Annotated in this window: 56 protein-coding genes (2 of these 56 only partly in view); 33 read left to right on the top strand and 23 right to left on the bottom strand. The window is 53.8% G+C overall.

Features of this window, described 5'->3' with window-relative positions:
* The 11 genes from uppS to lpxB form a co-directional block, all read left to right on the top strand.
* On the top strand, positions 1-354 hold the end of the coding sequence (uppS, locus tag V7775_RS16030; protein ID WP_335752913.1) for a polyprenyl diphosphate synthase. Its footprint begins 399 nt before the window's first position; 354 of the gene's 753 nt are visible here — the last part of the coding sequence; the start codon falls outside the window, past its left edge; the stop codon is at positions 352-354.
* A gap of 8 nt (positions 355-362) precedes the next feature.
* Positions 363-1154 (top strand): phosphatidate cytidylyltransferase, encoded by a 792-nt coding sequence (locus V7775_RS16025; RefSeq protein ID WP_335752912.1) that lies wholly within the window; start codon positions 363-365, stop codon positions 1152-1154.
* A gap of 4 nt (positions 1155-1158) precedes the next feature.
* A complete protein-coding gene (dxr, locus tag V7775_RS16020; protein WP_335752911.1) occupies positions 1159-2331 on the top strand; it encodes a 1-deoxy-D-xylulose-5-phosphate reductoisomerase in 1173 nt (390 codons plus the stop codon).
* Between the two features lie 4 nt (positions 2332-2335).
* Complete coding sequence (gene rseP, locus V7775_RS16015) at positions 2336-3688, top strand: RIP metalloprotease RseP (protein WP_335752910.1); 1353 nt, start codon at positions 2336-2338, stop codon at positions 3686-3688.
* Between the two features lie 152 nt (positions 3689-3840).
* Positions 3841-3969: a hypothetical protein gene (locus V7775_RS16010; protein ID WP_335752909.1), complete on the top strand. Its 129-nt coding sequence runs from the start codon at positions 3841-3843 to the stop codon at positions 3967-3969.
* Positions 3970-4130: 161 nt separating this feature from the next.
* Entirely contained in the window at positions 4131-6488 is a 2358-nt protein-coding gene (gene bamA / locus V7775_RS16005; protein WP_335752908.1) for an outer membrane protein assembly factor BamA, read from the top strand.
* A gap of 3 nt (positions 6489-6491) precedes the next feature.
* Positions 6492-7064 carry an OmpH family outer membrane protein gene (locus V7775_RS16000; protein ID WP_335752907.1) on the top strand — a complete coding sequence of 191 codons (573 nt, stop codon included), beginning with the start codon at positions 6492-6494 and terminating at the stop codon, positions 7062-7064.
* Between the two features lie 70 nt (positions 7065-7134).
* The gene (gene fabZ / locus V7775_RS15995; protein ID WP_335752906.1) at positions 7135-7605 is read left to right on the top strand and encodes a 3-hydroxyacyl-ACP dehydratase FabZ; all 471 of its coding nucleotides are present in this window, start codon (positions 7135-7137) and stop codon (positions 7603-7605) included.
* Positions 7605-8384 (top strand): acyl-ACP--UDP-N-acetylglucosamine O-acyltransferase, encoded by a 780-nt coding sequence (lpxA, locus tag V7775_RS15990; RefSeq protein WP_335752905.1) that lies wholly within the window; start codon positions 7605-7607, stop codon positions 8382-8384. Before fabZ ends, lpxA begins: the two co-directional genes overlap by 1 nt.
* Complete coding sequence (locus V7775_RS15985) at positions 8381-9166, top strand: LpxI family protein (protein WP_335752904.1); 786 nt, start codon at positions 8381-8383, stop codon at positions 9164-9166. Before lpxA ends, V7775_RS15985 begins: the two co-directional genes overlap by 4 nt.
* Positions 9163-10329, top strand: coding sequence for a lipid-A-disaccharide synthase (gene lpxB / locus V7775_RS15980; RefSeq protein ID WP_335752903.1), 1167 nt, complete (start codon positions 9163-9165; stop codon positions 10327-10329). Before V7775_RS15985 ends, lpxB begins: the two co-directional genes overlap by 4 nt.
* Here the strand turns inward: lpxB and mnmA are convergent.
* Entirely contained in the window at positions 10326-11468 is a 1143-nt protein-coding gene (gene mnmA, locus V7775_RS15975) for a tRNA 2-thiouridine(34) synthase MnmA (RefSeq protein WP_335752902.1), read from the bottom strand. The genes lpxB and mnmA overlap by 4 nt on opposite strands.
* A gap of 132 nt (positions 11469-11600) precedes the next feature.
* On the opposite strand from mnmA, the gene sciP reads away from it, so the two are divergent.
* The 5 genes from sciP (at position 11601) to V7775_RS15950 (ending at position 17228) form a co-directional block, all read left to right on the top strand.
* On the top strand, positions 11601-11879 hold the full coding sequence (gene sciP, locus V7775_RS15970; RefSeq protein ID WP_335752901.1) for a CtrA inhibitor SciP: 279 nt from the start codon (positions 11601-11603) through the stop codon (positions 11877-11879).
* 101 nt (positions 11880-11980) lie between these two features.
* Positions 11981-12688: a response regulator transcription factor CtrA gene (gene ctrA / locus V7775_RS15965; RefSeq protein WP_335752900.1), complete on the top strand. Its 708-nt coding sequence runs from the start codon at positions 11981-11983 to the stop codon at positions 12686-12688.
* Positions 12689-12779: 91 nt separating this feature from the next.
* Positions 12780-14915 (top strand): NAD-dependent DNA ligase LigA, encoded by a 2136-nt coding sequence (gene ligA, locus V7775_RS15960; protein ID WP_335752899.1) that lies wholly within the window; start codon positions 12780-12782, stop codon positions 14913-14915.
* Positions 14912-17002, top strand: coding sequence for an ATP-dependent DNA helicase RecG (gene recG / locus V7775_RS15955; RefSeq protein ID WP_335752898.1), 2091 nt, complete (start codon positions 14912-14914; stop codon positions 17000-17002). Before ligA ends, recG begins: the two co-directional genes overlap by 4 nt.
* Positions 17003-17099: 97 nt before the next feature.
* Positions 17100-17228 carry a hypothetical protein gene (locus V7775_RS15950; RefSeq protein ID WP_335752897.1) on the top strand — a complete coding sequence of 43 codons (129 nt, stop codon included), beginning with the start codon at positions 17100-17102 and terminating at the stop codon, positions 17226-17228.
* 191 nt (positions 17229-17419) lie between these two features.
* On the opposite strand, the gene V7775_RS15945 is transcribed toward V7775_RS15950, so the two are convergent.
* Positions 17420-17866 carry an iron-sulfur cluster assembly scaffold protein gene (locus V7775_RS15945; RefSeq protein ID WP_335752896.1) on the bottom strand — a complete coding sequence of 149 codons (447 nt, stop codon included), beginning with the start codon at positions 17864-17866 and terminating at the stop codon, positions 17420-17422.
* A 75-nt stretch (positions 17867-17941) separates the two neighbouring features.
* On the opposite strand from V7775_RS15945, the gene hisI reads away from it, so the two are divergent.
* Positions 17942-18298: a phosphoribosyl-AMP cyclohydrolase gene (gene hisI, locus V7775_RS15940; RefSeq protein WP_335752895.1), complete on the top strand. Its 357-nt coding sequence runs from the start codon at positions 17942-17944 to the stop codon at positions 18296-18298.
* Here hisI and gluQRS read toward each other — a convergent pair.
* The 5 genes from gluQRS to V7775_RS15915 form a co-directional block, all read right to left on the bottom strand.
* Complete coding sequence (gene gluQRS, locus V7775_RS15935; RefSeq protein WP_335752894.1) at positions 18295-19143, bottom strand: tRNA glutamyl-Q(34) synthetase GluQRS; 849 nt, start codon at positions 19141-19143, stop codon at positions 18295-18297. The genes hisI and gluQRS overlap by 4 nt on opposite strands.
* Positions 19140-19745, bottom strand: coding sequence for a class I SAM-dependent DNA methyltransferase (locus tag V7775_RS15930; RefSeq protein WP_335752893.1), 606 nt, complete (start codon positions 19743-19745; stop codon positions 19140-19142). The genes gluQRS and V7775_RS15930 overlap by 4 nt, the downstream gene beginning before the upstream one ends.
* Before the next feature lie 18 nt (positions 19746-19763).
* Entirely contained in the window at positions 19764-21113 is a 1350-nt protein-coding gene (gene trmFO, locus V7775_RS15925) for a methylenetetrahydrofolate--tRNA-(uracil(54)-C(5))-methyltransferase (FADH(2)-oxidizing) TrmFO (RefSeq protein WP_335752892.1), read from the bottom strand.
* Between the two features lie 339 nt (positions 21114-21452).
* Positions 21453-22772 carry a cytochrome-c peroxidase gene (locus V7775_RS15920; RefSeq protein WP_335752891.1) on the bottom strand — a complete coding sequence of 440 codons (1320 nt, stop codon included), beginning with the start codon at positions 22770-22772 and terminating at the stop codon, positions 21453-21455.
* Positions 22773-22872: 100 nt separating this feature from the next.
* A complete protein-coding gene (locus V7775_RS15915) occupies positions 22873-23658 on the bottom strand; it encodes an enoyl-CoA hydratase (RefSeq protein WP_335752890.1) in 786 nt (261 codons plus the stop codon).
* Between the two features lie 57 nt (positions 23659-23715).
* Between V7775_RS15915 and V7775_RS15910 the strand changes: the two genes are divergently transcribed.
* A complete protein-coding gene (locus V7775_RS15910; RefSeq protein WP_335752889.1) occupies positions 23716-24156 on the top strand; it encodes a PaaI family thioesterase in 441 nt (146 codons plus the stop codon).
* Between the two features lie 113 nt (positions 24157-24269).
* Here V7775_RS15910 and V7775_RS15905 read toward each other — a convergent pair whose 3' ends face one another.
* Positions 24270-24503, bottom strand: coding sequence for a DUF1127 domain-containing protein (locus V7775_RS15905; RefSeq protein ID WP_335752888.1), 234 nt, complete (start codon positions 24501-24503; stop codon positions 24270-24272).
* Positions 24504-24604: 101 nt separating this feature from the next.
* Between V7775_RS15905 and V7775_RS15900 the strand changes: the two genes are divergently transcribed.
* The 4 genes from V7775_RS15900 (at position 24605) to V7775_RS15885 (ending at position 28234) form a co-directional block, all read left to right on the top strand.
* Positions 24605-26014, top strand: coding sequence for an aminotransferase-like domain-containing protein (locus tag V7775_RS15900; RefSeq protein WP_335752887.1), 1410 nt, complete (start codon positions 24605-24607; stop codon positions 26012-26014).
* Between the two features lie 159 nt (positions 26015-26173).
* The gene (rplM, locus tag V7775_RS15895) at positions 26174-26635 is read left to right on the top strand and encodes a 50S ribosomal protein L13 (RefSeq protein ID WP_298863026.1); all 462 of its coding nucleotides are present in this window, start codon (positions 26174-26176) and stop codon (positions 26633-26635) included.
* A gap of 2 nt (positions 26636-26637) precedes the next feature.
* Complete coding sequence (rpsI, locus tag V7775_RS15890; RefSeq protein WP_335752886.1) at positions 26638-27126, top strand: 30S ribosomal protein S9; 489 nt, start codon at positions 26638-26640, stop codon at positions 27124-27126.
* A 115-nt stretch (positions 27127-27241) separates the two neighbouring features.
* On the top strand, positions 27242-28234 hold the full coding sequence (locus V7775_RS15885; RefSeq protein ID WP_335752885.1) for an LLM class flavin-dependent oxidoreductase: 993 nt from the start codon (positions 27242-27244) through the stop codon (positions 28232-28234).
* Between the two features lie 6 nt (positions 28235-28240).
* Here the strand turns inward: V7775_RS15885 and V7775_RS15880 are convergent, their stop codons facing one another.
* The 9 genes from V7775_RS15880 to guaA all read right to left on the bottom strand — a co-directional run bounded on the left by V7775_RS15880 (position 28241) and on the right by guaA (position 37166).
* Complete coding sequence (locus V7775_RS15880; RefSeq protein ID WP_335752884.1) at positions 28241-28858, bottom strand: TetR/AcrR family transcriptional regulator; 618 nt, start codon at positions 28856-28858, stop codon at positions 28241-28243.
* Positions 28851-29720, bottom strand: a complete 870-nt coding sequence (ppk2, locus tag V7775_RS15875) for a polyphosphate kinase 2 (protein ID WP_335752883.1) — start codon at positions 29718-29720, stop codon at positions 28851-28853. Before ppk2 ends, V7775_RS15880 begins: the two co-directional genes overlap by 8 nt.
* Positions 29721-29768: 48 nt before the next feature.
* On the bottom strand, positions 29769-30728 hold the full coding sequence (locus V7775_RS15870) for an alpha/beta fold hydrolase (protein ID WP_335752882.1): 960 nt from the start codon (positions 30726-30728) through the stop codon (positions 29769-29771).
* 1 nt (position 30729) lies between these two features.
* Positions 30730-31647 (bottom strand): homoserine O-succinyltransferase, encoded by a 918-nt coding sequence (locus V7775_RS15865; protein ID WP_335752881.1) that lies wholly within the window; start codon positions 31645-31647, stop codon positions 30730-30732.
* Positions 31648-31727: 80 nt separating this feature from the next.
* Complete coding sequence (locus V7775_RS15860) at positions 31728-32576, bottom strand: ATPase (RefSeq protein WP_335752880.1); 849 nt, start codon at positions 32574-32576, stop codon at positions 31728-31730.
* Positions 32577-32606: 30 nt separating this feature from the next.
* The gene (locus V7775_RS15855) at positions 32607-33515 is read right to left on the bottom strand and encodes a DMT family transporter (protein WP_335752879.1); all 909 of its coding nucleotides are present in this window, start codon (positions 33513-33515) and stop codon (positions 32607-32609) included.
* 54 nt (positions 33516-33569) lie between these two features.
* Entirely contained in the window at positions 33570-34433 is an 864-nt protein-coding gene (locus tag V7775_RS15850; protein ID WP_335752878.1) for a DMT family transporter, read from the bottom strand.
* Positions 34433-34720, bottom strand: coding sequence for a putative quinol monooxygenase (locus V7775_RS15845; RefSeq protein WP_335752877.1), 288 nt, complete (start codon positions 34718-34720; stop codon positions 34433-34435). Before V7775_RS15845 ends, V7775_RS15850 begins: the two co-directional genes overlap by 1 nt.
* A gap of 883 nt (positions 34721-35603) precedes the next feature.
* Positions 35604-37166: a glutamine-hydrolyzing GMP synthase gene (gene guaA / locus V7775_RS15840; RefSeq protein ID WP_335752876.1), complete on the bottom strand. Its 1563-nt coding sequence runs from the start codon at positions 37164-37166 to the stop codon at positions 35604-35606.
* Positions 37167-37388: 222 nt separating this feature from the next.
* Between guaA and V7775_RS15835 the strand changes: the two genes are divergently transcribed.
* A complete protein-coding gene (locus V7775_RS15835) occupies positions 37389-38927 on the top strand; it encodes a trimethylamine methyltransferase family protein (protein WP_335752875.1) in 1539 nt (512 codons plus the stop codon).
* Here the strand turns inward: V7775_RS15835 and V7775_RS15830 are convergent, their stop codons facing one another.
* On the bottom strand, positions 38928-39230 hold the full coding sequence (locus V7775_RS15830; RefSeq protein ID WP_335752874.1) for a DUF6477 family protein: 303 nt from the start codon (positions 39228-39230) through the stop codon (positions 38928-38930).
* A 233-nt stretch (positions 39231-39463) separates the two neighbouring features.
* Here V7775_RS15830 and V7775_RS15825 point away from each other — a divergent pair, with 233 nt between their 5' ends.
* Both V7775_RS15825 and lipA read left to right on the top strand, forming a co-directional pair.
* The gene (locus V7775_RS15825) at positions 39464-40570 is read left to right on the top strand and encodes a DUF6456 domain-containing protein (RefSeq protein ID WP_335752873.1); all 1107 of its coding nucleotides are present in this window, start codon (positions 39464-39466) and stop codon (positions 40568-40570) included.
* Positions 40571-40671: 101 nt separating this feature from the next.
* A complete protein-coding gene (lipA, locus tag V7775_RS15820) occupies positions 40672-41625 on the top strand; it encodes a lipoyl synthase (RefSeq protein WP_335752872.1) in 954 nt (317 codons plus the stop codon).
* A 447-nt stretch (positions 41626-42072) separates the two neighbouring features.
* Here the strand turns inward: lipA and hpt are convergent, their stop codons facing one another.
* Positions 42073-42618, bottom strand: a complete 546-nt coding sequence (gene hpt, locus V7775_RS15815) for a hypoxanthine phosphoribosyltransferase (protein ID WP_335752871.1) — start codon at positions 42616-42618, stop codon at positions 42073-42075.
* 68 nt (positions 42619-42686) lie between these two features.
* On the opposite strand from hpt, the gene V7775_RS15810 reads away from it, so the two are divergent.
* Together V7775_RS15810 and V7775_RS15805 are read left to right on the top strand one after the other, a co-directional pair.
* Positions 42687-43130 carry a type II toxin-antitoxin system RatA family toxin gene (locus V7775_RS15810; RefSeq protein ID WP_335752870.1) on the top strand — a complete coding sequence of 148 codons (444 nt, stop codon included), beginning with the start codon at positions 42687-42689 and terminating at the stop codon, positions 43128-43130.
* Between the two features lie 20 nt (positions 43131-43150).
* Positions 43151-44422, top strand: coding sequence for an MmgE/PrpD family protein (locus V7775_RS15805; protein ID WP_335752869.1), 1272 nt, complete (start codon positions 43151-43153; stop codon positions 44420-44422).
* Between the two features lie 50 nt (positions 44423-44472).
* On the opposite strand, the gene V7775_RS15800 is transcribed toward V7775_RS15805, so the two are convergent.
* The 4 genes from V7775_RS15800 to V7775_RS15785 form a co-directional block, all read right to left on the bottom strand.
* Positions 44473-45654, bottom strand: a complete 1182-nt coding sequence (locus tag V7775_RS15800; protein ID WP_335752868.1) for an ammonium transporter — start codon at positions 45652-45654, stop codon at positions 44473-44475.
* Positions 45655-45790: 136 nt separating this feature from the next.
* The gene (locus tag V7775_RS15795; RefSeq protein WP_335752867.1) at positions 45791-46267 is read right to left on the bottom strand and encodes a CinA family protein; all 477 of its coding nucleotides are present in this window, start codon (positions 46265-46267) and stop codon (positions 45791-45793) included.
* Positions 46257-46742: a phosphatidylglycerophosphatase A family protein gene (locus V7775_RS15790; protein WP_335752866.1), complete on the bottom strand. Its 486-nt coding sequence runs from the start codon at positions 46740-46742 to the stop codon at positions 46257-46259. Before V7775_RS15790 ends, V7775_RS15795 begins: the two co-directional genes overlap by 11 nt.
* Positions 46739-47869: a bifunctional 2-C-methyl-D-erythritol 4-phosphate cytidylyltransferase/2-C-methyl-D-erythritol 2,4-cyclodiphosphate synthase gene (locus V7775_RS15785; RefSeq protein ID WP_335752865.1), complete on the bottom strand. Its 1131-nt coding sequence runs from the start codon at positions 47867-47869 to the stop codon at positions 46739-46741. The genes V7775_RS15790 and V7775_RS15785 overlap by 4 nt, the downstream gene beginning before the upstream one ends.
* Positions 47870-48078: 209 nt before the next feature.
* On the opposite strand from V7775_RS15785, the gene dusB reads away from it, so the two are divergent.
* The 6 genes from dusB to trkA form a co-directional block, all read left to right on the top strand.
* Positions 48079-49056 (top strand): tRNA dihydrouridine synthase DusB, encoded by a 978-nt coding sequence (dusB, locus tag V7775_RS15780; RefSeq protein WP_335752864.1) that lies wholly within the window; start codon positions 48079-48081, stop codon positions 49054-49056.
* Entirely contained in the window at positions 49053-50195 is a 1143-nt protein-coding gene (locus V7775_RS15775) for a two-component system sensor histidine kinase NtrB (RefSeq protein ID WP_335752863.1), read from the top strand. Before dusB ends, V7775_RS15775 begins: the two co-directional genes overlap by 4 nt.
* Positions 50196-50198: 3 nt before the next feature.
* Positions 50199-51566, top strand: a complete 1368-nt coding sequence (locus V7775_RS15770) for a sigma-54 dependent transcriptional regulator (protein WP_335752862.1) — start codon at positions 50199-50201, stop codon at positions 51564-51566.
* Positions 51567-51740: 174 nt separating this feature from the next.
* Positions 51741-53909, top strand: coding sequence for a sensor histidine kinase NtrY-like (locus V7775_RS15765; protein WP_335752960.1), 2169 nt, complete (start codon positions 51741-51743; stop codon positions 53907-53909).
* Complete coding sequence (gene ntrX / locus V7775_RS15760) at positions 53902-55296, top strand: nitrogen assimilation response regulator NtrX (protein ID WP_335752861.1); 1395 nt, start codon at positions 53902-53904, stop codon at positions 55294-55296. Before V7775_RS15765 ends, ntrX begins: the two co-directional genes overlap by 8 nt.
* 165 nt (positions 55297-55461) lie before the next feature.
* Positions 55462-56650 carry the 5' portion of a Trk system potassium transporter TrkA gene (gene trkA / locus V7775_RS15755; protein WP_335752860.1) on the top strand. Its footprint extends 188 nt past the window's final position, so the window shows 1189 of its 1377 coding nt (coding positions 1-1189); it begins with the start codon at positions 55462-55464; the stop codon falls past the right edge of the window.

The following is a 56650-nucleotide window of genomic DNA, read 5'->3' as shown; positions in this document are numbered from 1 at the left end:
TCCCACAACACACGTGTGCATCTGACGATCGCCCTTAATTATGGTGGCCGTGACGAAGTTGCGCGCGCAACCAAACGTCTTGCCCAAGATGTATCAGAGGGGCGGCTTGATCCTGAAAATGTGGATGAAGAAACTCTGCCAAAGTACTTGGATACTTATGTTCTTCCTGATCCCGACCTCGTGATCCGCACCAGCGGAGAGGCACGTATTTCCAACTTCCTTCTGTGGCAATCGGCCTATGCAGAATATGAATTTATCGACACGCTATGGCCTGATTTCACCCGCGAAGAGTTTGCGGCACTTTGTGCCTCTTACGGCGGGCGTGATCGGCGCTTTGGTGCGGTCAAAACCTGAGGATTGCAATGAGCAGCACAGAAAAATGGTCTGATCTGGCCACACGGGTCGGCTCCGGCGTTGCAATGGTGCTGGTTGGTGCCGTGTGCATCTTGATGGGCGGGCTGACATTTCACGTTCTTGTCGCGGTGATTTGCGGCTTGATGGTTTGGGAGCTTGTGGGGATGTTGCGCACGGATGCGGCGAACCAGCAGGTTTTGCTGGGGGCCGTTGCAGCAGTCTCGATTTTTGCTGCGGGGTATGTTTGGGCGGTATTCTCGCTGCTGCTAATCCTTGTTCCGGTGGTTGTTGGTTATAGTGTGCTAGAGCGTAGTCGCAGAGTTTATATGGCGTTTACGCTGATGATCCTTCTTTCTGGGATCTCCCTTATGTTGATCCGTGATGACATGGGTGGCGGTTGGATGCTGTGGCTTGCGTTTGTTGTTGTGATCACGGACGTGGTTGGATATTTTGCGGGCCGCGCCTTTGGTGGCCCCAAGTTTTGGCCAGCCATAAGCCCCAAAAAGACATGGTCAGGCACGGCAGCGGGCTGGATCGGCGCGGCAATTGTGGGGGCGGTTTTTTCAATCAATACAGGCACGGGTATGTCGTTGGTTTGGATTTCGATCTTGGTCGCTATGGCATCGCAGTTGGGGGACATCGCGGAATCCGCATTGAAACGTAAGATGGGTGTGAAAGACAGCTCAAACCTTATTCCTGGGCATGGCGGGCTGATGGACCGCTTTGACGGGATGTTGGGGGCTTCGGTGTTTGTGCTTTTTGTCATTCAATTTGTCGGTTTCCCAGCCGGATTGGGTTAAGCGGATGCGCAAGGTCAGCATTTTTGGTGCGACGGGGTCGATCGGGCAAAACACGATAGACCTAATCAAACGCGCGCCTGACGCCTACGAAGTCATTGCTTTAACTGGCGCGCGCAACATCGAACAATTGGCACAAGATGCCATTGCTCTAAAGGCGCAGATTGCAATTACAGCTGATGAAACGCGCCTAGATGCATTGCGAACGGCCCTAGAGGGCACAGGCATTCAAGCAGCGGCAGGTGCAAGCGCCATCGAAGAGGCGGCGCATCGCCCCGCTGATTGGATTATGTCAGCAATCGTTGGTGCGGCAGGTCTAGCACCTGGAATGGCGGCACTGGCGCAGGGCACTACATTGGCATTGGCCAATAAAGAATCGTTGGTCTGCGCAGGTAAATTGTTGCTGGAAACGGGCAGGGCGCATGGCGCCGAAATCCTGCCAGTAGACAGCGAACATTCCGCCGTTTTTCAAGCGCTTGTCGGAGAACCGATGGACGCGGTAGAGCGGATTATCATTACGGCATCAGGTGGGGCATTCCGCGACTGGCCCATTGAAGACCTCCCCAATGCCACGCTGGATCAAGCCTCTAGCCATCCAAACTGGGACATGGGGCAGCGTATCACAATTGACAGCGCATCGATGTTCAACAAGGCGATGGAAATCATTGAAACACGTGAGTTCTTTGGCATAGATCCTGAAAAAATTGAGGTCCTGATCCATCCGCAAAGCATGATCCATGCGCTTGTCGGGTTTAACGATGGGGCGCTTATGGCGCATGTTGGGCCGCCAGATATGCGCCATGCAATTGGCTATGCCCTGCATCATCCTGCGCGCCGCCATTTACCTGTTGAACGGCTGGACCTTGCGGCAATCGGCACATTTGAATTTCGCGCCCCTGATGATGCGCGTTGGCCGGCATTGCGGATAGCGCGTGAAGTGATGGCGCGGGGCGGCCTTGCAGGGGCTGTTTTTAACGCGGCAAAGGAAACTGCATTGGATGGATTCATCGAGGGACACCTCAAATTCACCCAAATGTCGGATGTTGTGGCGCAGACACTAGACGAGTTGGATGCACGGGGCGGTCATATTGATGCCACCATGACCCTTGATAACGTCTACCAAACAGATCATCTGGCACGTAAGGCGGCAAAAGCCGCTATAGAAAAAAGAGCAAGGTAGAGCATTGGATATCACAACACTTCTTCCGCAATTCGGCGGATTCATTTGGACAATTGCAGCATTTGTGATCGCCTTGTCGGTGATCGTCGCGATCCATGAATACGGCCACTACATTGTTGGTCGTTGGTGCGGAATCAAAGCGGATGTGTTTTCGCTGGGGTTTGGTCCGGTTCTGTATTCCCGTCATGACAAACACGGCACACGGTGGCAAATCGCAGCACTGCCGTTTGGTGGTTATGTGAAATTTGCAGGCGATGCCAATGCGGCATCCGGCAAAGACGAAGACGCAATGGAGCAGGTGGCCGACGATCCGGCGCGACTGCGTGAGACAATGCACGGCGCACCGCTTTGGGCGCGTGCGCTTACAGTTGTGGCGGGACCTGTGTTCAATTTTGCGTTGTCGATCATCATCTTTTCGGCCATCGCAATGAGCCTTGGCACAGTACGAGAGCCGTTGACCGTTGAAGCGTTAAAGCCGATGCCTGCAGAGGTTGTTGGATTGAAGAAAGGCGATATCCTACAGGCCATTGATGGGCGTGAAATACCGCCAAGCACGCAAACAGCTGAATACCGCGCGTATATGGATGCGGTGCCGCTTGAACCAGTCTTGGATTATACAGTGTTGCGTGATGGTACTTCCATTACCGTGTCTGGCCCTTATCCGCAGCCCGCGTTGATTGGCAGCGTTGGTCCAGAGACCGCAGCACTGGCGGCTGGATTGGCCAGAGGTGATGTGATTACAGGGATCGATGGCACGCCGACATTTGCGTTCAAGCAGTTGAAGGCGGCGGTCGAAAGCTCGGAAGGGCAGGCATTGCAACTAGATGTCTGGCGGAATGGCGAGGTGCTTGAATTTACGCTGGTGCCGAAATCCACGGATGAGCCTCAGGCAGATGGAAGTTTTATCAATGTTCTGCGGATCGGTATTTCAAGCGAGAGCGTGATCACCGCTGCCACCGATACCCCCGGCTTTGCCCAAGCGATCGAACGCGGTGTTGCTGGGACTTGGCGGATCGTAAATGGGTCGATTTCAGGCCTTTGGCATATGGCGACAGGGGCGATCAGCAGCTGTAACATGTCTGGCCCTGTTGGCATTGCAAAAGTATCAGGTGCAATGGCGAGCCAAGGCGCGATGAGCTTTATTAATTTTATTGCCGTGCTCAGTACGGCGGTGGGATTGTTAAACTTGTTCCCGATCCCCGCATTGGATGGCGGGCACTTGGTGTTCTATGCCTATGAAGCGGTCGTCGGCAAACCGCCAAGCGATGCGGCGTTACGCATTTTGATGACCATAGGCATCACGATGGTTTTGGGGCTGATGTTGTTTGCGTTGTTTAACGACCTGTTCTGCCCATAAGACCTATTTTGCCCGTAAGGGTAGAATAACATTGTGATTTTTTGCAAAAGCAGGGCGATTGCCTTGCTTTTGCCACATTTGCCCCCCGTGTTTGCCACATTTACCTGCCAAATATTAAGCTCAAGATTAGCAATGTAGTCGAGGAGCGACCCATGCAGGCAATTTCAAATGGTTACCGAGGTCTGAGTGTTCTTATGGACCTCAACTGGGATCTGGCATTGTATCTGTGCACCATCGTCTTTGCACTCTGTGCAGGCGCGTTTATGGGCTCACTTTACTAACTAATCTCTAAGACCCTGAAATAAAGTTACAGGTCTGCGCCCCGCGCGGGCCTTTTGACGTTAAAAGAGGCCTTGATGGTTTTGACAAGCCCGCTCTCGGAGGGTACTCAGGTTTCAACGGTGTTTATAAAAATTGGGTAACAACCATGAACCTGGGGTCTATGAAGCGTGCAACAGTTGCGCTTGAGCAGAACAACCAAATTCGATCAGGCCTTAAAGGGCTTGCATTTTCTTTATTAGTTACAACCGCTTGGGTTGCTCCGGCGCCACAAGTGTTTGCACAACAATACCAGTTTAAATCGGTTCGCATCGAGGGAAACCAGCGTATTGGTGACAGTGCAATCCTGTCTCAGGCTGGAATCGCCCGCGGTCAGGCCGTGAGCGCTGGTGAATTGAATGATGCGTTTCAGGCTCTGAATAACTCGGGTCTGTTTGAAAGCGTCTCGATTGAGCCGCAAGGCGGTACACTGACAATCACAGTGGTCGAGCTGCCAACGATCAACAACATTTCCTTTGAAGGTAACCGCCGGATCAAGGATGACGCGCTGAGTTCGGTTATCAATTCAACTGCGCGCCGTGTGTTTAATCCGGCCCAAGCTGAAAAAGATGCAAACTCGATCGCGCAGGCCTATTCCAACGATGGCAGGTTGTCAGCGCGGGTCCAGGCCAAAGTGATCAAACGCAACCAGAACCGAGTGGATCTGGTTTTTGAAGTTTTCGAAGGCGATAATGTTGAAATCGAACGCCTTAGTTTTGTGGGCAACCGCAAATACTCAGACCGTCGTTTGCGCCGTGTATTGGGAACCAAGCAGGCTGGCCTGTTCCGCCGTTTGGTGCGCCGTGACACATTTGTACAAGACCGGGTTGAATTTGATAAACAACTCTTGCGCGACTTTTACTTCTCGCGTGGCTTCGTCGACATGCGCATCAATTCGGTTAACGCCGAACTGACAGAAGAGCGCGACGGCTACTTTGTTGGCTTTAACGTCCAAGAAGGGCAGCAGTTCAAATTTGGTGAGGTGACTGTCACCTCTGAGCTGAACAATGTAGATGGGGATGTTTACTCTGGCTACGTAAAGGTCAAGCCGGGCGTTGTTTACTCTCCGACATTGGTTGATGCTGATATCGCCCGATTGGAACGTCAGGCGATCCGTGACGGTGTGGATTTTATGCGCGTAGAGCCGCGCGTCACCCGCAACGAACGTGATCTAACGCTGGATGTCGAATTTGTGCTGTCACGTGGCCCGCGCATTTTTGTTGAGCGGATTGACATTGAGGGTAACACAACAACGCTTGACCGTGTTGTGCGCCGCCAATTTGACAGCGTTGAGGGCGATCCCTTTAACCCGCGCGAAATCCGCCAATCGGCGGAACGTATTCGGGCGCTAGGGTATTTCGAGACTGCAGAAGTGAATGCCCGTGAAGGCTCCACGCCGGAACAGGTTGTCATTGACGTTGACGTTGAAGAAAAGCCAACTGGTTCCTTGAATTTTGGGGGTTCTTATTCGTCCTCTGATGGTCCGGGGGTTGCGATCAGCTTTGCTGAAGAAAACTTCATTGGGCGCGGTCAGAAACTTTTCCTCAATGTTTCAACAGCTTCTGATGCCCGCCGCTATGGCTTTCGTTTTGTAGAGCCATCATTGCTGGGCCGGGACGTGAGCTTTGGACTTGAGGTGGATTACTCCGAGACGAACTCTTCCTTCTCGACCTATGATACGACAAACATTAAAATCCAGCCTAGCGTGTCTTTTCCGGTGTCAGAAAACGGACGTATGCAACTGCGCTATACTGCAGAACAGAAAGAAGTCACCGCGCAGGATGAGAATGATGACGGCAGTGATTTCCACGGCGATATCATTGCGGCCGACATTGCTGCGGGCAAACTGACCAGTTCGTCTATTGGCTATTCATACAGCTATGACACGCGCCGCACAGGGCTTGACCCGAATGCAGGTGTATTGTTCCGCTTTAGTCAGGACTATGCAGGCATTGGTGGTGATCAGGAGTACATCCGTACAGTTGCTAAAGCTGTTGGAGAAAAGAAGTTCCTCAACGAGGAACTGACACTGCGTGCGACCCTCGAAGGTGGTGCACTGTCTTGGCAGGGGGGCACAAACCGTGCTGTCGATCGCTTTATCCTTTCCACATCCCAGATGCGCGGTTTTGAACCAGGCGGCATTGGACCACGCGATTCAAATTCTGCCGAAGGCGATACGCTAGGCGGCAACTTTTATGTTGTTGGCCGTCTTGAAGCGGAATTCCCTCTGGGTCTGCCGGAAGAATACGGCATTCGTGGCGGTGTTTTCTATGATGTGGGTAACGTCTGGGATTTGTCTGATGTCAATTTGAACGGCGGTACTGTGTCGGGCGAAAGCGGCTCATTCCGCCATGTTATCGGTGTCTCTATCTTCTGGGATACGCCTGTTGGTCCGTTGCAGTTCAACATCTCGGATGCCATCCGCAAAGAAGAGTTTGACCGAGAACAAAAGTTCGAGATTACTCTTCAAACACAGTTCTAAATTATGCGGCGGGTTTTACAGAGTTTTGGGTTGTTGCTGGCGTTGCTCCTTGCCGCGCCAGTGGCAGCACAAGACATAAGCCCACCGACCACTCCGATCCTGACCATTGATAGCGAACGTCTGTTTTTGAATAGTGATTTTGGCAGACGTGTTGCACGTGAGATCGAAAGTGTTGGCAATGAACTGGCCACCGAGAACCGCCAGATCGAGGCTGAGTTGGCTCAGGAAGAGCAAGACCTGACTGATCGCCGTGCGTCCATGTCACCAGAAGAGTTTCGCCCGCTTGCGGATGCCTTTGATGAACGGGTGCAAGAAACCCGTCAAACCCAAGCAGCCAAATCCCGCAATCTCAATCAATTGCTAGACAAGGAACGGGAAATCTTTCTCAACGCTGCAGGACCCGTTCTGCAAGAGTTGATGGTTGAGGTTGGTGCAACTGTGGTGCTGGAACGGCGGACAGTATTTATCAGCTCTAACAGCAGTGATATAACATCTGCTGCAATTGAACGGTTAAATGAAAAGCTGGGCGAAGGTGGCAATCAAACGCCAGCCCCGCAAAGCGAGCCGCAGGACTAACATAGCTGTGCTTGCCCATGCGCAGCACAATTGTTAGCTGTTACTCCAAAGATCCCGGAAGGAACTCCCCATGACCCAAGACCTAAAACGCGCGGATATTCAAACGATCCAACGTATTCTGCCGCACCGTTATCCCTTCCTTTTGGTTGATAAAGTCGAAGAGATCGACGGCACGCAAACCTCGGTTGGTTATAAAAACGTCACAATGAACGAGCCGCATTTTCAGGGCCACTTTCCCGGTACTCCGATCATGCCCGGCGTTACCATCGTTGAGGCGATGGCCCAGACGGCAGGGGTGATGATTGGTGTCGCGTTGGACCAATTGGATCGCAACATGCTGATCTATTTCATGTCCATTGATAACTGTAAATTCCGCCGAAAAGTTGTGCCGGGTGATGTTTTGCGCATGGATGTCAAAACTCTGCGTGGCAAACCCGGTGGTAAAATCTGGAAATTCTCTGGTGTTGCGACTGTAGACGGCGAGATGGCGGCTGAAGCCGAATTTATGGCGATGCTTGATCTGCCCAAAGGGGATGCGTAATGGGCGTCCACCCCAGCGCGGTTATCGAAGACGGCGCACAGATTGACCCATCCGCTACGGTAGGTCCATTCTGTGTTGTCGGCTCGGAGGTTGTTCTGGGGCCGGATGTGGTGCTGAAATCCCATGTCGTGATCAGCGGACAAACCACTGTGGGTGAGGGGACAGTCATCTTTTCCTTCGCCGTCATTGGTGAAATTCCGCAGGATTTGAAATTCAAAGGCGAAGCTAGCCGTCTTGAAATCGGTGAGCGCAACCGCATCCGCGAACACGTGACCATGAACTGTGGCACCGAAGGCGGCGGCGGGGTGACTCGCGTTGGCGATGACAACCTGTTTATGGCTGGCTGTCACATCGCCCATGATGCAATCGTCGGCAATAACGTGGTGGTAGTGAATAACGCTGCTGTGGCCGGCCATTGCGTGATCGAAGATGACGTTATTCTGGGTGGGTTGTCCGGTATTCACCAATGGGTGCGTGTGGGGCGTGGTGCCATCATTGGCGCTGTAACAATGGTCACAAACGATGTGATCCCATACGGCCTCGTACAGGCGTCGCGTGGGCATCTTGATGGTCTCAATCTGGTTGGTCTCAAGCGCCGAGGTGTTGCGCGCAGTGACATTACGGCCTTGCGGGCTGCATTTCAGATGTTGGCACAGGGCGAAGGTACGTTCCATGACCGTGCAACACGTCTGGGTGCCGAAACCGAAAGCGATTATGTACGCGAGATCGTTGATTTTGTATTGGCCGACACTGGCCGCCACTTCCTGACGCCGAAATGACGCTGGCGATTATAGCAGGGCGCGGCGATTTGCCAGCGTTGGTAGCTGGGGCCACTGATGAGGTTCCTTTGATCTGCGGTTATGAGGGGATAGCCCTGTCTGGGCTTGAGGCTGATCTCACGTTCCGTCTTGAGACGTTAGGCACATTGCTGCTTGATCTTGGGACGCGCGGCGTGACGCAGGTGTGCTTTGCTGGCGGACTAGACCGTCCCGCACTAGACCCAAGCAAGCTGGACGCCGAGACGCTGCCGTTGGTGCCTATGTTCATGCAAGCCCTTCAGGCGGGGGATGATGGCGCATTGCGCGTTGTGGTCGATTTGTTTGAAAAGACGGGATTTACCGTTTTGGGTGCCCATGAAGTTGCACCGGAACTGCTGGCTAAGGGCGGTGTTTATAGTGCTGAATGGCCAGATGCTCAGATGCGCGAAGACGCGGAAGTCGCAGCCACGCATATTCTAGAGATGTCGCCTGAAGACAAAGGCCAGGCATGCGTTGTGGCCCGAGGCAAAGTAAAAGCCATGGAAGACGCGCGCGGCACGGATGCAATGTTGGCTGATCTGTCCGGTGTTACGGACGGGATCCTCTTTAAAGGCCCCAAGGAAAACCAAACCCGCAAAGTTGATCTGCCCACAGTTGGACCAGAAACCTTGGAGGCTGCGCACCGTGCGGGCCTGCGCGGTGTGGTTGTGGATGCGGGTGATGTGCTGGTCCTCAGCCCTGAAAAATGTGCGGTACTGGCGGATGAATACAAACTAGTATTCTGGGCGCGGACCGGAGAATGACCGCCTTGCGCGTCTTTATCCTTGCGGGCGAACCATCTGGGGACAAGCTGGGTGGCGCGCTGATGGCAGGGTTGAAGGCGTTACAGTCTGATGTGACGTTTGAGGGCGTTGGCGGCGCAATGATGCAGTCTGAGGGACTGGAAAGCCGCTTTGACATGAGCGAACTAAGCGTTATGGGACTGGCAGAAATCCTGCCCAAGTACCGCCACCTCAAACGCCGGATCGCACAGACGGCGGCGGCGGTGATCAAGATGCAACCAGATGTATTGATCACCATCGACAGTCCTGATTTTTCCCTGCGCGTGGCAAAGCTGGTCAAAGCCTCAAGCAGCATTCGAACCGTGCATTACGTTGCACCCACCGTCTGGGCATGGCGTGCAGGTCGCGCGGCCAAGATGGCGCACCACATCGATCAGGTACTGGCGCTACTTCCGTTTGAGCCACCCTATATGGAAGCCGCAGGGATGCGTTGTGATTTTGTTGGGCATCCTGTTGTGGCAGAGCCTGTGGCAACATCAGAAGATGCCACAGCATTTCGCGCCTTCCGCGGCATGACAGACGCACCATTGCTGATGGTTTTACCCGGATCGCGCCGGTCTGAGGTTGCGCGACTTGGGGAACGGTTCTCGGAAGTGGTACGGGACTTAAAGGCCAAACATCCTGACCTGCAGATCGTTGTACCAGCGGCGGCTCCTGTTGCTGATGCCGTTCTGGAACTTACCGCCGACTGGCCCGATACAACTGTGCTTGATCCACGGCACGGCGACTATGACGCTGCAATGGCCGAGAAACGCGCGGCGTTTCGGGCGGCTGACGTTGCACTGGCGGCCTCTGGCACCGTTTCGATAGAATTAGCTGCGGCAGATACACCCATGGTGATCGCCTATGACATGAGCCCGCTCAGCCGTATGATCATCAGCCGGATGCTAAAGATTGATACCGTGACCTTGGTCAATCTTGTGTCCGACACCCGTGTGGTGCCTGAATTTATTGGTAAAGCGTGTGAGCCGACAGCGATCGCTAAAGGGATCACTGATGTTCTGGCGGCGCCGGATGGTCAACGCGCCGCGATGGCCCTCACGATGGAGCTATTGGGGCAAGGTGGCCAAGCACCCGGCCTGCGCGCTGCACAGGCCGTTTTAGACGGCATCGCGCAAGTTTAACCGCGATGTATCCAACCGCCGCCAAAGATGCGGCTGCTGTCCGGATCATAAAACACACACGCCTGACCGGGGCTCACGCCTTCTTCGGCAGTCAGCAGCTCAACCTCGGCAGTGGTGGCTGACAGTGGCCGCAGGATCGCTTCGGTCGGGGCACGGGTTGAACGCACACGCACCGCCACTTGCCATTCCTTGCGCGAGGTAAATGCCTCATCGCCCAGCCAGTTCACTTCCTTGATCGGCACCGTGCGCGTGGCCAACATGTGTTTGGGGCCAACGACAACTTCTTTGCGGTCCGCATCTAGGCGCACGACATACAAAGGATCAACAAGCCCACCGATGCCTAGCCCACGCCGCTGCCCGATGGTGTAATTGATCACACCGTCATGTTTGGCCAGCACACGGCCATCGGTGTCTACGATATCGCCGGGGGCGGCAGCTTCGGGACGTAGCTTGCGAATAACGGAGGCGTAATCGCCATCAGGCACAAAGCAGATGTCCATGCTGTCAGGTTTATTGGCGACTCGCAGGCCGTATTTCTCGGCCAATGCGCGAGTCGCGTCCTTGGACGGTAGGTGGCCCAGTGGAAAACGCAGATAATCCAACTGATCAGGTGTTGTGGAAAACAGGAAATAGCTTTGATCACGGTTGGCATCAGCGGCCGCATGCAACTCGGCACCGTTTTCACCCATCTTGCGCTGAATGTAGTGACCAGTTGCCATGCAGTCAGCCTCAAGGTCTTTTGCAGTCTCCAGCAAATCCTTGAATTTCACACGCTCATTACAGCGGATGCAGGGCACAGGCGTCGCGCCGCCCAGATAACTGTCAGCGAATTCATCAATCACCGCGTCTTTGAACACGTTCTCATAGTCGAGCACATAATGCGGAAAGCCCATATCCTCGGCCACGCGGCGCGCGTCATGGATATCAATCCCAGCACAACATGCACCTTTCTTGGCCAATGCTGCGCCATGATCATACAGCTGCAAGGTGACGCCAATGACATCGTATCCTTCCTCAGCAAGCATGGCTGCGACAACCGAACTGTCCACGCCGCCCGACATTGCCACGACCACGCGTGTGTCTGCAGGCGCTTTGGCAAAACCAAGCGAATTTAGCGGTGGAGATTGGTCAAGTGGCATTGGGTGCTCATCATGTCAGGAGTATTAGAGTGGAATATAGGAAAATGTGAACTACTCACAAGGGGGCAGCTTCATATGTCTTTAACGACACGCGGGTCATTGCTGTAGGGGCAATGATGACGGTGTGGTATTATGTATCTTAAAAAAGTTGACGGCCCGCGTGCTGTGACCCTCGCGGATGGAACTGTAATGACATATGCGGACTTACCTCCTGCAAAAACGCGAAGGTGGGTCGCCTCGCGTAAGGCAGCGGTTGTACGCGGTGTTGTGTATGGACTAATCACAAAAGATGACGCCTTGGGGCGCTATAGTTTGAGTGATGATGAGTTCATTGAGTGGGTTAGAGCCGTTTCAACCCACGGTGAGGCTGCTTTAAAGACAACAATGGTGCAAAAATATAGACAACTTTAAGTTGTTCTGCCATTAAGGTTATCAACATTTACGAGTGGTTAACTATTTTTGTTCACGTTTACTCGTATAGATTGACCCTATTTTGGCGGAGATAAACGAAAATGCGTGTGCTGCTTGTCGAAGATGATCCTACTACTTCTAAGAGTATCGAACTGATGCTTACTCATGCCAATTTGAACGTCTATGCGACGGATCTGGGAGAAGAGGGGATCGATCTAGCAAAATTGTATGATTACGATATCATTCTGCTTGATCTAGATCTTCCCGACATGAACGGCCACGAAGTGCTTCGGCAACTTCGCTTGAGTAGGATTGAAACGCCTATTCTGATCTTGTCAGGCTCTGACGATACGGAAAACAAAATCCGTGGTTTCGGGTTTGGCGCAGATGACTACCTGACCAAACCGTTCCACCGCGAAGAGCTGGTAGCGCGTATTCATGCGATCATTCGCCGCTCAAAGGGGCATTCGCAGTCTGTGATCGAAACAGGTACAATTTCTGTTAATCTGGATGCAAAAACGGTTAGCGTCGAAAATAAACCTGTGCATTTGACTGGTAAAGAATATCAGATGCTTGAGCTGTTGAGCCTGCGTAAGGGGACAACACTCACCAAAGAGATGTTCCTGAACCACCTTTATGGCGGCATGGATGAGCCAGAACTAAAGATTATCGATGTCTTTATCTGCAAATTACGTAAAAAACTTACCAATGCCACTGGCAACGGAAGCCACATCGAAACAGTTTGGGGGCGGGGCTATGTGCTGCGTGATCCTGATCCTGCAGAGATGGATATTGCCGTTAGCGCCTGAATGAGCGGCGCGCAGGTATGAAATACGCTAGACCTGCCTTTGGTCGCAGCCTATCTAATTGCGGATAGGCGGCAAACCAAAGGCAGTTTTAGTGACTTCTGAAATCAACACATCCGATCTGGACATTGAGGCGCTGACGCTTGATCAGGCCGAGGCCGAGCTGGCCGTTCTGGCCAAGCAGTTGGCAGGTGCAAATACGGCCTATCATACTGAGGACGCGCCCGACCTATCTGATGCGCAGTACGATGCTCTGAAACGGCGCAATGCCGCGATCGAGAAACAGTTCCCCAAATTAAAGCGAAGTGACAGCCCCAGTGATGTTGTGGGTGCTGCGCCAGCATCAGGGTTTGGGAAAATAACCCATAGCGTTTCTATGTTGTCGCTGGCCAATGCATTCACTGATGAAGACGTTGAAGAATTTGATGCATCTATTCGTAAGTACTTAGGTTTGGGTGCCGATGCGCCGTTGCCCTTTACCGCAGAGCCCAAGATTGACGGTCTTTCGCTCTCATTGCGTTACGAAAACGGCATCCTCATTCAGGCAGCAACGCGCGGGGACGGTGCCGTCGGTGAGAACGTCACCGCAAATGCACGTACAATTGTCGATATCCCGCACCAGTTAACGGGCGCACCAGACGTCCTAGAGGTGCGTGGCGAAGTGTACATGAGCCACGCTGATTTTGACGCGCTCAATGCCCGCCAAGAAGAGCGCGGCGGCAAACCTTTTGCCAATCCACGCAATGCAGCTGCGGGATCATTGCGCCAGTTGGATGCCGAAATAACCCGCGCGCGCCCGCTGCGGTTTTTTGCCTATGCGTGGGGTAGCCTATCAGCGCCACTGGGGGATACGCAGCTAGAGGCCATTCATGCACTGGCAAAGTTCGGTTTTTCCACGAATCCCCTGACCAAGCTTTGTTATGGCCCTACCGAGATGATCGCGCATTACAATGATATCGAAGCGCAACGCGCGACGTTGGGCTATGATATTGATGGTGTTGTCTACAAGGTTGATGATCTTATTTTGCAAGAACGTCTGGGCTTTCGCTCAACTACGCCGCGTTGGGCTACCTCACATAAATTCCCGGCGGAACTGGCATGGACCACGCTTGAAGGGATAGACATTCAGGTTGGGCGAACTGGTGCACTTAGCCCCGTTGCGCGGTTGATGCCTGTTACCGTTGGCGGTGTTGTTGTGTCCAATGCGACCCTTCACAACGAAGATTATATCAAAGGTCTTGATAGCAAGGGCCAAGAAATTCGCGACGGTAAAGATATCCGAATAGGGGATTGGGTACAGGTGTACCGTGCTGGGGATGTAATCCCGAAAATTGCGGATGTGGACACCGCGAAACGGGGCCCAAATGCACAGGCCTTTGTGTTTCCTGAAACGTGCCCGCAATGCCATAGCGATGCTGTGCGCGAACCCGGGGACGCAGTGCGCCGCTGTACGGGTGGGCTAATTTGCCCGGCACAGGCTGTCGAAAAGCTCAAACACTTTGTTGCGCGCGGGGCGTTTGACATTGATGGGCTTGGCGCCAAACAGGTTGAGCAGTTTTATACAGACAAATGGATCAAAGAACCTGCGGACATTTTCACGTTAAGGGACCGCTTTAGCATTGGCATGCAGCAGCTCAAAAACCGCGACGGGTGGGGTGAAAAATCGGCAAATGGGGTGTTCGACGCGATTGATGACAAACGGAAAATACCCTTTGCGAGGCTGCTGTTTGGGCTTGGTATTCGTCATGTAGGAGAGGCTGCGTCAAATATGGTCGCGCTGCATTACGGTACATGGGATGCGTTGGAACTGGCTATGGAACAGGCGCGCGCACAGGAAGGCCCCGCATGGGATGACCTGATTGGCATCGATGGCATGGGGGCTGTGATGGCTGGTTCGCTTGTTGGGGCCTTTGCGCAAGAGGCTGAACATGCATCTATTTTGCGGCTTGTGGCGCAGTTGGATGTGCAAGAAGCCAAACGCGCAGATACTTCGGGGTCTCCGGTGGCGGGCAAGACCGTTGTCTTTACGGGTACTCTCGAGAAAATGAGCAGGGCGGAGGCTAAGGCCCGCGCCGAGCGGTTGGGCGCCAAAGTGTCCGGCTCGGTGAGTGCGAAAACCGATTTGTTAGTTGCTGGCCCTGGTGCCGGATCAAAAGAGAAGAAGGCAAAGGAGTTGGGGATCAAAACGCTGGATGAAGACGGTTGGCTTGAGTTGATCGCAGACCTATGAGCACGCGCCCCGAACCTTTATTTCCCCTATTTGCGGGGTTGGACACGCTGACTGGTGTTGGCCCCAAGACAGCCCAGAACTTTGCAGGGTTGGGTGTTATCACGCCGCGTGACTTGTTGTTTACATTGCCACAATCGGGGATTGACCGGCGTCTGATCGAAACCGTTGAGGGGGCCTTTTTTCCGACAACGGTGACGGTTGCAGTGACCATCGGGCAACACGCGCCACCCCGAAACAAGGGCGGCGCCTACCGCATTCAAGTTGAGGATTCAAAGACCTCGTTTCAATTGGTTTTCTTCCATGCGCGTGGCGATTACTGGCAGCGTCAATTGCCCGAAGGCAGCCGCCGCATTGTCTCTGGTCGGGTGGAGCTGTTTGATAATGTACCTCAGATGGTGCATCCTGACTTTCTGGTCCCTGAGGATGAAGGCGACAGCATTCCGCGCTTTGAGCCAGTTTATCCGCTGACCAATGGTGTGACCCAGAAACTGATGTACAAGGCCTCGCGCGGTGCGCTGGCGCTGATTCCCCAAATGGGTGAGTGGATCGATCCCGGTCAGTTGGCCAAGGCCGAGTGGCCCGATTTTACCTCCGCCGTAAATACCGCCCATGAGCCTACATCGCTGAGTGATATTTCCGCGACTGCGCCTGCCCGTGAGCGTCTTGCCTATGACGAGTTGCTCGCGCATCAGATCACATTGGCTTTGGCGCGACAGGTGGAGCGGCGCAAAAAAGGACGTTCCGCAGAGCCGACAGGATTGCTACAGGCTAAGGTTCTAGAAAGCTTGCCGTATAGTCCAACAGGGGCGCAGACCCGTGCAATTTCCGAGATCATAGCCGATATGGAGACGGATCAGCGGATGAACCGTCTGCTGCAAGGGGATGTTGGCGCGGGTAAAACGCTAGTGGCGTTTATGGCGCTGATGGCTGCGGTGGAATCCGGCGGGCAGGGTGTGTTGATGGCCCCCACTGAAATTCTGGCCCGTCAGCATTTACAAGGGCTTAGGCCGCTTGCTGAGGGTGCAGGCGTGGTGCTGGAGATATTGACCGGACGGGACAAGGGCGCTGAGCGTGCTGCGAAGCTTGCGGCATTGGAGCGTGGAGATATTCACGTGCTTGTCGGGACACATGCGGTGTTTCAGGAAACTGTTGTGTTCCATGATCTGCGCCTTGCCGTGGTGGATGAACAGCACCGATTTGGCGTGCGTCAACGGCTTGAGCTGGGGCGCAAGGGGAGGCAGGCGGATGTTTTGGTCATGACGGCCACGCCGATCCCGCGCAGCCTTGCCTTGGCGCAATACGGGGACATGGACGTGAGTGTGTTGGATGAAAAGCCACCGGGCCGTAAACCAATCCAAACCGTTTTGATTAGCACAGACCGCTATGATCAGGTGACCGAACGCCTGCGTGCTGCAATCGCGGATGGGCGGCAGTGTTATTGGGTTTGCCCCTTGGTTGAGGAAAGCGAAGTCAGCGATCTGACAGCAGCGGAAGAACGGTTTAAACGGCTGCGCGCGACATTGGGCGAGGGGGTTGTTGGTCTTGTTCATGGCCAAATGCCGCCTGCTGATAAGGATGCTGCGATGGCAGCCTTCCAGCAAGGGGAAACAAAGCTATTGGTTGCGACAACGGTGATCGAAGTCGGCGTGGATGTGCCCAACGCCTCAATCATGGTAATTGAACGCGCCGAGAGTTTTGGCCTTGCACAATTGCACCAGCTACGTGGCCGTGTCGGGCGCGGGTCTGAGGCCTCAAGCTGTTTGTTGATGTATCAAAATCCTCTCTCTGAGACAGGGCGGAAACGTCTGGAGGTTCTTCGAGAGACTGAAGATGGATTTGTGATTGCCGAGACCGACTTGAAAATGCGCGGTACAGGGGATTTGATAGGAACCGCCCAATCAGGTGTTCCGCGTTTCAAAGTCGCCGATTTGGAAAAACAGGCAGCTTTGATGGCTGTTGCGCAATCTGACGCGCGGAAATTGCTGCATGATGACCCAAAACTGGAAAAAGAACGCGGACGCGCCGCACGGCTGCTTTTGTGGCTTATGCGGCAAGATGAGGCAATTCGTTTGATTTCAGTAGGTTAAGTTTGGATGTTCTAAAAAGTTCACAAATGTTCTCATAAAGTTCTTTACTGTTCTTTAGGAATATGAGAACAAAGTGGCAACAGGAACGGAGAGACACATGAGCTTCTACCACACAATCAAAGCCATTGCCGCGCGGTCGCAAGACACGCTGGTACAGGACGCAGCCGGAGCCGCTGCATTGATCGTGATGTTGGTGGTTGGTCTACATCTCCCCGGGCTTGTCTGATTTTCTGCCTGCGCTCTCATGCCAGGGTCGGTTTAACGGTGCATTTGTCCCAAATTGATGCACCATTCATGTTACGTACTGCCTGTCCATAACATGTTGGGGGTCCCTCCCCAAACCGTACCATGGGTCCCCATGAGAAACGCTTTCCTTGCGCCGCCACCTGTCCCGGGTGTGCGGCGTATTTTTTTGCCTTATGCCATTTCCTGCGCTGTGCTCATGGCTTCGGCCAATGCTTCGATGCTCAGCATGATCGAGGCGTGACGGTTTTTATATTCTGTTGCGGGGAGGAGAACCTCAAACCCGTCGAACGGCGCATCTGGCACTCCGCCTTTGCCTTTTAGCATCGCCTTTAGCTGATCACGGCCCAGCTGCACTGTCTCAAGAGACGTACCAATGGCTGCGCCAGCTGTTACGGCTGCTGCTGCTTGACCTAGGGCGCATGCTTTTACGTCTTGTCCCAAGGCTTCAAGTTGCCCGTTTTTCAGCTGAACATCTACTGTCACACTAGAACCGCACAGCGGTGAGCGGCGCGATACACTTGCATCCGGTTTATCGAGGCGTCTGAGATGGGGAATATCTGCCGCTAGTGCAAGAATGCGGCCTGAGTAAAGCTTGATGAGATCGCTATCGTTGGACATGGTATTTCCTTTGGCTGACCTCTACATAAGCAGATAATGACCGGATGCAAAAAATAATTAACGAGGCGCGCCAATATGTCCTTTGATCCTTCAACACTGACCTACAATGAGGCGGGGCTAATTCCTGCAATTGCGCAAGATTTCGACACTGGCGAAATCTTGATGATGGCGTGGATGAATGCTGAAAGCCTCATGCGCACGCTGGAAACAGGGCAGGTGACGTATTGGAGCCGTTCACGTCAGGAATTCTGGGCCAAGGGCGCAACATCGGGTCATGTTCAAACCCTCAAAGAGATTCGCGTTGATTGTGATCGAGATTGCCTATTGATGCAGGTGCACCAAGTCGGCGCTGCCTGTCATACAGGGCGGCGCAGTTGTTTCTACACAGGCATTACTGTTGACGGTGAAACCGACCTGACGCCAAACGACTAAAGGCCAACCATCTCGCGGATGTCTTGCGGGGTTGCACCTTGGGTACGGTAAAGCGAGATGGCGCGGGCATCGTCACGTTTTGCCAGCCTTTTACCTGCGTCATCTCGGATCAAGCGGTGGTGAAGATACTGCGGATGCGGCAGGCCCAACAGCTTTTGGAGCAGAATGTGGATTTGGGTTGCCTCAAACAGGTCCTTGCCGCGGATCACATTGGTGATTCCCTGCTCAGCGTCATCCAGCACCACGGATAGGTGATAGGATGTGCCCATGTCACGGCGCGCCAAAACGATATCGCCGACACTGTTAATCATATCACTTGCGGTAAATGAAACGATCTCATTTGTACTGAGTTCCGTGAATTCAAAGGGCTCTACCAATGATGCGCATGCTTTTGCCATATCCAAACGAAGCGCCGTATCACGCGGGCGGGGAACCGCCGGATTTAGGTGTGGTCGGCAGGTCCCAGGGTAGATAACACCGTCAGGCCCAAGCTGTGGGGCGCCTTCTTGTGGGGCACTGGTGGCGGCAGAAATGTCAGCCCGCGTGCAGTGACAGGGATACAGCAACCCGCTTGCCCAAAGATCATCAAGCGCTGTGTCATAATCAGACTGACGATCCGACTGGCGCATAGCCGGCTGTTCCCAGCTTACACCTAACCACGTGAGATCATCGTAAATCTGCGTTTCCCAAATGGCGCGGGCGCGGGTCCGATCAATGTCTTCAATCCGCAGCAGGAAACGCCCGTGTTCAGCGCGTGCAATGTCATGTGCAAGTAGCGCTGAATATGCGTGGCCCAAATGCAAAGGGCCAGTCGGAGATGGTGCAAACCTAGTGGTAAAGATCAAGCTTTTTGAACCACATAGACATTGGACCCCATATCGATTTCGGGCAGGTGATCACCGTATTCACTAAACAAGAGCCGCGCTGCGCCGCAATCCAACCACTCATTCAATCGGCCTATGTTTTCGGGTTGCTCCAGCGCGTGATCGTTGAAGGAAAACACCAAAAGCCCGTCGCTTGGCAGCGCATGGAGCAATGTATCAAGGGTCGAAATGGGAGCCGCTCCAGCGCCGATGACGCCAACCGCGCTAATCAACGTATACTCACCGTTCAATTCGGCGTCGGGTTCTATTTGGGTGAGGGTACGGTAGAGATCTTTTGCACGGGCCTGTTCCAGCATTTGGGATGATAAATCTACACCATCAATCACTTCGAATCCTGCCAGCTTGAGCGCCAAACCAGCAAGGCCAGTGCCGCAGCCAAAATCCAACAGGGGGAGCGTTTTGTCAGGGGCGAAAGACGCCAGCGCCTCGGCGCAACGCGCAGGTGTTGCGTAGCCGTTTTTGCCAATCTCGTCTTCATAAGACGCCGACCAGTTATCATAAAGCGCCCGCGTGCCTTCAGCGTCGCGGGCGGTATAGGCTTTGTCCAAATATGTCTTGATCATCACGCTATGATAAAGCTGTTAACCTTCTTGTCCAGCGCTTAGCCAATCCTGCCAGTCAACTTTAGCGCGGTCAGTATAGGCTTTGTAGCGGTCTTTGCGTCCGCGTCGCCCGCTTTTGAGGCCCTCAACAGGTGGGAATAGGCCAAAGTTGACGTTCATAGGTTGGAAGGTCTTGGCTTCGGCACCTCCAGAGATGTGGGTAATAAGCGCGCCAGTTGCCGTGGTCGGTGGTGGTGTATCAAGGGTGGTGCCCATAATCTCAGCCGCAGCAAGGCGACCTGCCAGCATGCCCATGGCGGCACTTTCGACGTAGCCTTCAACCCCAGTGATTTGACCCGCAAAGCGAACATTCGGGCGTGATTTTAGACGCATCTGGCCATCTAGCAGCGTCGGAGAGTTCAGGAAAGTATTGCGGTGAATGCCGCCCAAACGCGCAAACTTGGCATTCTCTAGGCCGGGAATGCGTTTAAAAACATCCGTTTGTGCACCGTACTTCATTTTGGTTTGAAAGCCGACGATATTATAAAGTGTGCCCAGCTTGTTGTCGCGGCGCAGTTGCACCACGGCATAGGCTTTTACCTCTGGCTGGTGCGGGTTGGTTAGGCCAACTGGCTTCATTGGGCCAAAACGCAGGGTTTCGCGGCCACGTTCTGCCATGACTTCGATGGGCAGGCAGCCGTCAAAATATCCTGCGGTTTCGTTTTCGTGGAATTCGGTTTTATCCGCTGCGGCCAGCGCATCAATAAAGTCGTAATACTGCGCCTCATCCATCGGGCAGTTGAGGTAGGCCGTGCGCTCTTCCTCGGTTTCGCCTTTATCATAGCGCGACTGCATCCACGCTTTGCTCATGTCGATGCTGTCATGGTAGACAATCGGTGCGATGGCATCAAAGAACGCCAAAGCCTCGGCGCCTGTTTCAGCCGCAATGGCCGCGCCCAAATCTGTTGAGGTCAGCGGACCTGTGGCGATGATCCAATGGCCGTTGTCGGGCAGGGATGTGATCTCACCGTATTCAACGCTGATGTTGGGATGTGCCAATAGCGCGTCTGTTACGGATTGCGCAAAGGGGTCGCGGTCGACTGCCAACGCGCCACCTGCGGGCAGGCGGTGCTTTTCGGCGGTTTGCATAATTAGCCCGTTTGCCTGACGCATTTCCCAATGCAGCAGCCCCACGGCGTTCTGTTCACTGTCATCCGAGCGGAAAGAGTTTGAGCAAACCATTTCGCCCAACAAACCTGTCTGGTGGGCAAAGGTCTCTACCTTGGGGCGCATTTCGTGGATGACGACCTTTATGCCAAGGTGTGCAGCCTGCCATGCAGCCTCTGATCCGGCCATGCCGCCGCCGATGATGTGTAATGTGTTATCCATGACGCGCAGATAAGCCAGTGTGCGCAGCGGTGCAACAGGCTGCGCGCTGAGGGGGTGGGCAAATGCCCTATCTATCTAAATGTCCGGGTGATTTTGGGGTCGCCGCAACGGGGATAAGGGGGATCAGATGAGAGTCTGATCTGGAGGGACCTTCCGTTGTCGGCGACCCAAAATGGGGCAGCTCGTCGTGCCATGTCCTATTTGTGCCTTATTGCTGCCCAAATTGACAGACGTAGTTTGGCAACACTGCGGTGACGATTCAGCAACAATGACAACGGGCAAAAAAAAGCCCCCGACGCGATATGCGGCAGAGGCCTGTTTTTAAGGGGTTAATGCGGTTTAGGAGGGGGGCGAGACCTGATCCAATGGCAATCCGGAGGGAACAGATACAGGAACACCCAGTCCTTTTTTCCCAACAGTTTCATCCGTGAGAGCACCCAGAAAAGCCATAATCTTATCTATTTCGATCTCATCTAAGGCAACATCACTGATCTCGATGGCTTCTGCGATGCGCATGACTTCTTCGAAATCATCCATTGCTTTCCAATCGTCTGTTGCAACTTCAGCAGAGAGCAGAGGTTTGTTACGGTCATAACTGGCCAATCCCTGCACGGCATTTAGGTGATGGCGCACGACGTCTTCTAGATCGGTATAGGCACCGTTATGGCCGTAAGGCGCCGATTGGGTCACGTTACGCAGGGTGGGCGTGCGAAAGCGGTACATGTCTTCGGGGTCACCAGACACCATGCCATGGCCCGTGTCGGCATATGCGGCGTGGGTGTTTTTACCTGGTCCTAGTTGCGGCAGGCCAATAGCGTGAAAGTTATGGTCGGTTTGGAAGGTGCCCGTGTGGCACGTAGAACAGCGCGCCTTGCCGTAAAACAGATCCATACCGTCCAGCTGGGCCTCGTTCATGGCGTCACCGCCTTGCAGGTATTGGTCAAAGGGGCTGTTTGTGGCGCGGAACTCTGAGCCGATAAAGGCTGAAAGGGCAGTGCCAATGTCGGTGATGTGCAGATCGGTCCGCCCTAGTGCATCAAAACGGTCACTATATTCGGGAATGCCATCAACGCGTTTGGTCAGTAAGTCCCATGCGCCATCTGGCCCCAGAATGTGTTCAGCGGCAACAGCATCGGCAATGTCGTTTTCGCCGGGGTGTCCGGCCATTTCGTCAGGGGATAGGATTGGTAGAATGTTCTGCGCGGCCAGGGCGGAGGGCATGGGACGTTCCAATGTGCGTCCCTCTGGCATGCGGATACCAAACATTGCATGGCGGTCTTTTGCTGTGCGGCCATCATGGAACATGACGGAAAACTCCCGCGCGCCCAGATTGAATAAAACTGGCGCATTGCGCGGGATACGGGCTTTTGGCGCGTTGTCTGCGTCTACGTGGCGGTCTTCGCCAAGGCCGATGCCGCCTTCGCCAACGGATAGGGACATCGCATCTGATGTACCCAATGAAGGGTGGTGACAGGTTGCACATGCGATGTTTTTGTTCCCCGATAGGATCGGGTCAAAAAACAGATCGCGGCCAAGCATAATTAATTCCTGTGGAAACTGGTGAAAGTCGTCGTCAGTCGCTTCGGTTGGCAAAGGGCCTGCAAAAACTGCTGCACTGCTGAGCAGTCCGGCACATAGGGTTCCTAGCGTCAATTTCATTGTTCACGCGCTCCTCACGGTTTCGTGATGAGGCATAGGGCATTTTAATCAAACTAACGATTACCGGATTGGAAAAACACCGTGCTCTAATCGGAAACAATTATTGTTCCCAGTTAGGTGGCCGCTTTTCGATAAAGGCCTGCATGCCTTCGCGGGTGTCACTATAGCTTAGGTTTTCAACCATCACCTGACCTGTGAAATCATAGGCTTCTAGGGTTCCCATGCCGAGTTGGTCGTAAAAGGCGCGTTTACCGATTTTGACTGCGGCACCCAGCTTGCTTGCGATCTTATCAGCAAGGGCTGCGGTTTCACGGGCCAAAGCGTCAGGAGCAACAACGCGGTTGATCAGGCCCAATTCCTCGGCGCGCTCGGCCGGAATGAATTCACCTGTGGTGAGCATTTCAAATGCTTTTTTGGGCGCGATGTTACGGCTAAGGGCGACCATGGGCGTTGAGCAGAACAGGCCAATGTTCACGCCGTTCACGCCAAAACGTGTTCCTTGGGCTGCGACGGCCATGTCACAGGTCGCTACTAGCTGACAGCCAGCGGCGGTTGCGATGCCGTGAACTTGGGCGATCACAGGCTGCGGCATCGACTGGATGCGCATCATGACATTGGTGCAGCGCGCAAACAGATCTGCAAAAGCGGCAGCACCTGCGTCGTCATTCTGGCGCATGGCCTGCATCTGGCGCAGATCATGGCCTGCGCAAAATGCTTTGCCTTCACCGGATAGGGTAATCACGCGGCAATTTGGATCATCCGCTAATGTATCAAGAGTTTCTTGCAGGGCGGCCAGCATTTCGTCGCTTAGAGCATTCAGGCGCTCGGGGCTGTTCATCGTCAGGTGTGTTACGGCGTCCCGTTGCGTTACTTCTAAAATTGCCATCTTGCGTGCTCCCTTTGTTGCGGCAACTCTAACGATAAGTTTGTAGGGAGAACAAGCATGGCCAGTACAGGCAAAGTAATAATGCAGGCGCCAGAGATTACAGCGTTTTTGCAGCAGGTGTTTTTGCAAGTTGCAGATGATTTTGTCGTTGAGGATGTCAAGCCGAACGAAGTTACTGTTCGGATGAAGATTGCCGAGAGGCATTTGCGCCCCGGAGGGACCGTATCGGGACCGTCGATGTTCGCGCTGGCGGATGTGTCAGCCTACATTGTGACCTTGGCGATGATTGGTCCAAAGGCATTGGCGGTGACGACAAGTTGTTCAATGGATTTTATGCGCAAGCCCGCTTCTGGTGTTGATCTGATCGCAACTGCCAAGCTGTTAAAGCTGGGGCGCCAGTTATCGGTTTCCCATGTTTTGATACATTCTGAGGGTCAGGAAAATCCGGTGGCCCAAGCGACGATGACCTATGCGATACCGCCTGCAAAAATGGGGTAGGGGTACAATTTGTATTGGGTAGGGGTTCAATACCCAAAATTGTAACATTGTACTAAAAATGGGCAGGGAAAACCCTGCCCAAGTGAAGAGGTCTGGCTCACGTCACGGGGATGTCACGCCCTCCAGAACACCTTGCGCGTCTCGTCACGAGCCGCGTCAGGTGTAATTCCCACGTCTCGCAGCTGCCATGCTTCTAGTTGATCTAGATTAAGGCGCGTGCGGCGGCGGGTTACCCATTTTGTCACACAGGCCGCAAACTTAACGCTAACAACCGCCAGCAGCGGAAGGCTGCGTGTGGTGTTGAGAACCGCGAGGGCGTCGTTTGTCAGTGTAGCTGCGTGTGTCATGGGTAAATCTCCTGTAAATATATTGTATTGACACAATGTGGCGTCGTTGCCATACAATGGGGGTACAATAGAAATTCACGCTTATCTATGGAAATATTGTAATGGATACAATTTGGGCGCCCGCCATCGATCTCGCTGTAAAACCCAAATACCGTGCCGTGGTTCAATCCATCCGCGAGGCCATCTCGTCGGGCGCATTGGCGCAGGGCGATAAGCTGCCGCCGGTGCGGGAATTGGGTTGGAAGTTGGCGATGACGCCGGGTACCGTTGCGCGTGCATATACGGTTTTGACCGACGAGGGGGTCCTGATAGCAGAAGTGGGCCGAGGCACATTTGTTGCTGCGCCAAAGGTTGAACCACCGCTGAACCTTATGGAAATGGATGTGATTGAACACCTGACGGGGGGCGATAACTTTGACGTCAATCTGTTCTCACCGCATTTGCCGAATGGTGGCCAATCAAAATTGATCCGAACCCTGTTGGCTGAGGTCGCAAATGATCCACCATCAGGCGTGATGCATTATCCGTCCCGTCGGGGGGCAAAGCCCGCACGCGAAGCCATGCTGCACTGGTTGCGCGACACGCCAACAGGGCCATTAAAGGAGACGGACATTGTTCTGTGCAATGGTGGCCAAAACGCAATTATGTTGGTGTATCAAGCAATCCTGAAGGGACGGCGTCCAGTCATCTTTGTAGAAGAGTTATGTTATCCGGGGTTTCGGCGCGCTGCTGCGGCGTTGCGCGCTGATGTGGTCTCGATTGCTATGGATGATGACGGGTTATGTCCAATTGCCCTTGCTGCCGCTGCGGCACGATATCCCGAAGCACAGATTATTTGCACCTCACCGGAGGTCCATAGCCCCACATGCGGGTTTAGCCCGCTTGAGCGTCGGCGCGAAATTGTCAAAGTAGCGCGTTGTTTTGATCTGCAGATTGTCGAGGATGACTGTTATCGAATGGGGCATGCCGAAGAGCCTGGGTATCGCCGCCTAGCACCTGAACGGGGATGGTATATTACTTCGCTCAGTAAATCGATAACGCCCGCATTACGTGTCGGGTGTGCAGTTGCGCCGCGCGAATTCACGCCAATCCTTCACCGAGCTGCCGAGCATGGCTTTTTTGGGCTTGCGACACCGATCACAGATTTAACTGCTGCTTTATTGGTTCACCCTCAGATCGATGCCGTGATGGAGCGTACGCGAGACGGGATCAGTGACTATGTCAAGGCGGCAGTGAACGCGCTCGGCGCATATGATTTGCGTTGGCGGGCGGATGTCCCGTTTGTCTGGCTAAATCTGCCGGAAGGGTGGCGCGCCAGTGCGTTTTGCCGCGCGGCAGAAACACGCGGTGTCCGTGTGCGTGCAGCTGAAGAATTCGCAGCACGCCATGCCCAGACCCCTCATGCGGTGCGCATGGCGATAAATGCTGGTGTTAGTCTGAGTAGTTTCGAGGCTGCGATGGCACGTTTGCGCGATTTGCTGAACAATCCGATGGATGAGATATCTGTTTGAGGTGTGAATTTGTGGGGTAAAATAATACCTTAATTTCAAGCAATTGAAATTGCTGTATTTATTGAGTTTTGGGGTGCTTGACGTGACCTGCGGGGTGTTTATAACCCAGCCATCACATAGGGGTATCTGCCCCAATCCACACTAACGGGATTACCGTACATGAAAACCTTTTCTGCAACACCGGCAGACATTGACAAGAAATGGATCATCATCGACGCCGAAGGCATCGTGTTGGGCCGTCTTGCGTCGATTATCGCCATGCGTCTGCGGGGCAAGCATAAGCCCTCCTTTACACCTCACATGGATTGCGGCGACAACGTCATCGTAATCAACGCCGAGAAAATCCAAATGACCGGCAAAAAACGTGAAGAGATGTTCTACTGGCACACCGGCCATCCTGGCGGGATCAAAGAACGTTCCAAAGCCGACATTCTTGAGGGCAAGCACCCCGAGCGTATCGTTACTTTGGCCGTTAAGCGCATGTTGCCTGGCAACCGCTTGAGCCGTCAGATCATGACCAACCTGCGTGTATACGCTGGTGGTGAGCATCCTCATGAGGCCCAAGAGCCTACCGTTCTGGATGTTGCATCCATGAACAAGAAAAACACACGGAGCGCATGAGCATGGCTGACGAAATCAACACACTCGAAGATCTCGCATCTGTTGCCGGCATCGAAGCCACTCCAGAAGTTGAATTGATACCACGTGAGCCCGTCCGCGACGAGTTCGGCCGTGCCTATGCAACTGGCAAACGTAAAGATGCGGTAGCCCGCGTCTGGATCAAGCCCGGTTCCGGTAAGGTTGTCGTTAACGGCAAGCCGCAGAACGAATACTTTGCACGCCCGGTGCTGCAAATGGTTCTTCAGCAGCCTTTCGGCGTGACAGGTACAGATGGCCAATTTGACGTCTTCGCGACAGTCAAAGGCGGCGGTTTGTCAGGTCAAGCTGGTGCGGTTAAGCACGGTGTTTCCAAAGCACTGCAGCTGTATGATCCCTCCCTGCGCGGCGCACTCAAAGCGGCAGGCTTCCTGACGCGCGACAGTCGTGTTGTTGAGCGTAAGAAATACGGTAAGGCAAAAGCGCGTAAGAGCTTCCAGTTCTCCAAGCGTTAAGTTTTACGACATTTTTGGAAAAGGCCGCGCCGCAGGGTGCGGCCTTTTTCGTTTTGACCTCTTTTGTGTGATGCGTGGCATGCCTATGTTGATGTGACATGACCAAGGGATTCCCATGAAATTTTCAGTACTTGATCTCTGTCCCGTTCCTGAGGGCAGCACAGTTGCAGATGCGATGCGCAATACTGCAGATTTGGGGCCCTACGTCGAAGCGTTGGGATACCACCGTTACTGGATGGCCGAGCATCACAATATGCCGGGCATCGCATCCGCGGCGACTGCTGTCTTATTGGGCCATGTCGCGAGTAAAACCAAAACCATACGTGTGGGTGCGGGGGGCATTATGCTACCCAACCACGCACCGCTGACGATCGCAGAACAATTCGGAACGTTAGCCAGCTTATATGGCGACCGTATTGATCTGGGTTTGGGCCGTGCGCCGGGTGGTGATCATGCGGTGTGGCAGGCGCTGCGGCGTGGGCGGACTGGAGAGGATAATTTCCCCGCAGAGGTCGCCGAACTGATGGGGTATCTTGACGATGCTGACCCAATGGCACCTGTTCAGGCCCATCCGGGGCAGGGTACACATGTACCCTTATGGATTTTGGGGTCATCCTTGTATGGCGCGCAACTGGCGGCACATTTTGGGCTGCCTTATGCTTTTGCATCGCATTTTGCCCCTGATGCGTTAGAGGATGCGTCTTATATTTACCGTCGTGATTTCAAGCCATCCAAGGCATTGGCTGCACCAAAATTCATGCTGGCGGTTAATGTAATCGGGGCGGACACAGACGAGGAGGCGACCTATCTGCGTACATCCGTTCAGCAGGCCTTTGCTCGGTTGCGCAGCGGCAAGCCCAGCAAGCTACCTTATCCGGTTGAAGATATCGACGCCGAGATCGGCATCGCGCTGCGCCGTGGTGTGGACCAAGCATTACGTATTTCGGCGACTGGCAGTCCAGAGACAGTGCACCGCCAATTGGGGGAGTTGATTGCGAAATACAAACCCGACGAGTTGATCATAACCGGACAAATCCATGACCAAGTTGCACGCAAACGCTCGTTTGAGATTGCGGCGCAGGCAATGGCGGATTTGGCGGCTGGTTAAGGTCTGCTATTCGTCGGGGGCAATCAGGCCCAATCCGCGCAGATAAATCCCGATCCCTGTTTCCAGCAAGTCTTCGGGTGGAAATGGGGATGCGCGACCGGGTGAGTTACGCGCAAACAGTTCAACCACACCGTGGCTGAGCGCCCAAATATGCGCCGAAAACATGGAGGCGGGTGGGCGTTTGTCCTCGGGGATGTGCTGGCTAAGGTCGGTTGCGGCCTGTTCCAGAACCGCATTGGCGCGGTTGGCGACGCTGGCCAGCGCGGCAGTGCGGTTAACTTGCACGCCACTTTCAAACATCGCGATATAGTGTCCGGGGTATCTGCGCGCAAATGCCAGATAGGCGCGGCCCGTTGCTTCAAAGGCTTGCAAGGCCGAGGGCTGGCCGCTTTCATAAGCGAACTGCATGAGGTCACCGAAAATTTCATACCCCTGCAGGGCGGCCTCCGCGATCAGGTCTTCGCGGCCTTCAAAATGGCGATAGACAGCAGCAGGGGTCACACCCGCCTGTTTGGCTGCCTCGGACAGCGTAAAGCCGGTTGGGCCGCGCAGCTCGATCAGCTTGAGTGCGGCGTCGACCAATGCCTGACGCAAGTTGCCGTGGTGATAACCGCGTTTAGGCATCCCAGATATCTGGCCCCCCGCAAATGCTGGTGTCGATGTCACCAACCGCATTTACGTCTTTATGAGTATAATCAAAGTGATGCAGTATTGTGCGTATGGCACTTAGGCGTGCACGGCGTTTGTCATCCGAACGCACAATTGTCCACGGTGCATGGGGCGAATGACTGCGCGTTAGCGTGTCTTGAATAGCTGCGGTGTATTCCTCCCAAAGATTCAGGCCTTTTACGTCTATTCCTGATAGTTTCCATTGCTTTAGGGGGTCTTGTTCACGTTGAAGCATGCGGCGCAGCTGTTCTTCACGCCCGACATTGAGCCAGAATTTGAAAAGGTGAATATCATCCTCGACCAACATCTGTTCAAAGGGTTGAACTTGGGTGAAGAACTGCTTGTTTTGCTGATCGGTGCAAAAGCCAAATACTGGCTCAACGACACCGCGGTTATACCATGAACGATCAAAGAATTTTATTTCACCCTCGGAGGGGAGGTGTTTGATGTATCTTTGAAAATACCACTGGCTGCGTTCTTCATCCGAGGGTTTACTGAGCGCGACAACATGTGCGCCGCGCGGGTTCAGATTCATCCGGAAGCGCCCGATTGTGCCGCCTTTGCCTGCCGCATCCCGGCCTTCAAACACCATAGCAATGCGCGTGCCGCTTTCACGCACCCATGCCTGTAGTTTCACCAGTTCAATCTGGAGCGCCGCCATGTCGCGTTCATATGATTTGCGGGCCATGCTGTTTTGGTGTGGATAGCTGCCTGATAGAATATCGCTTTTTTGCGCATGCTTTACCGCATCGCGCACGTCTTTTGGCGCGTCATTCTTGTAGTAGGCGCTGATGGCACCATCAAAGGGCAGCTCCATGGGGGACCTCTTGCTCATTTATCAATGCAATATGCGATGTTAAGGAGATTAACGCAAACCCGCACGTGCGGCTGCGCGGTCGATTGCATCCTCTACCGCGCCCGGGGCAGCGTGGTGGGGCATGTGGCCGACGCCTTTTAGGACGGTCAGGACCGCGCCTTCGACTTGGCTCGATAATGGTTCAGAATGTACAGAGAGTGGCACAATTGTATCCGCATCACCGTGCACGATCTCAAGTGGTGTCTGTAACCCCCTGTACCGCTTTGACATTTTTACGATGTGGGGCCGCAGGGAATTCACCTGTTGGGCGTTTGCACGCAGGCTTTCGCGCCGCAGGATCAGGCCAGCACCCACCTGTTCGGCGTACCCTTTGGGCGCATTTTGAGGCGCAAAGATGCTTTCTACGCTGGTATTTATATAACTGTCAGGCACAAAGGCAGAGATGGCAGGCATCAGGAACGCGCCACCAAAAGATGTGCCGCCCCACGTATACGTCCAGCCTAGGTTTCCGGGCCAAGGATTTGATACGGCAGCTAACATCACAACAGCAGCCGTTTCTTTGGGCTGGCTCAGCGCCCAAGCCATTGCAACCGCGCCGCCAAAAGAATGGCCCACAACAATGGGGTGATCAATGCCAACAATGGCCGCAGCCTTTTGCAACAAGGCGGCTTGCTCCATCGGCGATTCAGATTTTACATTCCACGCGCCGGTTTTGCCTTTCAAGCGACCAGTCCAGCCAAGCCCGGGGCGATCGAACATAATGACACGGTAGCGATCCGAGACGCGGTCGGCAAAATCAATGGTCCAATCGCGTACATTACCGCTGGCACCGTGGATCAAAACCAGATCGGGGCCAGTACCAGCGATCAACACATGCACTGATGTGCCATCGACATCCACAATACGTCCCTGCGGAGGATAGCCCTTATTTGCGGCCGTTTCGCGGGCCGCGGCACGCCATTGTACAGCAAAGGCCAACGCCAAAAATAACGCGGCGATCCATACCATTCTAGTTACCGATTTTTTGCATGTCATAAGGCGTGGACTGATAAATTTCCTGAATCCAGTTACCATAAAGCAAATGGGCATGGCTGCGCCAGCGGTTCACGGGTGACAGAGCAGGATCATCATTGGCATAGTAGTTTTCAGGAATGTTAATCGGCGTTCCTGCAGCAACATCACGGTCATATTCCTGCTTAAGAGAGTCGCTATCATACTCAAAATGATTGAAAATATAGACGGCACGGTGCGCCGCATCTTCAACCAACGCAGGGCCAACCTTGTCACTGCCAAGAAGCGTTTTGAGGCCATCTGCCGCATCTATTTCTGCTTGGCGTATTTCGGTCCACCGCGAGACAGGGATCACGCAATCATCCGAGAACCCGTTGAGATAGGGAGACGTGTGGGCAAGATTGGCATGGCGGAAACAGCCAAATGCCTTATGCTCAAGCATGTGTTTTTTCACGCCATGAAAATGGTTAATCATCGCCATGCCACCCCAACAGACAGCCATAGTGGATTGTACATTGGTCTGGGTCCAATCCATTACACGCTCTAACTCGGCGTAATAGCTGACGTCTTGGAAGTCCAAATGCTCAATAGGGGCACCGGTAATGATTAACCCGTCATACTTTTGGTCCCACACCTCAGATACAGGGCGGTAAAAGCTTTCCATGTGTTCAGCAGCAGTGTTGCGGGTTTGGTGATCTGACATGCGCAGCAACGTCAGTTCAATCTGCAACGGGGTTGCGCCGATCAGGCGGGCAAACTGGTTTTCTGTCTGGATCTTCTTTGGCATCAAATTCAGCAACGCAATCCGCAGCGGACGGATGTCCTGACGTGCGGCCTGATCTTCGTCCATGACGCTGACACCTTCACGGGTGAGAACGTCATATGCGGGCAGGGTGGCTGGAATCTTGATGGGCATGGTTTTGCTCTTCTTCTATAGACGGACGTCACGGATAGCGGTGGTGGCGGTGTGCCTCAAGGGCGTGCACGTGGATGTGTTCACAGCTTGGAGGCGATGAGATCGTCAAAGTCTTGTGCGCTGGTTACTGAATGGATGTCATCGGCGGTAACGGTCACACCGTGGCGTGCCATCGCTGCATACCGCGGTTGGCGGTGTGCCAAAGCCTGTGCATAGGTCCAACGGATAAAACTATCTGGATCAACATCCTTTTCTTGTGTGTTGTTTTCACTCAAGTATTGGTTCCAAATGCGTTCAAGGAACTCTGGCTGATAGGCCATTGGTTTAGGGGCAATATCAAAGCGGCGATTTAGCTCTTGAGAGTGTGCTTCATCGCCCTTGATCCACACCAATAGGCAGTGTTGGGACAATTCTTGTAACAGCGGATCATTGTCATCCTCAGGATCGATCCATTCGCAAATTGATCCGCCAGTATCGCAGATGAAATTCTGATAGCCGTACAGGGACTGTGCACGCTCCATAAACGCCGCAGTGTCTTTAAGTGCGGCAATCTCGGCTGTGCGGAATTGGTCTTGGCGCCGTTTATATTCAGCCATGGGCAGGCCGCCGCGCGCAGGATCACCCGGTTTTCCAAGGTAACCCGCAACCGCACTGAGATCGTGATTGTGGACGTTTGGTTCCAGATAAATGGTATCGGTGCGCAGCATTTCGGCCAAAAACGGGTCGCGCATGGCGTGTGCGATCAGATTGTCCTTAATATGGCGGTACATGCCCGACGTGCCGATGCGGTAATCGACTGAATAATGGAACCAGCCACCTTGCTGGACCAATAGGTCAGAGACATGTGTTTTACCCAGTCCCGACATGCCGAAAAACAGCACAGATTTGCGCGGCGCAGCGCGCCAGGTTTTTGCGTCGGGATAGAGCATTGTTGCCTCCGTTAGTAGGGTTGGACTTCCCTAGCGCGCGCGCCGCATCCGGTCAATCACACGGCCATCAATGATGGCAAGGCCAAGGGCCAATAAGGCAAATCCTTTGTAGGCATTCGGAGACAGGGTCTCGCCCAAGACCACCGAACCCAGCACAATAGCAATGGGCGTGACCATCAGAGTGACCAGCATCAAGTTGCCGCTGCCCGCAAGCGTGAGGACGCGGTAGTACAGCAAGTAGGCGATGGCAGTTGCGCCAAGTGCGAAATAGGCAATGGCCATAAAGGTACGCGGCTGTAGATCAATGCTGATCGGGCCATCAAACACCCACGCAAGCGGGACCAATATGACGGTTGAGGCGGTTAACATTCCAGCTGCGGCAACCTGTGGGGCCAAGCCAGCCAGTCGTTTTCGCGCCCAAACACCAGCAAAAGCATATGAAACCGTTCCTGCCAGAACAGCCAGTTGCGCCAATGAGGTGATGTCAAAGTTGCGCAGGCTTTCAAAACCGATGGCCGTAACCACGCCGGCGAATCCGATGGCCACACCAATAGCTTTTCGACCCGATAGGCGTTCGTCGTTGAGCAAGAGCGCGGCAACAAGAACACCAAAGATCGCGGTAGCCGCGTTGAAGATCGAGGTGAGGCCAGACGGAATATAGAGCTGTCCCCAAGCCATCAGGGTGAACGGGATGACATTATTCAAAAGGCCCATTCCGAGGAAACTGATCCAAATTTTGCGATCGCGTGGCAATGGCATGCGACGTGCGATTACATAAATCCAAAGAACCAGCGTAGCCCAACCTACGCGATGTGCCATTGCTGTAAGCGGCGGGATTTCATCCAGCGCAATCCGGATGGATAAAAAGGATGCGCCCCATAAAAGGGCAAGGATGGCCATAAGGCCCCAGCTTTCTGCGGAGATTCTACGTTCATTCATGGGGATACCTTAGGCAAATGCGCAGGGGGAGCGATCCGAATGTTGCGCATAGTGTCAGGTGCGGGTGCGCAATTCGTTCCAGATGTTGAGGTAATTCGCTGTGAAGATGATGCCAGCACCAACAAATATCCAAATCTCAAGTGGCTCATCATAAAGCACCATTGCGACTATCGCGATAACGGGCAAACGACCGAAATCCAGTGGCACAACAACTGTTGCAGGCGCAATGGAAAGCGCGGTGGTCAAACAGAAGTGTGCAAGCAGACCTGCGCAACCGACGAGAACAAGATAGAGAAGGCTGGATGTCGTCGGCAATGCGATGTGGCCGTCATACCCAGCGGTTATCAGGCCAAACACAAGCTGTATAGTGGTGAGGAAAAACAGGATCGATGTGATCGAATTATCCGCTGTGAGCCGCTTGGTCAGCATAATTGTCAAAGCAAAGAAGATCGCGGCAGTGGCTGCGGCGACAATTCCGATATTGAGGGTTTCCACGGTGGGGCGCGCCACAATGAGGATGCCGATGAAACCCATAACCGCCGCAAAGCCGCGGATTGGAGTCATTTTTTCTTTCAAAATCAAAGGTGCAAGGATTGCGACCCAAAGCGGCGAGGTGAACTCAAGCGCGAAAACCTGAGCAAGCGGCACGAAGGCAACCGCGTAGAACCATAGATTTTGGCCCGTAAAGTGGAACAAGTTGCGCAGGGCGTGGCGCCCCAACTGATCAGTGCGGATTTCATGCCAGCGGTTTTGCGTGACAATGACTGTCATGACGATGATTACGCCAACGAGACTGCGGTACAGCATGATCTCAAACGTGTCGTAGTTTGCCGATAAATCCCGTCCTGCAACCGCCATAAATGAAAAGGACGCAATTGCACCTGTCATCCAGAGCGCTGCTTTTAAAAGCGCATTCATTAGAGGCCACTCACCTTATAGTCACGCGCAATACCTTTGGTTTGAATTGCCCAATCTGAAGCTCCAGCGCGCGCCTGATGTGCCTCAAATGCAGCGGCGTCAATAAACCGTTCCGAAACGCTCCAAATCATGGGATCCTCGCTTTGCGTAACCTCAAATGACAAGCACCCTGCTTCACCGCGGGTGAGGGTGATGTGGGTATCAAGGGCCGTGCGCACCCGCGCCGCCTCATCTTCGGTTGTGCAAATGAGGGTGCCAGTCAATGTGACTTCGCTGTTCACGTCCATTGGATTAACAACGCAGATTCTAAGGAACTGATCTTAATGGGCAAAATTTTTCCTGTACGCTTTTCACGTCAAAGAGACAGCCCAAGTAGAGCAGCTTTTGACATTTTTGTTTTTCGTCTTGTTCGTGTCCACCCTACGTCCGGGAACGATCTGTAAGCAACTCGATTTATCGAGAGATGAGACTGAATAGGATGGTGAATGGAAGCTGCCCACAAAGCTATAAACCAAACGATAAGCTAATCGGCGAAACCAACGCTCGAGCTGCAATAGAGACTGTCACGCTGCCAGATTTGGGGCTCCTTTTCGAAGTCGAGAACGCGATTTTCTATGTTTGGCTGATGTCGTTTGGGATGTGTTTGATAGGTCGTCACTTCATGAACACTTGATCTTTTGCGATAAGGTTCAACCATCAGCGGGATCATCCGAAGTGTTTTTGCTAGTTTGTCTTTCTAAGACGTTTTAGGTGTGACTAAGTTAGGCGCCGAGGTCGCTGGAGCGCCTTAATCCTTATCAGTTGTGCACCCCATTTGGGGATCAATTTGGACTGATCTCTGAAAGAAAATATATTAGAAACGCCGGACGGATGTCCCATCCGTACACAGAACGTACTGCCTGCCGTTATTGCTTCTTTCCATCGGCGAGGTGCTTTGTGTCTTTCAGTGCTCCCGAAATAGCCCGAAGGTTGAACCGTCACCTATACACTGCCATCGCATTTACAGCGTTGACGGTCTACAAATGACGGGCCTCATAATTACGCATACCACCAAAAAAAACCGATAAATCCCCGATAGGTAAGGACGTATTCAGATTGATTTATCTGTAAGAATTATGGGTCCTAATATCTACGATGGTGGGCAAGCGGATGCCCGGTCCAAGGTAGGAATCATTCCCATTCGATTGTGCCGGGAGGTTTAGACGTGATGTCATAGGTGACGCGGTTGATACCGGGCACTTCGTTGATGATGCGCGTGGCCGTTTCACCCAAAAATTCATGAGTGAACGGGTAATAATCTGCGGTCATGCCGTCAACGGATGTCACCGCGCGCAACGCGCAGGCAAAATCATATGTGCGCCCGTCACCCATCACACCAACAGTGCGTACAGGTAGAATGGCGACAAAAGCCTGCCAGATTTCATCATAAAGACCATGTTTGCGAATCTGGTCGATGTAGACGGCATCTGCTTCACGCAGGATATCAAGTTTTTGGCGGGTGATTTCACCGGGGCAGCGAATGGCAAGGCCCGGACCAGGGAAAGGGTGGCGGCCAATGAAGCTGGCAGGCAAACCCAATTCACGACCCAGTACGCGCACTTCGTCTTTGAACAGCTCACGCAACGGCTCAACCAGTGATAGACCCATCTTTTCAGGAAGGCCGCCCACATTGTGGTGGCTTTTGATGGTGACTGAGGGGCCGCCAGAGAAGGAAACGCTCTCAATCACGTCAGGATATAGTGTGCCCTGAGCCAAGAATTTGGCGTCCTCAATCTCATTGGCGTATTTCTGGAATACGTCGATGAACAAACGGCCAATGATCTTGCGCTTGGTTTCGGGGTCGGATTGACCCTCTAGCTCACCCAAGAACAGCTCAATCTCATTAGCGTAGATTACTTTGAGGTTCATGTTGTCGCGGAACATGGTGACAACTTCGGCTGCTTCATCTTTGCGCAACAGGCCGTGATCGACAAACACACAGGTTAGCTGATCGCCAATTGCTTCGTGCAGAAGCGCGGCCGCAACAGAGGAATCAACACCGCCGGACAGGCCGCAAATAACGTGGCTATTGCCAACTTGGGCGCGGATTTTTGCAATCGCTTCTTCGCGGTAAGCGCCCATTGTCCAGTCACCGGTAAAACCAGCCATCCGAACAAAGTTTTCGTAGAACTTCAGTCCGTTAGGGGTGTGGTGTACTTCTGGGTGGAACTGAACCGCGTAGAACTTGCGGCTTTCATCTGCGGTGATTGCAAAGGGTGCGTTTGGCGATGTGCCGAATACTTCAAACCCGGGTGCAATGGCGCTGACGTGGTCGCCGTGGCTCATCCAGACTTGTTCGCGTTCTTCTTCAAACCAACCCTCCAGCAGTGGAGATTTTGCATCGACGGGCGTTACATAGGCACGTCCGAATTCTTTTGTGCCATGGCCAGTTTCAACCTTGCCACCCAACATCTCCATCATGACCTGCTGGCCATAGCAGATGCCCAAAACAGGGACATCCAACTCAAATACTTTGGACGGTGGGCGCGGGGAATCGGCATCAATGACTGATGCAGGCCCTCCTGACAGAATTACGGCTTTTGGATCGAACTGAGCGAGGAACGCATCGTCTACTGTATTGAACGGATGGATTTCACAGTAGACGTTAAGTTCACGCAGACGGCGGGCAATCAGCTGGGTGACTTGGCTGCCGAAGTCGATGATGAGAAGGCGGTCATGGGTATGTTGTGTCATATGCCCTGATTAGGGCTGCAAAAGCCCAGTGGCAAGGTAGTTTTGCGCCCCATTCGCACGCCTTTTGCCAGCTAAGGCGGCTTGTGGTGAATTGAACAGTGCAAAGTTTGACTCCTTTACGGCCATTTATGTCGCTTTCCTACCTACATGGCCGTAATCCGCGCGGGAGCACGGCAGGATACGGGCTATCTGAGGGGCAACATATGCATTGAGGAAATCGACATGGCAGAAGCAGCACGGCGCGCACGCGGTGGAGGCGGGGCAGCACGACGCGCAGCCCGCACAGCAGTTTCATTTGAGACGGCGAAATACATCGAACGCAATATCCCCAACTTTGAGGTTCTGACGGAAGAAGCGTTAGAGATCATCGAGGCAAACGCCGAGACGATTCTCGAGGAAATTGGCGTCAATTTTCCTGACAATCCACGTGCTTTGGATCGCTGGCGTGAAGCGGGTGCAGATGTTCAGGGTGAGCGCGTGCGTTTGCCTAAAGGTTTGGCGCGTGAGTTGATCAAGACGGCGCCAGCGTCCTACACACAGCACGCCCGCAATCCAGATCGCAATGTAGTTGTTGGCGGCAAAAACCTTGTTCTGGCTCCAGTATACGGCCCGCCTTTTGTGCGCGACGCTGCGGGCGGACGTCGTTACGCGACAATGGATGATTTCCAGAAGTTTGTGAAACTGGGCTATATGTCCAAATGGCTGCATCACTCTGGTGGGACTGTCTGCGAACCTACAGATGTTGCTGTGAACAAACGTCACTTGGATATGTTGCACGCGCACATGACCCTTAGCGACAAACCGTTCATGGGTTCTGTGACCGAGCCAAGCCGCGCACAGGATTCTGTGGACATGTGTGGTGTTCTGTTCGGCGAAAAGTTCGTGCAGGAAAACACTGTCATGACGTCGCTGATCAACATCAACTCCCCTATGACGTTTGATGACGTTATGATGGGTGCATTGGAAGTTTACGCGCAGAACAATCAGGCCTGCATTATCTCGCCGTTTATCGTTGGGGGGGCCATGGCACCTGTTTCGGTTGCGGGCACATTGACCCAAGTATTGGCTGAAGCCTTGGCAGGTATTGCCTATAGTCAGCTGATCAAGCCAGGTGCGCCCGTTATCATGGGGGCCTTTGTGACCTCAATTGATATGAACTCGGGTGCGCCGACGTTTGGGACACCTGAGGCGGCACATATCACTTATGGTGCTGGACAACTCGCACGGCGTTTGAACTTACCTTACCGCTCTGCGGGATCGTTCTGTGGTTCAAAACTGCCAGACGCGCAGGCGGCCTATGAGACCTCAAATAGCCTGAATATGGGTTTATTGTCGGGCGTGAACTTTATGTTGCATGCTTGCGGCTGGTTAGAAGGGGGGCTGGTGTCCTCATTTGAAAAATTTGTGATGGACGCAGACCAGTTGGGCGCATTGCATCATTTGGCGCGCGGTGTGGAAATTGACACCAATGCGCAGGCCATGGATGCCATTCGCGAAGTAGGTCCCGGCGGGCACTATCTGGGGTGTGAGCACACGCAAGCGAACTTTAAAGAAGCATTCTGGAAGTCCGATTTGCTAGACTACAAGCCCTTTGAGACGTGGGAAGACGAGGGCGCGCGCGATACGCAAACCCTTGCCAGTATCCGGGTCGAAAAGCTGCTGAACGATTATCAGCAACCCGCCATGGATCCCGCGATCAAAGAAGCGTTAGACGCCTTTGTCGCAACACGCAAAGCTGCCGAGCCTGACAGCTTTATGTGATCAATTGAACTGCGGGCTTGCCTGACTTGCCCGCAGTTCCTGCGCCTCGCCGACAATTGCAATCAAAACATCTACGTGCCGGGTAAGGCTGTATGCCGCATCGGGCCCTGTGCGCTGTTCTTCGAGCTCGGCCTCAATATCTATGAGCCGCATTAGCGCGTCTCCATGACGGGGCAGTACTCCGTACCCCAAGATACGTGGAAGATGGCCCGCACGTCTGTACTCTTGTGCACCAATGCGAGCAGCCCGCATCAAGAGACGTGGGCGGTGGAGATTGGCGAGTAGCGTGTGGACATCTTGCATTATTTTACACTCCGAAAGTTTGTGCCCATCATTCGTTGGGCTTACAGAATCTCAATAAACACTACTTTAGCGGGTGTTGCGTTCTGGCGGGTATTTGCGTTCGGCAACTTCAGTATTGTTTATCAATTGTAAACAATGATGTTTCTCGCAGGTCATTTTAACCAATGGGTAACTAAAACCCCCCTAGGTTGTGTTTACCTGTTGTTAATCGAACTGAGGAGGGACACTCAGAAATGGGACAGACAACGCAAGAAATTGAACAAACGCAACATTGGGGAGGACAAGTCGCCCCAAAGGTACCTGGCTGGGTGCCACGATCCGTTCAAAATTATATCGACCATACGGAGATGGGCGTACCTATCCGTGCATTAGCCCGACAACAGGGTTGCCACGCATCGACCATTCTGAGGCAGATCAGAAAAGTTGAGACGTTGCGGGATGATCCTCTTGTTGACGGGGTTATTAAGAACCTGGGCGGTGGTGCTGATGCACAGCTCAATACGAGGAACGCTCCAAAGGAGGTGAAAGCCAATGCAGTGCACTCGATTGTGCCTGATACGGCGCAATTAAGCAGTGAAGGAACGCGCGTTTTAAGAAGGATGTGTGAAACCGGAGCGGTATTGGCTGTAGCGCCGGATTTGGACAAAGGTGTAATTGTGCGCGAAGGCCATGATGGTCAAAATACGCGCACAGGCGTTGTTGACCGCTCGATTGCAGAGGCAATGGCCCTAAAAGGGTGGATCGCAACCACTGGTGATGGTCGCATTACGCGATACCATATTACAGCAGCTGGCCGAAATGCATTGGCTGAAATGATGGCGCGGGATGAAAGTGCCCAAGCCATTGGTCTGGTTGATCCTGAAACCGGGGCCGTGCAGGATTTGCCTCGACGCATTCGGTACGGCATGGCAGAAAGCCCGCTGGCCGCTTTGGCGCGGCGACGCGACCGTGATGGTGAACGTTTCCTAAGTGATGATCTGGTGCATGCTGGTGAACGTCTGCGAGAAGATTTTGAACTGGCACAGATGGAGCGTGATGTTGCGCAAAACTGGGATGGGTTCTTGGAAGCACTGCGCGGAAACGAGGCTCCTGTTCCGACATCTGGAACGCCGGGGGCGCGGCAGGCACATGCGCGCACTATTGCCGCGCTTAAGGATCTTGGAGCGGGGCTGTCTGATGTAACATTGCGCTGCTGTTGCTTCCTTGAAGGGTTGGAAACTGCTGAAAAAACACTTGGATGGTCTGCGAGATCAGGAAAGATTGTACTGCGCATCGCGTTGATGCGCCTCAAACAACATTATCTGGAAAACGCTGATCCAAAAGGGGCGATGATCGGATAATTTGGGATTTTGGCGATTTGCATAGCTGTAATGCGCCGCAATAGGGTTTTGTTTAACCGACGATGTGCTAGTTAAGGGCAACAGCAGCACTTGAGGTTATCATGCGTGATTTGAAGATCCCTGAGATGCGTCACCCTGAAAAGGCGCGCCGCCCCGACAATCCACAACCGAAAAAGCCGGATTGGATACGGGTGCGTGCGCCGGGTGGTGAAGGATACGAAAAAACCGCCAAGATTATGCGTGAAAACAAGTTGGTGACAGTTTGTGAAGAAGCAGGTTGCCCGAATGTTGGCGAATGCTGGAGCCAAGGCCACGCAACCATGATGATCATGGGAGAAGTGTGCACGCGGGCTTGTAGTTTTTGCAACATTGCAACGGGCAAGCCACCAGAAGATTTGGATGTTTTTGAACCCGGTCGCGTGGCAGATGCTGTCGCCAAGCTGGGATTGAAGCACGTTGTCATTACCTCGGTTGACCGTGACGACGTAGAGGATGGTGGCGCTGAGCACTTTGCCCAAACCATTCGCGCGGTGCGGCACCGTGCCCCCAATACCACCATCGAAATTTTGACACCCGACTTTATCAAGTGTGCACCGGAAGCCCTTGAAATGGTTGTAGAAGCAAGGCCAGATGTTTTTAACCACAATCTGGAAACGGTACCGGGCCTCTATCCCGAAGTACGCCCCGGTGCGCGGTATTTCCATTCTCTGCGCCTGTTGCAACGGGTGAAGGAACTGGACCCTTCAATGTTCACAAAATCGGGCATTATGGTCGGATTGGGCGAAAACCGGCAGTCGGTGATGCAGGTGATGGAAGACATGCGCGCCGCTGACATTGATTTCCTGACCATCGGCCAATATCTGCAGCCGACGCCAAAACACCACGCTGTGGATCGCTTTGTTCATCCTGATGAATTTGCGGCCTATGAAAAGTCAGCTTATGGCAAAGGGTTCTTGATGGTATCTGCAACGCCGCTCACGCGGTCGAGCTATCATGCAGGTGATGATTTTGCGCAACTACGTGCCGCCCGAAACAAGAAGCTCGGCATCGCGTAACGCTCAGTTAACCAACGGTTAATCTTAATTACCCTACTGATAACCAATATTTATCAGTGGGGAATTATTTTGCGGTCATTTGTTGTTGGGTTTGTTGGGGCGCTTGCTTTGGCAGGCTGTGTTCTTGAACGGCATAATCCTATCGATTCCGCGTTGAACGGGAATAACACCTATATGCTCCAACCGGCATTCACCTCACTAGGTGATGAATGATGACTGCAAATCCAAGAGCATAACAATCTAACATTATAAGTTTCTTGTCGTATTTTAGAATCTACGGGGAATACGTTCTGCGCGGGCCCATTCTGGCCAAAAACCAATTCGTTCAAGCCCAATCACCAACAACGCAAGGGCAATGACCCCAAATATCAACTTAACCCGCTTCGCAGAAGGCGGGTTTTGGACCCAACGTTTGGCACGCATCAAGTGACGCGGATCCATCATCGCTTAGGCATCATCGGTAAAGCGAACTTTGCCAATATAGGGCAGGTTGCGATTGCGCTGTGCAAAATCGATGCCATAGCCTACGACAAATTCGTCAGGTATCTCAAATCCGGTGTGATCCGCCCGCAGATCAACCTCGCGCCGTGAGGGTTTATCCAACAGTGCTACCGTTTTCAGCCGCGCCGGCTTGCGGGCTTTGAGCATGCCCGTGACATGAAATAATGTGTGGCCTGTATCGACGATATCTTCGACCAGCAGCACATCACGTCCTTCAATGCCGCCACGCAAGTCTTTAAGAATACGTACTTCTCTTGTGCTTTCTGTACCGTCTCCATAGCTTGATGCCTCTAAAAAATCGACCTCGATGGGCAGGTCCAATTCGCGCACCAAATCGGCGATGAACACAAATGATCCACGCAGCAATCCCACCACAACCAGTTTGTCGGTATCGGCAAACTCTTCCTGAATTTCGAGACAAAGCTCTTCGATACGAGCTGCAATGGATTTAGCGGAAATCATTTGGTCTATGACATAAGGACGCGTTGGCATTGTAACCTCTTGATTGTGTCGCCGTTCCGGCTTTGATACAGCGCTACGCAAACGGACGCAGGAAATCAATGCCTACCCATTCAGAGACACGCACGCTGCCCTATAGCGCCCAGCAAATGTATGACCTAGTCGCAGACGTTGGAAACTATCCAAAGTTTCTGCCTTGGACCGCCGCCGCGCGGATCAAAAGCGTGGACGACAAGGGGGATCACAGTGTCATGGACGCTGATTTAGTTATTTCTTTCAAAGTGTTCCGTGAAAAATTCACGTCGCGCGTTGTGCTGTGGCCCGAACCGATGAAGATTGACACTGAATACCTTGATGGCCCGTTCAAATACATGAAATCGAATTGGGCATTTGCTGATGTCGATGGCGGTTGCGATGTTCAATTTTTTGTGGATTTCGAATTCAAGAATGCGATTTTGCAGAAAATTATTGGCGTGGTGTTCAACGAGGCGATGCAACGCGTCGTCAAAGCGTTTGAGAAGCGGGCAGAAGCGCTCTATGGCTAAGGCCGTTAGGGGAGGACGCCATGGGGATCACAGGACAACTCATTAAATTTGCACAAGCAGAGGTGCCCGAAAAGGCAGCTGCGATGATGCGCCTGTCGCTGTTTGACTGGGCCGCGTGCGGGATTGCGGGCGCGCAAGAACCTGAGTTTGCGCCGTTTCGCCGTGCACAGATGGTTGAAGAAGGACCAGCGCATATTTTTGGCGGTGACGCTGGAGGGGCTGCAACGGCGGCGCTGGTGAACGGCACGCTCAGTCACGCGCTTGACTACGATGATACACATTTTGCGCACATCGGGCATCCGTCTGTTGCGGTGTTGCCTACGGTGATCGCATTGGCCGAAACGCTGGATATCCCGCTGACAGACGCGATTGATGCAGCCACCCTTGGTGTTGAGGCATCAATCCTGACAGGTGTTTGGCTGGGCCGCGCGCATTATCAGGTTGGATACCACCAAACGGCCACAGCAGGCGCATTTGGCGCAACAGTGGCGGCTGCGCGTATTTTGGGCTTGGACAAACGTGAGGTGCGCCATGCCTTGGGTCTGTGTGCCAGTATGGCGTCGGGCATCAAGGAACAATTTGGCACCATGGCAAAGCCGTTGAACGCAGGTTTGGCCGCGCGTACCGGGGTTGAGGTGGCCCTTTGGGCGCAGGCCGGCATGACCGCCGCCCATGACGGGCTGGCGGGTGAGCTTGGCTTTGGGGCTACGCATCACGGCGAGGCCATTGAGGTTAAATTACCGCGCAAAGACTGGCAAATCGGCGACATCAGTCATAAATTTCACGCTTGTTGCCATGGGCTTCACGCCATGCTTGAGGCTTTGGCCAACGCTAAGGTTGAGGCTGAACGGATTGGCGCGATCAAAATCCGCACACACCCGCGCTGGATGAGTGTCTGCAATAACCTGACACCCAAGACTGGCTTGGAGGTGAAGTTTAGCTATGCGCATACGGCTGCGATGACCTTGTTGGGGCACTCAACGGGCACAATCAGCAACTTTAGCGATGAAATGGCCCGAAACCCAGAGGTTTGCGCGCTGCGCGACAAGATCGAAGTGGTTGAGGATGACAGCCTAAGTGAAACGCAATCGCTGGTCACATTGACGTTAACCTCAGGTGAGGTTCGCCGTCTGCGCCATGATCTGACGGCTCCTATGACGTTAGAGGCACGCAGTGAGAAATTGCGCACAAAGGTTCAGGCCTTGATAGGAAGCGCACAGGCAGAGATGCTGTGGCAGGCTGTGATTGGAAATGATCTGGACGCAGTTACGGCTTGTTTCAAGGGCGCATAAAAAAGGGCGGCCCGTTTGGACCGCCCTTTTTTTATACCATCTAATCGAACCTAGTTTGTGAGGTCGTAGGCGCGTTCACCGTGCACAGCAAGGTCGAGGCCGTTCACTTCGGTCTCAACATCCACGCGCAGAGGCGTGATTGCGCGGCAAACCAAGATCAGCACCACTGTCACAACCGTTGTGTAAACTCCCACGATCAATAGCGAGCCAAGTTGCGCGGCCCATGATCCAGCACCCAAGGCCGCGATCATGATTGTCCCAAAGATACCGCCAACGCCGTGGACCGCCATGACATCAAGTGTGTCGTCAATTTTGGCTTTGTTACGGATCAGAACAACGGCTTCCTGACACAGGATGCCCGCGACGCCGCCAATCAGCAGCGCCTCCCATGGGCCAACAAAACCCGAGGCAGGGGTTATAGAGGCAAGGCCCGCAATTGTCCCCGTCACGATGCCAACCAGCGATGATTTACCAAATTTGATACGCTCCCACAGGGCCCAAGTAAGGGAGGCCGTTGCGGCAGAGATATGGGTCACGGTGATTGCCATGGCCGCGCCACCATCTGCTGCCAGTTGCGAGCCACCGTTGAAGCCAAACCAACCAACCCACAGAAGGGCGGCACCGATCATAACCAAACCGGGGTTATGCGGAGGCGTTGTCTGGTTTTTGCGCGCCCCAAGGAAGATCGCAATGATGATCGCCGCAAGGCCAGCCGTTTCATGTACCACAATACCGCCAGCAAAGTCTTTTACGCCAACGTCACCGAATATTCCGCCATCAGCCAGCATACCGCCGCCCCAGACCCAATGCACAACAGGCGCGTAGCAAATCAGCATCCACAGCCCTGAGAACAACATCACAAAGCCAAAGCCGATCCGCTCAACATAGGCACCGACGATCAATGCAGGTGTAATGATGGCAAACGTCATCTGGAAAGCAAAGAACAGGATCTCAGGAATGGAACCAGACAGGCTATCAGCAGTGACGCCGTTGAGGCCCATTTTGCCCAAACCGCCCCAATATCCGGTGCCACCATCACCAAAGGCGATTGTATACCCAAACAGGAACCACAAAACGCTCATCAAACAGGCAATGGCATAGCAGTGCATGAACACGCTTAGAACATTTCTTGAGCGAACAAGTCCGCCATAAAACAGGGCAAGGCCCGGTAGCGTCATCAACAGCACAAGTGCCGTTGCCGTCATAATCCATGCTGTATCAGCGCCGTTCATTTGATCTCTCCCCAGTGGTTGCGGGGGATAAAGCCGACCAAGAGTGGCGCGAAAAGGTGCAGCGCGTAAATTTGCGCTGTATTTTCGGGCAATTGCAGGATTGATTAAATTGAAGGCGTTAATTGCACGCCCTTGATTAAGTTATAGGCAGTTCGAGAAGCGCAGCCTTGAGCAGTGCTAATGCGTGGTCTCGTGCGGCTGCGCGTACGCCATCGCGGCCAATTGCGCCGAATTCAACCGTTTCGACGTGACATCGCTGCGGACCTGCCACGCCAAAACAAACGCGGCCCTCTGGTTTATGCTCGGACCCGCCGGGGCCAGCGATGCCTGTCAGGGAAACTGATAACTGGGCCGCACTATGCGCAACTGCACCGCGCGCCATCTCATCGGCGACTTCTTCTGATACCGCGCCGTGCGCGTCCAACGTCGATTGGCGCACGCCCAACATTTCGATTTTGGCAAGGTTGGAGTAGGTGACAAACCCGCGCTCAAACACGGCTGACGATCCGGCCAGATCGGTGAGGGCGGCGGCAACCATACCCGCCGTGCAGCTTTCGGCAGTGGCAATCATTATACCGCGCGCCTTGGCCAGGTCTAAGATTTCAGAGCGCATGATACAGCCCAGCCAATACAACAACGCCGATGGCGGCAAAGATGCCTGCAAAAACATCATCCAGCATCACACCCAACGCATCGCCGCGGCGATCTGCCCAGCCGATGATCCACGGCTTCCAGATGTCAAACAGCCGGAACAGTGCAAAGGCGGCAATCCAGCCCGGCCACATTACGGTGATATCAATCCCCATGCGCCAGCTCGCAATCGATAGGGGCAATACGGCGATCCACTGGCCCACCAATTCATCCACCACAATTTCGGATGGATCATGATCGTCACTGCCTGACGTCATTTTGGCAGTCGCCCACCAGCCCTTGAAAAAGGCGATGATGATGCCAAGCACTAGCAGGGGCAGCCCGCCAATAACATGCAGCAACCACGCCCATGGCAGGGATACTAACGAGCCCCAAGTGCCAGGGGCAGGGCGTAGATATCCCACACCAAATAATGTCGCGATCATACGTGCAATCATGTCTTCACCAATGTTGCTGTTGCCATACAGGCGATGCCTTCGCCGCGGCCGGTAAAGCCCAGACGTTCTGATGTTGTTGCCTTAACCGATACACGATCAATGTCGATCGCGATCATCTCAGCCACGGCTGCGCGCATTGTAGCGGCATGTGGGCCCACTTTGGGATGTTCGCAAATCAGTGTGCAATCAACATGCGTCAGGGTAAAACCGCGGTCACGCGCCATTTGAGCCGCATGGCGTAAAAAGATATGGCTCTCGGCGCCTTTCCACTGCGGGTCGGATGGTGGGAAGTGCGTGCCAATGTCGCCAGCGGCAAGCGCGCCGTAGATTGCATCGGTAATAGTGTGCAGCCCGACATCCGCATCCGAATGTCCAACCAGCCCTTGGTCATGCGGGATTTTGACACCGCATAGCATCACATGGTCTCCGTCCCCAAAGGCGTGAACGTCAAACCCGTTGCCTGTACGTATGTCCATATTCTTCTCCAATATCCGCGCGGCGCGGGTGAAATCGGCTGGCGTGGTGATCTTGATGTTATCTGGATCCCCTGCGGTAATCGCAATGGTGATACCAGCCGCGCGCGCAACAGCCACGTCATCAGCAGCGGCTCCAATATAGCCTTCATGCGCAGCGGAAATCTTGTCAAACCGAAACCCTTGCGGTGTTTGCGCGGCAAACAGCCCAGTGCGGTCTTTGGTTCCTGTTACCGTATTTCCTTCACCAGTCCACAGCGCATCTGTTACGGCCAAACCGGGAGCCGCCCCAGTATTATTGGCGAGTGCAGCTATAACATCTGAAATAACTGCGGCGCTGACGCAAGGGCGCGCAGCGTCATGGATTAAGACGGCATCACATTTGGGCAAGGCGCTTAGTCCCGCACGCACAGAATCGCTGCGCTCAGCGCCGCCGCGCGTCACCTGAATGCCCCGCGATTCAAATCCCGCAGCCTCGTGCATGTCATCCGGATGTAGGACAATTGCGATACCGGATACCTGTTCATGCGCCTCAAAGGCCGCAACAGTGTGGTCAATAACCCGCGCGCTGGCCAGTATCTGCCATTGCTTTGGCCGTGCGCCACCCGCCCGTGTTCCACGGCCAGCAGCTACAATCAGGGCACAAACGCGCATCGGGTCTACTTTCGGTTAGTTAACACCTGTCTTAGGTAATCCGGCACAGCTTCGCAATGTTTGGTACGCGCATAGGTAGTTCTGGGTATTGCCTATTTTTTAGGCAAATACGATGTCTAAACCTAGTGAAATGGCACTGTATTCATTGTGCATTCGATTGGGTTGCTCTATTCCAAAAACACTCGCACAAGGATTAAGCACGGTCTGATATGAGTTTCCCTCTGGATCTAACCCCGCCTGTTTTTCTGGCCCCGATGGCTGGTATTACGGATTTACCCTATCGCAACCTTGTTGCGCGGTTTGGTGCTGGGTTGGTTGTGTCTGAAATGATCGCATCCAATGAATGGCTCACGAAACGTCCCGGAACCCGTGAAAAAGCGGAGCTGGGCATCGGGGTAGAAGGTACATCAGTCCAGATTGCTGGCCGTGAAGCTGCGCCAATGATCGAAGCAGCCAAAATGATTGAAGCGCAAGGCGCGCGGATCATCGATATCAATATGGGCTGTCCGGCCAAGAAGGTCACACAGGGGGCATCCGGATCTGCCTTGATGAAGACACCGGATCACGCATTGCGTTTGATTGAGGCTGTGGTGGGTGCCGTTGAAGTGCCTGTAACCCTCAAGACGCGACTGGGCTGGGACGATGATATGCTGAACGCCCCTGAGATTGCGCGCCGTGCCGAGGCGGCAGGCATCCAGATGATCACCATTCACGGGCGCACGCGTTGCCAGTTTTACAATGGCAGTGCGGATTGGGCCGCCATCCGAGGTGTTGTTGATACTGTCGACATCCCGGTAGTAGCAAATGGCGATATCCTTGATACGGCCACGGCGCGGATGGCGCTGGAACAATCCGGCGCACAAGGTGTGATGATTGGGCGCGGCGTTCAGGGCCAGCCTTGGTTGTTGGCGCAAATTGCACATGACATCTACGGCACGCCTGCGCCACAAGTACCACAGGGGCGCGATTTCGTTGACATGGCGATGGGGCATTATGATGAAATGCAAAAATTTTACGGCACAAAAATTGGACTGCGTGTCGCGCGCAAACATCTAGGGTGGTACATGGACCACGTTCAGACGCCAGATGACTTTCGCCGCGGTGTCCTGACCGCGCGCAGTGTCGAAGAGACAATGATCCTTTTACCTGCAGCACTTGATCCTAGTCATTGGGATGTTGCCGCATGAGTATACCAGAAAAGAACACCAAATCACCTTTGTGCGTGGATGAGCGTACCCTATGGGCGTCGCTGCCTGTTCCGACGGTTTTGGTTGGTCCTGATGATGTGATCCTAGATATCAACGCCGCCGCCGAAGGGTTCCTAAATGCCTCGGCCAAAAGTGTTTGCGGTACACCCGTTTGGGACATGATCGCTGTTGATGCGCCCCTGGAAGAAGCATTTTTACGGGCACGGGTTTCCCAATCTACGCTGTTTGTAAATGACGTGGATGTGGGCAGTGGGCAGCGCGCTCCGTTGCAATCACAGCTTCAGATTGCGCCGCTGTCAGGCGCTGAAGGTGTCATGATCCTGATGATCTCACCGCGTGAGTTGTCGGGTCGCATGACGCAGAACCAGTCGGTCAAATCTGCAGCAAAATCCGCGATTGGCATGGCTGAAATGCTGGCGCATGAGATCAAAAACCCGCTGGCAGGCATTACAGGGGCCGCTCAATTGTTGAGCATGAACCTGTCCAAGGACGATCTTGAACTCACGGATCTGATTGTGGCTGAAAGCCGCCGCATCGTAAAACTGCTGGAACAGGTAGAGCAATTTGGCAATCTTACCCTTCCTGAACGCGGTGCTGTTAACTTGCACGATGTATTAGACCGCGCGCGCCGCTCTGCGCTGCTGGGGTTTGGCGCGCAGATGCGCATCGTTGAAGATTATGACCCGTCCTTGCCCTTAGCTTGGGGCGACAAGGATCAGCTTTTGCAGGTGGTTTTGAACCTTATCAAAAACGCGTCCGAGGCAGCAGGCGAAGGCGGCGGTACGATCCGCTTGCACAGTTATTACGAACATTCCTTTCGGTTGCGCCGTGCAGATGGGCACGGTGTCCCATTGCCGCTCCAGATCGAGGTGATCGATGATGGTCCCGGCCTCCCTGAGGCAATTGCGGGTGATGTGTTTGATCCCTTTGTCTCTGGTCGTGAAAACGGCACGGGGCTTGGCCTCGCGTTGGTGAGCAAAATCATATCCGAACATGACGGCTGGATATCAGTCACGTCAGCGCCCGGACGTACGGCATTTCGCATCTCGCTGCCTCGGGCAGATGCAAAAGAAGAAAACAATAAGATATCAGGCAAGCGGCCTGAAAATAGGAGTTAAGCAATGGATGGCACAGTTCTGGTCGCCGATGACGATCGCACCATTCGCACGGTTTTGACACAGGCGCTCACGCGCGCTGGTTGCAAGGTACATGCTACCTCCAGCCTGACGACGTTGATGCGTTGGGTGGCCGAGGGCAAAGGCGATGTGGTCATCACCGACGTTATCATGCCCGACGGAAACGGGCTTGAGATGTTGCCAAAGATTGCCCAAGACCGCCCCGATCTTCCTGTAATTGTGATCTCGGCGCAGAACACGATCATGACAGCTATTAAGGCTGCCGAGGCACAGGCATATGATTATCTGCCTAAACCGTTTGACCTGCCAGATTTGATGAAACGCACTGCGCGTGCGCTTGAACGGGTAGGCGCGCCGCGCCGCGCTATTGAGACGAGCAGCGATAAAGACGAAGATGATCTGCCCATGGTGGGCAAAACGGCCGTTATGCAGGCACTTTACCGTGTCATTGCGCGTGTGATGAATGCGGATTTACCTGTGCTGATCTGGGGCGAAAGCGGAACAGGGAAATCCCTGATCGCGCGCGCAATTCATGACCTCTCGGATCGCCGATCGCTGCCCTTTGTGACTGTCACAGAGGCAGATCTGCGCGACATTGAAGGGCCTGCACGGGTTATGGCGCGTGTGCGCGGTGGCACTTTGTTGATAGACGAAATTGGCGATATCTCAGCTGAGGTTCAGGCCCGCATCGCGCGGATGATGGATACACAAACTGATAACCAGCCGCGTTTCATCGCAACGTCGCAGACCGACCTTGGGGCGGAAGACGCCAAAAACAATATGCGCCGTGACGTGTATTACCGCCTGTCAGGGGCCACGTTACATGTGCCTGCATTGCGGGATCGCGTAGAGGATATCCCTTTGTTGGCCTCTCATTTTCTTGAAAAGGCCGATGCCGGAACGGGTGCGCCGCATGCGTTGTCCGAAGGGGCCGCCAAGATTTTTGCAAACTACACGTGGCCCGGCAATGTGCGCCAGTTAGAGCACGCCATGCGCCAGCTTTCGCTAACGAGCAGGGCAATGGAAATCACTGCTGCTGAAGCAGGTCAAGTTGTAGGCGCACTGCCGGGGCCAGAACCCACACGTGCCACTGGCAGCGGTGAAAAACTTGGTGCCAGTGTTGAACGCCACATCCGGCGGTATTTTGAACTGCATGGTAACATGTTACCGCCCCCAGGACTGTATCAGCGGATTCTACGTGAGGTAGAGGCACCGTTGCTTGAGGTGGCTTTGGCCGCGACGTCAGGAAATCAGGCGAAATGTGCCGAACTTTTGGGAATTAACCGAAATACCTTGAGAAAGAAAATCACTGACCTCGAAATAGAGGTTACACGCGGTCGAAAAATGATGTAAAACTGTCACATAAGCGTGGCCATCGAGGGACATCCCTGGTTAGGACCACAAAATATGGCGGTACGGTGCGGTGGCACCACATCAGGTGAGGATCCATTCGTGGTATCCCGGACACTAAATTCTGGTCTTTCTAGGCTGTCGCGTTGGCGACGGCTAAGACGTGTGCGCACATTGATGACGCTCGGTCTGGTTGTATTGGGCCCATTGTTGGCGCTTGCGACCTATCTTGCGCTCGGTCCGTTGGATCAAGGCAGTACAAATTTCCTGCGTCTGATTCTACTGCTTGATCTGGTGTATATTCTGGTGCTGACCGCGTTGGTGTTGGCACAGGTGGCGCGTCTAATCTCGGCTCGACGGGCTAAATCGGCAGGATCACGGCTGCACCTGCGATTGACGGGCGTGTTTGCGCTGATGGCGTTGATACCCACGGTCTCGGTTGCGGTGTTTGCCGTGCTGACCATCAATGTCGGGATCGAGGGCTGGTTTTCCGAACGTGTACGCGTTGTGGTTGGCAACTCTCTACTTGCTGCCGAGGCCTACGCTGGAGAAGAACGCGAAGGCCTGCGCGATGATGCAATCGCCCTTGCACGCAGCATTGATCGCGCACGCGATAATGGCACACGCCTTAGCGACAGTGAGCTGGTCGGCGAGGGGCAACGCCAAGTGCAACGAGGTCTGCGCGAAGCCTATATGATTGACGGGACAGGTGAGATCAGGGCCCGAGGTGATCGTTCCTATCTGTTTGATTTTGATGCCCCAACAGCCGAAGAAATCGCCGATGCAAGCGGCAGTGACGTCCGCATTATTGAGGATTGGGATAATAATGAGTTGCGCGCCTTGGTGCGGCTCAATTCCTTTGTAGATCGGTTCTTGTATGTCACGCGCGAGGTAGATGGCGAAATCCTGAGCCTGTTGGATGAAACCCAAGAAACCATTCGCCTCTATCAACAGCTCGAAAGCGAACGCGGCCGGATGTTGTTTGAATTTGGCCTTTTGTATCTGGCCTTTGCGGTGATCATTATTCTAGCCGCGGTTTGGCTGGGGCTGTGGTTTGCTGAACGTCTCTCTGGCCCAGTTGGTCGATTGACGGGCGCAGCGCAGCGCGTAGGCGGCGGAGACCTAGATGTCCAAGTTCGCGAAGATGACGGTGATGATGAGATTGCGATGTTGGGGCGCTATTTCAACCAGATGACCAAGCAGCTCAAGGGGCAGCGCAACACGCTGCTCGATAATACCCGTCAGATTGAACGCCGTCGTCGGCTGTTTGATTCAGTGCTCAGTTCGGTCACCTCTGGCGTTGTTGGCCTTGATCCCGAAGGGCGCGTAACCTTTGTGAACCGCTCTGCAATGCGCCTTTTGGACTGGGAAGAAGACCAGCAGTCGCTTGCCCTTGCGGTTGCGGTGCCTGAATTTGGACCTCTTTATGAGACGCTTACAACCACCTCGACGGAGTCCACACAGCAAGACATTAAGGTGTCGCGCCAAGGCCGGATGGAAAACCTGTTGGTGCGTATGGCGACACGGCGCACGGATGACGGACGCCTTGAGGGCTACGTTGTAGCCTTTGATGATGTGACCGATCTGGTCAGCGCGCAGCGACTGGCCGCGTGGGGAGATGTGGCGCGCCGTATCGCCCATGAGATCAAAAACCCGCTTACGCCGATCCAATTGAGTGCGGAGCGGATCAAGCGCAAATTCGCACCCAAGCTGGGCGAAGACAGTGACAGCCTAGAGCAGATGACAGATGTGATTATCCGCCAGACGGGTGATTTACGCCGGATTGTGGATGAGTTCTCCAAATTTGCCCGCATGCCAGAACCCGAGCGCAAACCCCAAGATCTGACCCGTTTGGTGCGCGATTCGGTGTTGTTACAAAAAACCGGAAGACCGGACATAAAACTCATATCTGATGTCCCATCCGAAGAACTCCCCGCGCTGATAGACGGGACTATGATTACACAGGCGTTAACAAATCTAATCAAAAACGCAGGTGAGGCTATCGATACCCTTCGCGAAAAAGGGGCCCCTGATGGGTTGCTCCCGCAGGTCCATGTTAGTCTGACGAGCGATGGCACATCCGCGCAGATCACCATTGCGGACAATGGAATAGGGCTGCCCGAAGATCGTGCGCGCCTGTTTGAACCCTACGTAACTACACGCAGCGAAGGCACTGGCCTTGGCTTACCGATCGTTAAGAAAATTATTGAGGAACACGGCGGAAGCCTAATCCTTTCAGACGCCCCCATTTTCGAGGGGCAGAACCACTTTGGTGCCATGGCAGAAATTACGCTGCCATTGGGGGCAAACATAAATGCGGGCAATGAGGAGCAAGACCATGACTGACATTCTGATTGTGGATGATGAGCGCGACATTCGCGAACTGATTTCGGATATTTTGGAGGATGAAGGGTTTGCCACGCGGCTTGCCGGTAACTCTGATGATGCGATGGCGGCTGTAAATACAGAGCCGCCCGCGCTGATGATCCTCGATATCTGGCTGAAAGACAGCAAGATGGACGGGATCGATATCCTCAAGACCGTCAAACGCGACAATCCTGATGTACCTGTGGTGATCATTTCTGGCCACGGTAACGTTGAAATTGCAGTCGCTGCGATCAAGCAGGGCGCATATGATTTTATCGAAAAGCCCTTTAATATTGACCAGTTGATGGTTGTGATCCGCCGCGCGATGGAAACCTCACGTCTGCGCCGCGAAAACTTGAACCTGAAACGTAAAGACAGCTCCAACACCGAGATGATCGGCAATTCCGGTGCGTTCCGCACATTGGTGAGCCAGTTGGATAAAGTCACTAAATCCAACGGACGTGTCATGCTCACGGGTCCTGCTGGTGCTGGTAAGGAAGTTGCTGCCCGCTACATCCATTCCAATTCAAACCGTGCATCGGGCCCGTTTATCACGGTCAATTGCGCAGGCGTTGCACCTGACCGGATGGAAGAGGTCTTGTTTGGCCGCGAAACACCTGAGCGCGGCGTTGAACCGGGGCTGTTGGAACAAGGGCACGGCGGTGTTGTCTATTTTGACGAAGTGGCTGATATGCCACTTGGAACTCAGTCCAAGATCTTGCGCGTTTTAGTTGATCAACAATTCACGCGTGTTGGCGGCAATGACAAGGTGCGCGTCGATCTGCGCGTTATATCCAGCACAAACAAAGACTTGTTAGAGGAAATTGCAGCAGATACATTCCGCGAAGAACTGTATCACCGCCTCAATGTTGTTCCAATTGCCGTGCCCTCACTGGCGGAACGCCGTGAAGATATCCCGCTACTGGCCTCTCATTTCATCGAAGAATTCAACACCACCCAAGGATTGCCACAGCGGGAAGTGACAGATGACGCGCAGGCCTTGATGCAAACGATGATCTGGCCGGGCAACGTGCGCCAGCTCAAAAACATGGTTGAACGCGTATTGATCCTAGGCGAAGGGAACGCACCTATTGAGGCGCGCGAATTGCCCGGCGAAGAAGACCACAGCGAAGAAGAGGGTCGCGTTGTTCTATCCGGTTCGATGGCCAGCCTGCCGCTGCGCGAAGCCCGCGAAGCGTTTGAACGTGAGTATCTTCTGACGCAGATCAACCGCTTTGGCGGTAACATCAGCCGAACGGCAAATTTTGTTGGGATGGAACGGTCGGCACTTCACCGCAAGCTCAAAAGTTTGGGTGTGGTCACATCGGCTAAGTCGGGCACGCGCGTTGCCCATGTAGACGACTAGGATGGATCAGCAGCGCAGGCAGATCGCTTAAGCGGTTAAGGCCTGCGCGAAAACCTACATTTGAATTGACCCCATCGGCCTGTTCTGACATTTCTAGGTCCAATCAGGCACAGGCGTGTCGGCGGTGCAACGCGCACAGCCTACGCAGCAGGGGATTTCCAAATCATGAAAGTTATCATTTGCGGTGCAGGCCAAGTGGGTTGGCAGATTGCGCGCCACCTGTCGGGGGAGCGCAACGACGTTACGGTAGTAGACAACAACGCTGATTTGGTTCGGCGCGCCACGGATACGCTGGACGTGCAGGGCGTTGCTGGATTTGCCAGTTATCCGGATGTGTTGGACCGCGCAGGCGCACGCGACGCGGACATGATTATTGCCGCAACCCATTCCGACGAAGTGAACATGGTGACCTGTCAGGTTGCGCATTCGGTATTTGGGATAAACCGCAAGATCGCGCGCCTGCGGTCCCAGTCGTATCTGGATGCGATTTATTCCGATCTTTACCGCCGTGAACACATGCCAATTGACGTAGTGATCAGCCCTGAACGCGAAGTCGCCGCGGCGGCGCTGCAACGGCTTGCGGCACCCGCTGCCTTTGATACTGAGATATTTATGGACGGCGATGCCCAACTAATGGGGATCACGCTGGACGAAGACAGCCCCGTGCTGAATACGCCCTTGCGCCAATTGACCGATCTGTTTTCAACCCTACGTGCTGTTGTCGTTGGGGTGCGCCGTGATGGCAGATTGTTTGCGCCAGAACCAAAAGACCAGTTGTTTGCGGGGGATGATGCCTACATCTTTGTGCACCGCAATGATATTTCGCGTGCGATGGAGATCTTTGGCAAAAAATCCTCAAACCAAGACCGCGTTGTTTTGGTGGGCGGCGGAAATGTTGGCCTGTCGGTTGCCCTGACGCTAGAGAAACGTGCAAAGCGTATCCGCGCCAAGGTCATTGAGAAAAACCGCCACTGTGCAGAGCGCGCTGCCGAAGCGCTGGAGCGTACAATCGTCCTGAATGGGGACGGGTTGGATGCGGCCTTATTGGCAGAGGCGGGGATCAAACGTGCCGATGCGATGCTGGCCATCACCGATGATGACAAAACCAACATGCTGGCCTGTGTGCGCGCCAAAGCCGAAGGGTGCCCGTATGTGATTGCGCTGATCAATGACCCAACATTGGTCCCTCTGATGCAGCCATTGGGCATTGATGCCTATATCAATCCGCGCTCCACAACCGTGAGCTCCATTCTGCGCCACATCCGCCATGGACGTGTGCGCGCGGTCTATTCCATTGGGGATGCCGAGGCCGAAGTGATCGAGGCAGAGGTCCTTTCGACCTCACCAATTGCTG

It is taken from the genome of Sulfitobacter sp. (assembly GCF_036960155.1).
Classification (GTDB): domain Bacteria; phylum Pseudomonadota; class Alphaproteobacteria; order Rhodobacterales; family Rhodobacteraceae; genus Sulfitobacter.
This window is presented reverse-complemented; position numbering and strand designations above follow the sequence as displayed.

What these genes read in the sequence shown, in the direction of transcription:
- V7775_RS16025 (WP_335752912.1), top strand. Translation starts at nt 363, where the DNA reads ATGAGCAGCACAGAAAAATGGTCTGATCTGGCCACACGGGTCGGCTCC.
- dxr (WP_335752911.1), top strand. Translation starts at nt 1,159, where the DNA reads ATGCGCAAGGTCAGCATTTTTGGTGCGACGGGGTCGATCGGGCAAAAC.
- V7775_RS16010 (WP_335752909.1), top strand. Translation starts at nt 3,841, where the DNA reads ATGCAGGCAATTTCAAATGGTTACCGAGGTCTGAGTGTTCTTATGGAC.
- bamA (WP_335752908.1), top strand. Translation starts at nt 4,131, where the DNA reads ATGAAGCGTGCAACAGTTGCGCTTGAGCAGAACAACCAAATTCGATCA.
- V7775_RS16000 (WP_335752907.1), top strand. Translation starts at nt 6,492, where the DNA reads ATGCGGCGGGTTTTACAGAGTTTTGGGTTGTTGCTGGCGTTGCTCCTT.
- fabZ (WP_335752906.1), top strand. Translation starts at nt 7,135, where the DNA reads ATGACCCAAGACCTAAAACGCGCGGATATTCAAACGATCCAACGTATT.
- lpxA (WP_335752905.1), top strand. Translation starts at nt 7,605, where the DNA reads ATGGGCGTCCACCCCAGCGCGGTTATCGAAGACGGCGCACAGATTGAC.
- V7775_RS15985 (WP_335752904.1), top strand. Translation starts at nt 8,381, where the DNA reads ATGACGCTGGCGATTATAGCAGGGCGCGGCGATTTGCCAGCGTTGGTA.
- lpxB (WP_335752903.1), top strand. Translation starts at nt 9,163, where the DNA reads ATGACCGCCTTGCGCGTCTTTATCCTTGCGGGCGAACCATCTGGGGAC.
- mnmA (WP_335752902.1), bottom strand. Translation starts at nt 11,468, where the DNA reads ATGCCACTTGACCAATCTCCACCGCTAAATTCGCTTGGTTTTGCCAAA.
- sciP (WP_335752901.1), top strand. Translation starts at nt 11,601, where the DNA reads ATGTATCTTAAAAAAGTTGACGGCCCGCGTGCTGTGACCCTCGCGGAT.
- ctrA (WP_335752900.1), top strand. Translation starts at nt 11,981, where the DNA reads ATGCGTGTGCTGCTTGTCGAAGATGATCCTACTACTTCTAAGAGTATC.
- recG (WP_335752898.1), top strand. Translation starts at nt 14,912, where the DNA reads ATGAGCACGCGCCCCGAACCTTTATTTCCCCTATTTGCGGGGTTGGAC.
- V7775_RS15950 (WP_335752897.1), top strand. Translation starts at nt 17,100, where the DNA reads ATGAGCTTCTACCACACAATCAAAGCCATTGCCGCGCGGTCGCAAGAC.
- V7775_RS15945 (WP_335752896.1), bottom strand. Translation starts at nt 17,866, where the DNA reads ATGTCCAACGATAGCGATCTCATCAAGCTTTACTCAGGCCGCATTCTT.
- hisI (WP_335752895.1), top strand. Translation starts at nt 17,942, where the DNA reads ATGTCCTTTGATCCTTCAACACTGACCTACAATGAGGCGGGGCTAATT.
- V7775_RS15930 (WP_335752893.1), bottom strand. Translation starts at nt 19,745, where the DNA reads ATGATCAAGACATATTTGGACAAAGCCTATACCGCCCGCGACGCTGAA.
- trmFO (WP_335752892.1), bottom strand. Translation starts at nt 21,113, where the DNA reads ATGGATAACACATTACACATCATCGGCGGCGGCATGGCCGGATCAGAG.
- V7775_RS15920 (WP_335752891.1), bottom strand. Translation starts at nt 22,772, where the DNA reads ATGAAATTGACGCTAGGAACCCTATGTGCCGGACTGCTCAGCAGTGCA.
- V7775_RS15915 (WP_335752890.1), bottom strand. Translation starts at nt 23,658, where the DNA reads ATGGCAATTTTAGAAGTAACGCAACGGGACGCCGTAACACACCTGACG.
- V7775_RS15910 (WP_335752889.1), top strand. Translation starts at nt 23,716, where the DNA reads ATGGCCAGTACAGGCAAAGTAATAATGCAGGCGCCAGAGATTACAGCG.
- V7775_RS15905 (WP_335752888.1), bottom strand. Translation starts at nt 24,503, where the DNA reads ATGACACACGCAGCTACACTGACAAACGACGCCCTCGCGGTTCTCAAC.
- V7775_RS15900 (WP_335752887.1), top strand. Translation starts at nt 24,605, where the DNA reads ATGGATACAATTTGGGCGCCCGCCATCGATCTCGCTGTAAAACCCAAA.
- rplM (WP_298863026.1), top strand. Translation starts at nt 26,174, where the DNA reads ATGAAAACCTTTTCTGCAACACCGGCAGACATTGACAAGAAATGGATC.
- rpsI (WP_335752886.1), top strand. Translation starts at nt 26,638, where the DNA reads ATGGCTGACGAAATCAACACACTCGAAGATCTCGCATCTGTTGCCGGC.
- V7775_RS15885 (WP_335752885.1), top strand. Translation starts at nt 27,242, where the DNA reads ATGAAATTTTCAGTACTTGATCTCTGTCCCGTTCCTGAGGGCAGCACA.
- V7775_RS15880 (WP_335752884.1), bottom strand. Translation starts at nt 28,858, where the DNA reads ATGCCTAAACGCGGTTATCACCACGGCAACTTGCGTCAGGCATTGGTC.
- ppk2 (WP_335752883.1), bottom strand. Translation starts at nt 29,720, where the DNA reads ATGGAGCTGCCCTTTGATGGTGCCATCAGCGCCTACTACAAGAATGAC.
- V7775_RS15870 (WP_335752882.1), bottom strand. Translation starts at nt 30,728, where the DNA reads ATGGTATGGATCGCCGCGTTATTTTTGGCGTTGGCCTTTGCTGTACAA.
- V7775_RS15865 (WP_335752881.1), bottom strand. Translation starts at nt 31,647, where the DNA reads ATGCCCATCAAGATTCCAGCCACCCTGCCCGCATATGACGTTCTCACC.
- V7775_RS15860 (WP_335752880.1), bottom strand. Translation starts at nt 32,576, where the DNA reads ATGCTCTATCCCGACGCAAAAACCTGGCGCGCTGCGCCGCGCAAATCT.
- V7775_RS15855 (WP_335752879.1), bottom strand. Translation starts at nt 33,515, where the DNA reads ATGAATGAACGTAGAATCTCCGCAGAAAGCTGGGGCCTTATGGCCATC.
- V7775_RS15850 (WP_335752878.1), bottom strand. Translation starts at nt 34,433, where the DNA reads ATGAATGCGCTTTTAAAAGCAGCGCTCTGGATGACAGGTGCAATTGCG.
- V7775_RS15845 (WP_335752877.1), bottom strand. Translation starts at nt 34,720, where the DNA reads ATGGACGTGAACAGCGAAGTCACATTGACTGGCACCCTCATTTGCACA.
- guaA (WP_335752876.1), bottom strand. Translation starts at nt 37,166, where the DNA reads ATGACACAACATACCCATGACCGCCTTCTCATCATCGACTTCGGCAGC.
- V7775_RS15835 (WP_335752875.1), top strand. Translation starts at nt 37,389, where the DNA reads ATGGCAGAAGCAGCACGGCGCGCACGCGGTGGAGGCGGGGCAGCACGA.
- V7775_RS15830 (WP_335752874.1), bottom strand. Translation starts at nt 39,230, where the DNA reads ATGCAAGATGTCCACACGCTACTCGCCAATCTCCACCGCCCACGTCTC.
- V7775_RS15825 (WP_335752873.1), top strand. Translation starts at nt 39,464, where the DNA reads ATGGGACAGACAACGCAAGAAATTGAACAAACGCAACATTGGGGAGGA.
- lipA (WP_335752872.1), top strand. Translation starts at nt 40,672, where the DNA reads ATGCGTGATTTGAAGATCCCTGAGATGCGTCACCCTGAAAAGGCGCGC.
- hpt (WP_335752871.1), bottom strand. Translation starts at nt 42,618, where the DNA reads ATGCCAACGCGTCCTTATGTCATAGACCAAATGATTTCCGCTAAATCC.
- V7775_RS15810 (WP_335752870.1), top strand. Translation starts at nt 42,687, where the DNA reads ATGCCTACCCATTCAGAGACACGCACGCTGCCCTATAGCGCCCAGCAA.
- V7775_RS15805 (WP_335752869.1), top strand. Translation starts at nt 43,151, where the DNA reads ATGGGGATCACAGGACAACTCATTAAATTTGCACAAGCAGAGGTGCCC.
- V7775_RS15800 (WP_335752868.1), bottom strand. Translation starts at nt 45,654, where the DNA reads ATGAACGGCGCTGATACAGCATGGATTATGACGGCAACGGCACTTGTG.
- V7775_RS15795 (WP_335752867.1), bottom strand. Translation starts at nt 46,267, where the DNA reads ATGCGCTCTGAAATCTTAGACCTGGCCAAGGCGCGCGGTATAATGATT.
- V7775_RS15790 (WP_335752866.1), bottom strand. Translation starts at nt 46,742, where the DNA reads ATGATTGCACGTATGATCGCGACATTATTTGGTGTGGGATATCTACGC.
- V7775_RS15785 (WP_335752865.1), bottom strand. Translation starts at nt 47,869, where the DNA reads ATGCGCGTTTGTGCCCTGATTGTAGCTGCTGGCCGTGGAACACGGGCG.
- dusB (WP_335752864.1), top strand. Translation starts at nt 48,079, where the DNA reads ATGAGTTTCCCTCTGGATCTAACCCCGCCTGTTTTTCTGGCCCCGATG.
- V7775_RS15775 (WP_335752863.1), top strand. Translation starts at nt 49,053, where the DNA reads ATGAGTATACCAGAAAAGAACACCAAATCACCTTTGTGCGTGGATGAG.
- V7775_RS15770 (WP_335752862.1), top strand. Translation starts at nt 50,199, where the DNA reads ATGGATGGCACAGTTCTGGTCGCCGATGACGATCGCACCATTCGCACG.
- V7775_RS15765 (WP_335752960.1), top strand. Translation starts at nt 51,741, where the DNA reads ATGACGCTCGGTCTGGTTGTATTGGGCCCATTGTTGGCGCTTGCGACC.
- ntrX (WP_335752861.1), top strand. Translation starts at nt 53,902, where the DNA reads ATGACTGACATTCTGATTGTGGATGATGAGCGCGACATTCGCGAACTG.